The 57,671-nt window shown below is 74.3% G+C and carries 43 protein-coding genes and 1 riboswitch (1 of these 44 running past the window's edge); of the genes, 25 read left to right on the top strand and 18 right to left on the bottom strand.

The genetic code is table 11. The annotated features are described in order from the left end of the window. The 11 genes from ACFV6D_RS10315 to ACFV6D_RS10265 form a co-directional block, all read left to right on the top strand. Window positions 1–129 carry the 3' portion of an SAF domain-containing protein gene (locus ACFV6D_RS10315; protein ID WP_363367200.1) on the top strand. 687 nt of this gene lie to the left of the window's left edge, so the window shows 129 of its 816 coding nt (coding positions 688–816); the start codon falls outside the window, past its left edge; its stop codon occupies window positions 127–129. Next, complete coding sequence (locus ACFV6D_RS10310; protein WP_380559163.1) at window positions 129–1,439, top strand: hypothetical protein; 1,311 nt, start codon at window positions 129–131, stop codon at window positions 1,437–1,439. Before ACFV6D_RS10315 ends, ACFV6D_RS10310 begins: the two co-directional genes overlap by 1 nt. Next, a complete protein-coding gene (locus tag ACFV6D_RS10305; RefSeq protein ID WP_380559161.1) occupies window positions 1,429–3,069 on the top strand; it encodes a CpaF family protein in 1,641 nt (546 codons plus the stop codon). The genes ACFV6D_RS10310 and ACFV6D_RS10305 overlap by 11 nt, the downstream gene beginning before the upstream one ends. Continuing rightward, window positions 3,066–4,028: a type II secretion system F family protein gene (locus ACFV6D_RS10300; RefSeq protein ID WP_380559159.1), complete on the top strand. Its 963-nt coding sequence runs from the start codon at window positions 3,066–3,068 to the stop codon at window positions 4,026–4,028. The genes ACFV6D_RS10305 and ACFV6D_RS10300 overlap by 4 nt, the downstream gene beginning before the upstream one ends. Then, window positions 4,025–4,903: a hypothetical protein gene (locus ACFV6D_RS10295; RefSeq protein WP_063350044.1), complete on the top strand. Its 879-nt coding sequence runs from the start codon at window positions 4,025–4,027 to the stop codon at window positions 4,901–4,903. The genes ACFV6D_RS10300 and ACFV6D_RS10295 overlap by 4 nt, the downstream gene beginning before the upstream one ends. 53 nt (window positions 4,904–4,956) lie before the next feature. Further along, on the top strand, window positions 4,957–5,244 hold the full coding sequence (locus ACFV6D_RS10290; protein ID WP_063350045.1) for a hypothetical protein: 288 nt from the start codon (window positions 4,957–4,959) through the stop codon (window positions 5,242–5,244). 35 nt (window positions 5,245–5,279) lie between these two features. Then, complete coding sequence (locus ACFV6D_RS10285; RefSeq protein ID WP_063350046.1) at window positions 5,280–5,657, top strand: TadE/TadG family type IV pilus assembly protein; 378 nt, start codon at window positions 5,280–5,282, stop codon at window positions 5,655–5,657. Next, window positions 5,654–6,196 (top strand): TadE/TadG family type IV pilus assembly protein, encoded by a 543-nt coding sequence (locus tag ACFV6D_RS10280; protein ID WP_380559157.1) that lies wholly within the window; start codon window positions 5,654–5,656, stop codon window positions 6,194–6,196. The genes ACFV6D_RS10285 and ACFV6D_RS10280 overlap by 4 nt, the downstream gene beginning before the upstream one ends. 164 nt (window positions 6,197–6,360) lie before the next feature. Then, window positions 6,361–6,807, top strand: coding sequence for a hypothetical protein (locus ACFV6D_RS10275; RefSeq protein WP_063350047.1), 447 nt, complete (start codon window positions 6,361–6,363; stop codon window positions 6,805–6,807). Next, window positions 6,807–10,859 carry a BTAD domain-containing putative transcriptional regulator gene (locus ACFV6D_RS10270; RefSeq protein WP_380559156.1) on the top strand — a complete coding sequence of 1,351 codons (4,053 nt, stop codon included), beginning with the start codon at window positions 6,807–6,809 and terminating at the stop codon, window positions 10,857–10,859. Before ACFV6D_RS10275 ends, ACFV6D_RS10270 begins: the two co-directional genes overlap by 1 nt. Window positions 10,860–11,044: 185 nt before the next feature. Beyond that, window positions 11,045–11,365, top strand: coding sequence for a GntR family transcriptional regulator (locus tag ACFV6D_RS10265; protein ID WP_380489213.1), 321 nt, complete (start codon window positions 11,045–11,047; stop codon window positions 11,363–11,365). Between the two features lie 226 nt (window positions 11,366–11,591). Here the strand turns inward: ACFV6D_RS10265 and ACFV6D_RS10260 are convergent, their stop codons facing one another. Then, window positions 11,592–11,879 (bottom strand): hypothetical protein, encoded by a 288-nt coding sequence (locus ACFV6D_RS10260; protein WP_380489216.1) that lies wholly within the window; start codon window positions 11,877–11,879, stop codon window positions 11,592–11,594. A 45-nt stretch (window positions 11,880–11,924) separates the two neighbouring features. After that, entirely contained in the window at window positions 11,925–12,449 is a 525-nt protein-coding gene (locus tag ACFV6D_RS10255; RefSeq protein ID WP_380559155.1) for an HAD domain-containing protein, read from the bottom strand. Between the two features lie 158 nt (window positions 12,450–12,607). Here ACFV6D_RS10255 and ACFV6D_RS10250 point away from each other — a divergent pair, with 158 nt between their 5' ends. Continuing rightward, complete coding sequence (locus tag ACFV6D_RS10250) at window positions 12,608–14,752, top strand: hypothetical protein (protein WP_380559153.1); 2,145 nt, start codon at window positions 12,608–12,610, stop codon at window positions 14,750–14,752. 158 nt (window positions 14,753–14,910) lie between these two features. On the opposite strand, the gene ACFV6D_RS10245 is transcribed toward ACFV6D_RS10250, so the two are convergent. The 4 genes from ACFV6D_RS10245 to ACFV6D_RS10230 all read right to left on the bottom strand — a co-directional run bounded on the left by ACFV6D_RS10245 (window position 14,911) and on the right by ACFV6D_RS10230 (window position 19,956). Then, window positions 14,911–16,281 (bottom strand): S8 family serine peptidase, encoded by a 1,371-nt coding sequence (locus ACFV6D_RS10245; RefSeq protein ID WP_063350053.1) that lies wholly within the window; start codon window positions 16,279–16,281, stop codon window positions 14,911–14,913. Between the two features lie 253 nt (window positions 16,282–16,534). Continuing rightward, a complete protein-coding gene (fabG, locus tag ACFV6D_RS10240) occupies window positions 16,535–17,305 on the bottom strand; it encodes a 3-oxoacyl-ACP reductase FabG (RefSeq protein ID WP_244293711.1) in 771 nt (256 codons plus the stop codon). A gap of 124 nt (window positions 17,306–17,429) precedes the next feature. Further along, the gene (locus tag ACFV6D_RS10235; RefSeq protein ID WP_380559151.1) at window positions 17,430–18,632 is read right to left on the bottom strand and encodes a thiolase family protein; all 1,203 of its coding nucleotides are present in this window, start codon (window positions 18,630–18,632) and stop codon (window positions 17,430–17,432) included. Window positions 18,633–18,792: 160 nt separating this feature from the next. Beyond that, on the bottom strand, window positions 18,793–19,956 hold the full coding sequence (locus ACFV6D_RS10230; protein WP_063350055.1) for an acyl-CoA dehydrogenase family protein: 1,164 nt from the start codon (window positions 19,954–19,956) through the stop codon (window positions 18,793–18,795). 138 nt (window positions 19,957–20,094) lie between these two features. Between ACFV6D_RS10230 and ACFV6D_RS10225 the strand changes: the two genes are divergently transcribed. Beyond that, window positions 20,095–20,832: a TetR/AcrR family transcriptional regulator gene (locus ACFV6D_RS10225; RefSeq protein WP_380559149.1), complete on the top strand. Its 738-nt coding sequence runs from the start codon at window positions 20,095–20,097 to the stop codon at window positions 20,830–20,832. 85 nt (window positions 20,833–20,917) lie between these two features. Here ACFV6D_RS10225 and ACFV6D_RS10220 read toward each other — a convergent pair whose 3' ends face one another. From ACFV6D_RS10220 to ACFV6D_RS10185, 8 genes are all read right to left on the bottom strand, one after another. Further along, complete coding sequence (locus tag ACFV6D_RS10220) at window positions 20,918–22,162, bottom strand: nitric oxide synthase oxygenase (protein WP_380559147.1); 1,245 nt, start codon at window positions 22,160–22,162, stop codon at window positions 20,918–20,920. A gap of 120 nt (window positions 22,163–22,282) precedes the next feature. Continuing rightward, on the bottom strand, window positions 22,283–23,710 hold the full coding sequence (locus tag ACFV6D_RS10215) for a sugar porter family MFS transporter (protein WP_380559220.1): 1,428 nt from the start codon (window positions 23,708–23,710) through the stop codon (window positions 22,283–22,285). A 140-nt stretch (window positions 23,711–23,850) separates the two neighbouring features. Then, on the bottom strand, window positions 23,851–24,822 hold the full coding sequence (gene egtD / locus ACFV6D_RS10210; RefSeq protein ID WP_063350058.1) for an L-histidine N(alpha)-methyltransferase: 972 nt from the start codon (window positions 24,820–24,822) through the stop codon (window positions 23,851–23,853). Between the two features lie 45 nt (window positions 24,823–24,867). Further along, entirely contained in the window at window positions 24,868–25,617 is a 750-nt protein-coding gene (gene egtC / locus ACFV6D_RS10205) for an ergothioneine biosynthesis protein EgtC (RefSeq protein WP_380341749.1), read from the bottom strand. Further along, window positions 25,617–26,960 carry an ergothioneine biosynthesis protein EgtB gene (gene egtB / locus ACFV6D_RS10200; RefSeq protein WP_380341746.1) on the bottom strand — a complete coding sequence of 448 codons (1,344 nt, stop codon included), beginning with the start codon at window positions 26,958–26,960 and terminating at the stop codon, window positions 25,617–25,619. The genes egtC and egtB overlap by 1 nt, the downstream gene beginning before the upstream one ends. Then, on the bottom strand, window positions 26,957–28,246 hold the full coding sequence (gene egtA / locus ACFV6D_RS10195; protein ID WP_380559145.1) for an ergothioneine biosynthesis glutamate--cysteine ligase EgtA: 1,290 nt from the start codon (window positions 28,244–28,246) through the stop codon (window positions 26,957–26,959). The genes egtB and egtA overlap by 4 nt, the downstream gene beginning before the upstream one ends. A gap of 312 nt (window positions 28,247–28,558) precedes the next feature. Further along, window positions 28,559–29,704 (bottom strand): aminotransferase class I/II-fold pyridoxal phosphate-dependent enzyme, encoded by a 1,146-nt coding sequence (locus ACFV6D_RS10190; protein WP_380559143.1) that lies wholly within the window; start codon window positions 29,702–29,704, stop codon window positions 28,559–28,561. Window positions 29,705–29,777: 73 nt separating this feature from the next. Continuing rightward, window positions 29,778–30,242 (bottom strand): SRPBCC family protein, encoded by a 465-nt coding sequence (locus ACFV6D_RS10185; RefSeq protein ID WP_380559141.1) that lies wholly within the window; start codon window positions 30,240–30,242, stop codon window positions 29,778–29,780. A 276-nt stretch (window positions 30,243–30,518) separates the two neighbouring features. Here ACFV6D_RS10185 and ACFV6D_RS10180 point away from each other — a divergent pair, with 276 nt between their 5' ends. The 3 genes from ACFV6D_RS10180 to ACFV6D_RS10170 all read left to right on the top strand — a co-directional run bounded on the left by ACFV6D_RS10180 (window position 30,519) and on the right by ACFV6D_RS10170 (window position 37,272). Further along, the gene (locus ACFV6D_RS10180; protein WP_063350062.1) at window positions 30,519–31,325 is read left to right on the top strand and encodes an SAM-dependent methyltransferase; all 807 of its coding nucleotides are present in this window, start codon (window positions 30,519–30,521) and stop codon (window positions 31,323–31,325) included. 181 nt (window positions 31,326–31,506) lie between these two features. Beyond that, window positions 31,507–33,621, top strand: a complete 2,115-nt coding sequence (locus ACFV6D_RS10175; RefSeq protein ID WP_380373913.1) for a putative bifunctional diguanylate cyclase/phosphodiesterase — start codon at window positions 31,507–31,509, stop codon at window positions 33,619–33,621. A gap of 219 nt (window positions 33,622–33,840) precedes the next feature. Beyond that, window positions 33,841–37,272 carry a hypothetical protein gene (locus ACFV6D_RS10170; protein ID WP_380559139.1) on the top strand — a complete coding sequence of 1,144 codons (3,432 nt, stop codon included), beginning with the start codon at window positions 33,841–33,843 and terminating at the stop codon, window positions 37,270–37,272. A 139-nt stretch (window positions 37,273–37,411) separates the two neighbouring features. On the opposite strand, the gene ribA is transcribed toward ACFV6D_RS10170, so the two are convergent. Continuing rightward, the gene (ribA, locus tag ACFV6D_RS10165; RefSeq protein ID WP_063350064.1) at window positions 37,412–38,041 is read right to left on the bottom strand and encodes a GTP cyclohydrolase II; all 630 of its coding nucleotides are present in this window, start codon (window positions 38,039–38,041) and stop codon (window positions 37,412–37,414) included. Window positions 38,042–38,389: 348 nt separating this feature from the next. Here ribA and gdhA point away from each other — a divergent pair, with 348 nt between their 5' ends. From gdhA to ACFV6D_RS10145, 4 genes are all read left to right on the top strand, one after another. Next, on the top strand, window positions 38,390–39,778 hold the full coding sequence (gene gdhA, locus ACFV6D_RS10160) for an NADP-specific glutamate dehydrogenase (RefSeq protein ID WP_380559137.1): 1,389 nt from the start codon (window positions 38,390–38,392) through the stop codon (window positions 39,776–39,778). Window positions 39,779–39,958: 180 nt separating this feature from the next. Next, window positions 39,959–40,828 carry a GyrI-like domain-containing protein gene (locus ACFV6D_RS10155; protein WP_380427045.1) on the top strand — a complete coding sequence of 290 codons (870 nt, stop codon included), beginning with the start codon at window positions 39,959–39,961 and terminating at the stop codon, window positions 40,826–40,828. A gap of 265 nt (window positions 40,829–41,093) precedes the next feature. Further along, window positions 41,094–42,002, top strand: coding sequence for an NADP-dependent oxidoreductase (locus tag ACFV6D_RS10150; protein ID WP_380559133.1), 909 nt, complete (start codon window positions 41,094–41,096; stop codon window positions 42,000–42,002). A 76-nt stretch (window positions 42,003–42,078) separates the two neighbouring features. After that, window positions 42,079–42,843, top strand: coding sequence for a VOC family protein (locus tag ACFV6D_RS10145; protein WP_063350068.1), 765 nt, complete (start codon window positions 42,079–42,081; stop codon window positions 42,841–42,843). A gap of 88 nt (window positions 42,844–42,931) precedes the next feature. Here the strand turns inward: ACFV6D_RS10145 and lnt are convergent, their stop codons facing one another. After that, complete coding sequence (lnt, locus tag ACFV6D_RS10140; protein WP_380559131.1) at window positions 42,932–44,629, bottom strand: apolipoprotein N-acyltransferase; 1,698 nt, start codon at window positions 44,627–44,629, stop codon at window positions 42,932–42,934. A gap of 89 nt (window positions 44,630–44,718) precedes the next feature. Next, window positions 44,719–48,405, bottom strand: coding sequence for a cobaltochelatase subunit CobN (gene cobN / locus ACFV6D_RS10135; RefSeq protein WP_380559129.1), 3,687 nt, complete (start codon window positions 48,403–48,405; stop codon window positions 44,719–44,721). A 301-nt stretch (window positions 48,406–48,706) separates the two neighbouring features. Beyond that, a riboswitch (cobalamin riboswitch) is annotated at window positions 48,707–48,792 on the bottom strand. Between the two features lie 167 nt (window positions 48,793–48,959). Between cobN and ACFV6D_RS10130 the strand changes: the two genes are divergently transcribed. The 3 genes from ACFV6D_RS10130 to ACFV6D_RS10120 are packed head-to-tail and all read left to right on the top strand — an operon-like array spanning window position 48,960 to window position 52,440. Beyond that, window positions 48,960–50,300, top strand: coding sequence for a hypothetical protein (locus ACFV6D_RS10130; RefSeq protein ID WP_380559127.1), 1,341 nt, complete (start codon window positions 48,960–48,962; stop codon window positions 50,298–50,300). Then, on the top strand, window positions 50,297–50,923 hold the full coding sequence (locus tag ACFV6D_RS10125; protein ID WP_380559125.1) for a precorrin-8X methylmutase: 627 nt from the start codon (window positions 50,297–50,299) through the stop codon (window positions 50,921–50,923). Before ACFV6D_RS10130 ends, ACFV6D_RS10125 begins: the two co-directional genes overlap by 4 nt. Continuing rightward, window positions 50,920–52,440: a precorrin-2 C(20)-methyltransferase gene (locus ACFV6D_RS10120; protein ID WP_380559123.1), complete on the top strand. Its 1,521-nt coding sequence runs from the start codon at window positions 50,920–50,922 to the stop codon at window positions 52,438–52,440. Before ACFV6D_RS10125 ends, ACFV6D_RS10120 begins: the two co-directional genes overlap by 4 nt. Window positions 52,441–52,547: 107 nt before the next feature. Here ACFV6D_RS10120 and ACFV6D_RS10115 read toward each other — a convergent pair whose 3' ends face one another. Beyond that, window positions 52,548–54,287 (bottom strand): TIGR03767 family metallophosphoesterase, encoded by a 1,740-nt coding sequence (locus ACFV6D_RS10115; RefSeq protein WP_380559121.1) that lies wholly within the window; start codon window positions 54,285–54,287, stop codon window positions 52,548–52,550. A gap of 298 nt (window positions 54,288–54,585) precedes the next feature. Here ACFV6D_RS10115 and ACFV6D_RS10110 point away from each other — a divergent pair, with 298 nt between their 5' ends. Next, window positions 54,586–55,860 carry a cobalt-precorrin-5B (C(1))-methyltransferase gene (locus ACFV6D_RS10110; RefSeq protein ID WP_380427032.1) on the top strand — a complete coding sequence of 425 codons (1,275 nt, stop codon included), beginning with the start codon at window positions 54,586–54,588 and terminating at the stop codon, window positions 55,858–55,860. 137 nt (window positions 55,861–55,997) lie between these two features. After that, the gene (locus ACFV6D_RS10105) at window positions 55,998–57,527 is read left to right on the top strand and encodes a UDP-N-acetylglucosamine 1-carboxyvinyltransferase (protein ID WP_350875492.1); all 1,530 of its coding nucleotides are present in this window, start codon (window positions 55,998–56,000) and stop codon (window positions 57,525–57,527) included. The last annotated feature ends 144 nt before the right edge of the window (window positions 57,528–57,671 follow it).

The raw sequence follows: 57,671 nt of genomic DNA, 5'->3' as shown, positions 1-57,671 counted from the left end.
GCGGGCGGCGCGACCGGGACCGCCGGTGCGGGTACCGGCGGCAGCGCCGCGCCGACGGCCCCGGCGACCGGAACCGCCTCCGGCGCTGCCACGGCCCCCGTGCCCCCGACCGGGGCGGGTGGCGCCTGATGGCGGTGATCGCGGTGGCCGGCGGCCCGGGCGCGCCCGGCGCGACCACGGCTGCCCTGGCCCTGCTGCTGGCCTGGCCGCTGGAACCCGGACGGCGGGTCCTGCTGGTGGAGGCCGACCCGGACGGCGGCGCGGTGCTCGCGGGCGCCCTGGAGGGCCGGGTCGACGCGGTGTACGGGCTGCGCAACCTGGCCGTCGCCGACCGGCGCGGACTGCTCGCCGCGACCATCTGGGAGCAGCTGATCGACCTCTCGCCCGAGGGCACCGCCGAGCGGCTGCTGCTGCCCGGGCTGACCGACCCCACCCAGGCCCCGGGTCTCGCCTACACCTGGGAGCCGCTCGTCGACCTGCTGCACGGCCTCGAACCGCAGGGCTACGACGTCATCGTGGACCTCGGCCGCTCCGGCGCCACCGGCGTGAGCGCCGTGCTGGCCCGCCGGGCGGACGTGGTCGCGGTGACCGTCCGCACCACGCTGCGCGGCCTGAGCTCGGCCCGGCCCCGGCTGTCCGCGCTCGCCGAGGACCTCGCCACGGCCGGCACCGGGGTGGACGCGCTCGGACTGCTGCTGGTCGCCGAGGGGCCGTACTCGGGGCCGGAGGTGTCGCGCGAGTTCGGCCTGCCGGTGCTGGGGCTGCTGCCGCACGCCACCCGCACCGCCCGGGTGCTCTCCGACGGCGGTGACATCACCGACCGGCGGTTCATCCGCTCGGAGCTGATGCGGACGGCGCGTTCGGCGGCGGACGAGGTGCAGCTGCTGGTCCGCCGCCGTCGCCAGCGGCTCGCGCCGACCGCCGCGCCCGTCCCGGCCCAGCTCACCGCCGCGGCCCGGACCGAGCCCCAGCCCCAGCCCCAGCCCCCGACCGCGGTGCACGTCCAGCCCCCGGTGCCGACCCCGCAGGCGGCCGCGCCGACGGCGTACCGGCCGGTGGAGGGGGAGCAGCCCTCGTACTCCCCGCCGCAGCCGGTCGGGCCGGTGATCACCACCGGCCCGGTGGCGCCGCTGGCCGGGCTGGCCCCCCAGCCGGCCGCTCCGGCCCCGTTCCCGGGGCACGTCCAGCAGCCGCAGCAGTCTCAGCCGCAGTCGCCGTACGGGCCGCAGGGCGGCTACGTCGCGTACGACCAGCAGGGCGGGTTCGGCCCGTACGACCAGCAGGGTGGGGCCCCGTACGACCAGCAGGGCGCGTACGTCCGCCCGGAGCCCGAGGACGACGGCCGCTACCCCCTCCAGCAGCCCGCCGTGACACCCGATCAGACACACCCGAACGGTCCGCAGCCGTACAACCCCGGGGAGGTGCTCCGTGCGCGGTAGCCCCCTGCACCAGCACCCCGCGGCCGACCCGGCCGCGCTGCCCTGGGCCACCCCGGCCCAGGCCCAGGCCCCGACACAGGCCCAGACGCAGACGCAGGCGGCCGCCCCGCCCCAGGCCTACCGGCCGGGCCCCGTCGCCCCGCAGCCCGCGCCGCCGCCGTACGTCCAGCCGGGCGGCGCGGCCACGCCCACCGCCGTGCCCTCCCAGCTGCCCTCGCTCGACCTGCGCGGCGCCGCCACCCGGCCGGCCGTCGACCCGCAGGTGGCCCGCGAGCTGAAGCGCCAGGTCGCGGCCGAACTGCACCAGCAGATCACCCGGTTGACCGCCACCTCGGGCGCCGAACCGGACCGCGCCACCCGCCGCCAGCGCGGCCGCGCGCTGATCGAGGAGGCGGTCGCCCGCTGGTCCGACGCCTACGCGCAGACCCACGGCATCCCGCCCACCCGGGAGCAGGACCGCGCGCTCGCCGAGGCCGTCTTCGACCTGCTGTTCCGGGCCGGGCGGCTCCAGCCCTACTTGGACGACCCGGAGATCGAGAACATCCTGATCAACGGCTGCGACGACGTCTGGGTCTCCCGGGTGCACCAACCCCTGCGCCAGGTGCCGCCGGTGGCCGAGAGCGACGCCGAACTCGTGGAACTGCTCCAGGACCTGGCCCGCCAGCACGGCGGCGGCGAGCGCAGCCTGTCCACCGCCAGCCCGACCCTCGCGCTGCGCCTGGAGGGCGGCATGCGCCTCCAGGCGCTCACCGAGGTGACGCCCCGCCCGTACGTGGCGATCCGGCGCCACCGGGTGGCCTCGGCGACGCTGCCCGAGATGGTCGAACTCGGCACCCTGGACAGCACCTTGGCCGCGTTCCTGGCCGCCGCGATCCGGGCCCGGAAGAACGTGATGATCACCGGCACCCAGGGCGTCGGCAAGACCAGCCTGCTGCGCGCGATGGCCGCCGAGATCCCACCGGACGAGCGGATCGGCACCCTGGAGTCGGAGTTCGAGCTGTGGCTGCACACCCTCGGCCACCTGCGCCAGGTCGTCCCGATGGAGGCCCGTGAGGGCAACGGTGAACGCGTCGAGGGCCGCCTGGCAGGCGAGTTGACGATCGGCGACCTCATCCCGGCGGCGCTGCGGATGACGCTGTCCCGGATCATCGTCGGCGAGGTCCGATCCGGCGAGGTCGTCCCGATGCTGCGGGTCATGACCAACGGCGAGGGCGGCTCGATGTGCACCCTGCACGCCCGCGGCCCGCACATGGTCGTCGACCGCATCGCCGAACTCTGCCTGGAGTACGGCTCACACATGACCGACTCGCTCGCCTACCGGCTCACCGCCAACGCCCTGGACCTCATCGTGCATGTCGCCATGGTCGACGAGACCGCCGTCGGCGGCCGCCGGCACCGCTTCGTCTCCCACGTCCTGGAGGTCGCCGGCCTCGGCGAGAGCGGCCGGCCCGCGCTGAACACCGTGTTCGGCCCCCGGGCGGACCTCGGCGAGCCGCGGGCCGTCCCGCACACCCCGCCGCAGTGCCTGGACGACCTGCGCCGGGCCGGCTTCGACGCCGCCCTGCTCGGCTCCCGCTACGGCGGCTGGGCCACCCCGCTGCAACTGCGGATCGGCGGTGGCGCGCGATGATGCTGCTGTTCGCCCTGTGCGGGCTGGCCGTCGCGGGCGGCCTGGTCGCCCTGGTGGCCTGGGCCCGCGGCAGCGACCCGGCGGACGAGGACGAGACCCTGGAGCGGAGCACCCCGCTGGCCGGCCGCGCCCACGTCTTCTGGTACGGCGCCCCCGGCGCCGCCTCGGCCCGGGTCGCCCGGCTGCGCCGGATCCAGCTGCCGCTCGCGCTCGCCGGCGCCCCGCTCGCCTGGCTGTTCACCGGCATCCCGCTGGCCGCCCTGCTGGTGCCGCTGGCCGTGTTCGGCCTGCCCTGGCTGTTCGACACCACCCGCCCGGACAACCGCCGGATCGAACGCCTGGAGGCGCTGTCCGAGTGGACCCAGCGCATCGCCGACGTGCTGCTGCTCGGCGTCGGCCTCAACCAGGCCATCGTCACCAGCCGCCGCACCGCCCCCGCCGCCCTGGAGGAGGAGATCGGCGAACTGGCCGCCCGGCTCCAGGCCCGCTGGCGGCCCGAGGAGGCGCTCCAGGCCTTCGCCGACAGCGTCGCCGACGCCACCGCCGACAAGGTGCTCGCCGCGCTCGTGCTGCGCTCCGGTGACAGCGGCCCCGGCCTGGCCCGGGCACTGGCCGACATGGCCGACTCGGTGCGCGAGGAGGTCCGCCAGCGCCGCGCCATCGAGGCCGACCGGGCCAAGCACCGCACCACCATCCGCTGGCTGGTCGGCATCATCGTGCTGGTCGTCACGGTCGGCTCCTTCAACACCGAGTACACCCGGCCGTACGGCACGCTGCTCGGCCAGATCGTGCTCGCCGTCGTCGCCGCCCTGTTCGTCGCGATCATCGCCTGGATGCGCGCCCTCGCCTCGCACCCGCCGGTGCCCCGGCTGCTGGCGCCCGACCGGCGCGGCAAGGCCGGGCGCCGCGCCCCGGCGCGCGAGGACGAGGCGCTCCAGCAGCTCGGGGAGGTCCGGTGATCTCCCCCTGGTCCGTGCTGGCCGGGGCCGTCGCCGCCGGCGGCGTCGCCCTGCTGATCGCCGAACTGCGGCCCGCGCCGCCCGACCTGCGCCAGGCCCTGGACCGGCTGCACCGCACCCCCGCCGAACGGGCCGCGGACCCGGACGAGCGGCCGCGCTGGTACGACCGGATCGGCGAGCGCTCGATCGGCCTGCGCGGAGTGTCCCTGCCGCACCGCGAACTCGCCCTGATCGGCCGCGCCCCGGCCCGGTTCATGGTGCACAAGCTGCTGTTCGCCGCGATCGGCCTGCTGCTGCCCGCCTACCTGGGCGCGATGGCCGTGCTGATGGACATCGGCCTGCCCTTCGCCCTGCCGCTGCTGGCCGGGCCGCTGCTGGCCGGCCTGCTCTGGTTCGTCCCCGACGGCATCGTGCGCGGCGAGGCCAAGGAGGCGCGCAGCGAGTACCTGCACGGCATCGCCGCCTACCTCGAACTCGTCGCCCTGGAACGGGCTGCCGACTGCGGGCCCGCCGAGGCGCTGCGCCGCGCCGCCGCGGTCGGGCGCGGCACCGTGTTCCGGCGCATCCGCGACGCCCTCGACCGCGCCGCCACCGACCGGCTCCCACCCTGGGCCGGACTCGACGCGCTGGCCGAGGAGTTGGGGCTCAGCCCGCTGCAGGACGTGGCGGACATCATGCGGCTGTCCGGCACCGACGGCGCCGCCGTGTACGACACCCTGCGGGCGCGCGCCAAGGGCCTGCGCGGCGAGCTGCTCGCCGAGGACCTCGCCCGCGCCAACGCCGACAGCGAGCGGATGGTCGCACCCGGAGCCGCCCTCACCCTGCTGATGACCGTCCTGATCGTCTTCCCCGCACTCCACCAGATGCTCAACTGACCCTCCTCACAGGGCATCTGGCACCACACCGCACTCCACCCCGGGAGACCCGAATGACCGTCCGACTCGTCCACCTGGCAGGCCGGCTGATCCGGCCCGTCCTGCTGCCCGTGCAGTTCGCCCTGCTGCTTTTCACCCTGCGGCTCGGCCGGCTGCGGGCCGCCCGCGCGCGCGGCGACCGCGGCGCGATCAGCATCGAACTCGCCCTCGCCATCATCGCGTTGGTCTTCGTCGCGGGCGCCGTCGCGACCGCGTTGTACCTGCTGAAGGACAAGGTCGTGCAGAAGGTGCAGCAGGACCCGAACATGCCGGGTGCGGGCGCGGGAGGCGCCACCAAGTGACGCACCGACCTCGCCGCCGCGGCGACCGGGGGTCGATGAGCGTGAGCCTCGCCATCGTCTTCCCGGTCGTCCTGGTGCTCCTGATGCTCGTCGTCCAGGCCGCGCTGCTGTGGTACGACCGCCAGCTCGCGCTCACCGCCGCCCGCGAGGGCGTGGACGCCGGCCGGATCCAGGGCAACGCGACGGACGAGGTGAAGAACGAGGCGGCGCGCCGACAGGCCAGGGACTTCCTCGACCGGCAGGGCGTGCACTCGTACACGGTGACGACCGACGGCAGCACGCCCGAAGTGGTCCGGGTCACGGTGGCGGTGCGCCCGCCGCTGCTGATACCCGGGCTGTCGGCGCCCGCCCTCACGCAGTTCGCCGAGGCGCCGCGCGAGCACTTCGTCCCGCCGGTGGCGGTGGCGCCGTGAGACGGCGGACCCGGGCCGACTGGTGGCCGGCGCCGCGCGCCGAGCGTGGTTCCGAGCGCCGTTGCGCGCCCCGGGCCGAGCGCCGTTCCGCACGCCGGCCCCGGTGGTGGCCGGTCCGGCGGAGCGACGGCGGCGCCGTCGCCATCGAGGCGGCGATCGTCGTGCCCCCGGTGGTCGGGCTGGTCCTGGTGGCCATCGCCGCCGGGCGGGTGCAGACCACGGCCGGTACGGTCGAGGCCGCCGCCCGGGCCGGCGCCCGCACCGCCTCGCTGCAGCGCAGCGTCGACGGGATGACGCAGCCGGGCCGGGACTCGGCCCTCGCGACGCTGCGCCAGCAGGGCGTTTCCTGCCGCAACGGGGACGTCCAGGTCGTGCCCGGCCGACTGGACCTGCCCGGCGGCGCCGTCACGACCGTCAAGGTCACCGTGGTGTGCGACGTCGAACTGGCGGACCTGCTCGGCGGACCGTCCGGCGTACCCGTGACGAAGCACCTCGTCGGCGAGTTCACCTCCGTGGTGGACCGCTACCGGGGCACATGACGGCCCGGGGCGGCACCCGGCGGGACACGGGCCACGACGGGGGATTGGGGACGGCCCGCGCGGGGGAGACGCAAGCGGAGAGCGCACGGGGGATGACGCGACGGGACCGGCCGGCGCCCGGTGGGGGCCGGTGGGGCGGACGAGGTGCGGGAGGGGCAGGGGGGATGGGAGTGCCTGTCAGGGCGCGGCGCCGACGCCGCTCCGACCGGGGCGCGGTCGCCCTCTTCGTGGCGATCTGCGCGGCCTACGTCGTGCTCGTCATCGCCCTGGTGATCGACGCCGGCGGCCGGTTGCGGGTCGCCGAACGCACCGACGCCTACGCCCAGGAGGCCGCGCGGGTCGGCGGACAGCAGCTCGACCAGGCCGCCGTCCTCCAGGGGAAGGGCTTCAAAATCCAGCAGGACTACGTCCGGCAGGCCGCCGACGCCTACCTGGCCCTGTACGGCCTCCAGGCGGGCGAGGTCGAGTTCTCCGGCGACGGCAAGGTCGTCACCGTCACCGTGCGGGCCGACTACCGGCCCGTCCTGCTGGGCGCGCTCGGGGAGCGGAAGGTAACGGGCAAGGGCAGTGCGACCCTCGTCCACGGAGTCGAGAAAGCGGAGACCGACTGATGGCCGCGCCACGTGCCAAGGACCAGGCCCGAACCGCCCCGGGCCGGGCTCGAACCGCCAAGGGCCGGAGCCCGGGCGCCAAGGACCAGGCCCGGAGCGCCAACGGCCGGGCCCACACCGGACACCGGGCCGCCGGCCGCCCCGCCGCCCCGGCGCCCCGCCCACCGCGCGGGCGCGGCCGCGGCGCAGCCCTGATCACCGCGCTCGCCGCGCTGGTCACCCTGCTCGCCCTGCTGCTCGGCGTCCCCGCGCTGCTGCTCTACGGCACCCGTGCGGTCGCCGCGATGGGCGACGTCGCGCCGGACGGCGTCGGCCAGGCGCTCACCGGCCCGGACGACGGACGGCTGTTCCTCTGGCTGCTGGTCGTGGTCGGCTGGCTCGCCTGGGGCTGCTTCGCGTTCTCCGTCCTGCTGGAGATCCCCGCGCAGCTGCGCGGCCGGATCGCCCGCCGCATCCCCGCCTTCGGCTGGAGCCAGCGGATGGCGGCCGGCCTGGTCGGCTCGGTGTTCGCGCTGATGCCGGTCGCCGGCTCGGCCTTCGCCGCCACCCCGGCCCACACCGCCACCGCCCCGGCGGAGTTGGCGGCCGGAGTGCAGCGCGCCGCCCTGCCCGCCGCCCAGGCCGCGCCCGCGCTGGCGCCCGCCGCCGAGCAGAACCCCACGTACACCGTGCGGGACAGCCGGCCCGCTGACAGCCTGTGGTCCATCGCCGAACGCCAACTGGGCTCCGGTGAACGGTGGGTGGAGATCGCCAAGCTCAACGACGGCCGGGTGATGGACGATTCAGGCATCCGCTTCGACGCCGACCGGCCGATCCAGCCGGGGTGGGCGCTGCTGATGCCGGGGGACGCGAAGGCGGACGGGTCGGCGCCTTCGCCTGCTCCGACGCCTGCTCCTTCGTCCGAGCCCGCGCCCGCCCCTGCTTCCGGTGCCGGGTCGGCCCAGGTGCCGCAGGCCGGGACGGAGCCGGGTGCGGGTGGGCATGCGACGGTGACCGTCCAGGGCGGGGACAGCCTGTCCGTCATCGCCCAGAGGGAGTTGGGGGACGCCGAGGCGTGGCCGAAGCTCTTCGAGGCGAACAAGGGCGCCCAGGCGCCGGACGGAGAACGGCTGACCGATCCGGACGTGCTGGTGCCCGGGATGGTGCTCACGGTGCCGGGGGCGGCCGCTCCCGCGCCCGCTCCTTCGCCTGCTCCTCCGTCCGAGCCCGCGCCCGCTCCGGCGCCGCAGCCGGCTCCGTCGACCGGCCAGCCGCCGGCCGACCAGGCGCCCGCCACTCCCGCCCCCGCGCCGACCCCGGCCGCGTCCCAGCCCGTCACCCCGGCGCCCACCCACGCGCCCGCCCATGCGCCCGCCCCCGCCGCGCACGCCGAACCGGCCGCCGGTGACGACTACTCCATCGCCCTCACCGCCTCCACCGTCGGTGTCCTGCTCGCCGCCGTCATGGTCGGCACCGTCGCCCACAAGCGCGGCACCCAGTTGCGCGCCCGCCGCCCCCGGCACCGCATCACCATGCCCGACGCCGAGGCCGCCGCCTTCGAGAACGAGCTCAGGGCCCGTCAGGACGACGCCGGCCTCGACCTGCTCGACCGCGCCCTGCGCACCATGGCCCGCAACACCGTGCGCGGCGGCAAGCGCCTGCCCGCCATCGTCGCCGCCCGGATCACCCCCGGCCACACCATCGAACTGCACCTCTCCGGCCCGGCCACCCCGATCGCGCCGTTCCGCGCCGCGCACGCCGCCAACGTCTGGTGGTGCAGCCTCGACTCCGGCGACCTGCTCAGCGCCGCCCAGGCCCGCAAGACCGCCGCGCCCTACCCCGCCCTGGTCACCCTCGGCACCTCGCCCGACGGCTCGGTCGTCCTCGCCGACCTGGAGGCCGTCCGGCTGCTCCACCTCTCCGGCCACCCCGACGACGCCCGCGACATCCTGCGCACCCTCGCCGTCGAACTCGCGCACAGCCCGCTCGCCGACCGGCTCCACCTGCACCTGGTCGACCTCGCCGAGGAGGTGCCGATCAGCGGCCCGGCCGCCGAACGCATCCACCGCCACCCCACCCTGGAGGCCGCGCTCGCCGCCCTCGGCCCGCGCACCGCCAAGGCCCGCGCCACGCTGGTCGCCGCCGAGGCCGCCAGCCCGCGCGACGCCCGCAGCCGGGGCCAGGCCGACGAGTCCTGGACCCCCGAGATCGTGCTCTGCGCCCAGCAGCCCGGCGGCGAGGTCCCCGCCGAACTCGGCCGCCTGCTCGACGCCCGGCCGCGCACCTGCGTCGCCGTCATCACCCGCGCCCCCGAACGCGGCACCGGCCCCGTCGCCCGCTGGACCCTCCCGGCCACCGGCCAGGCGGCCATCCCCGGCCTGCACCTCACCGTCGAACTCCAGCGGCTCAGCGACCAGCAGTACGACCAGGTCACCGAACTGCTCCGCGCCGCCGACGACCTCACCCAGCACCCGGCCCCCGCCTGGACCCTGGACGGTCCCGGCCTCGACCCCGACGCGGACGACGACGACACCGACACGGCCGAACTGCCCGCCGCCGTACCCGTGCTGGCCGCCGTCGGCGCCGCCGCGACCGGCGGGCAGGGCGGTACGGACACGGCCGCCGGGCCCCGGCTGCTCGCCCGGGTCATCGGCACCGGCGCCAGCCCGTTCGCGGGCACCGACCCGGCGACGCCGGTACCGGCCCCTCCGGCCGGGCCGGGGCGGTACGCGGTCAACGGGCAGGGGCGGCAGGCCGCCTCCGCCGAGACCGAGACCGGGAGCGGGAGCGGGAGCGGAGTCGGTACCGGGAGCGGGACCGACGAAGAGCTCGTGGTCGGGCAGCTCGTTGACGAGGCTACGGACGAGGCAGCGGACGAGGCCACCCGGGACCTGCGCCGCCCGGATGCGGTGGCGGGGGACGCGGCGGAGGCACCGCAGCAAGCCCCCGCGGCCGTCCTCGCCGTGCCGTCCGTGCCGTCCGTGCCTGCCGTCCAGTCCGTCCAGCCGGTCGTGCCGCAGTCGCCCGTCGAGCCGGCCCCGGTCCACCAGCCCGCGCCCGCGCCCGCGCCTTCCGGCGTCGACCCGCGCGTCCCGTCCCGGCCGGAGCCCTCGCCCGACCTCCTGCCCGGCACCGAAGCCGAGGCCCCGGCCGAAGCCGATTCCCACGCTGATTCCCACACCGAGTCCGGAGTCGAACCCGGAGCCGAGCCCGGCCCCGCCGCCGTCGCTCCGGTCGCCCAGACCACCCCCGGGCGCAGCGACAGCGACGACCTGCTCGCCATCCTGCGCTCCCCGGAGGCGCACGCCGCCCGCAACGCCCCCCGGATCCGCCTGCTCGGCCCGGTCGACGTCGCCGGAGCCCTCGGTACCGCCGAACCCGGCGCGCTGTCCCGGCTCACCGAACTCGCCGTCTACCTCGCGCTGCGGCCCGGCGCCGACCACCACGCCCTCGACCACGACCTCCACCCCGGCGCCGCCCACCTCGACCCGCACCCCACCGCGGCCGACGCCAAGAGCCCGCTCCCAGGCAAACTCGCCGACCTGGCCGCCTGGTTCGGCACCTCGCCCGAGGGCCGCGCCTTCCTGCCCACCGACACCACCGACGGCTACTCCTTCACCCCGGTCGTCACCTGCGACTGGGACGAGTTCCGCAGCCTCTACCGGCGCGGCATGCGCAGCACCAGCGCCACCGCCGACGCCGCCCTCGCCCACGCCCTGGCCCTGGTGCGCGGCGCCCCGTTCGCCGAGGCCCCGCCCGCCTCCTACGGCTGGGCCGAGGCCGAACGCCAGGACATGATCGCGGCGATCGTCGACACCGCCCACGAACTGGCCGCCCGCCGCCTGCAGTACGGCGACCACCGCAGCGCCGAGGCCGCCGTCTTCCGCGGCCTCGCCGTCGCCCCGGACGTCGAACTCCTGCACCGGGACCTCTTCTACGCCTACGCCTCGGCCGGCGCCCGCGACCAACTCCTGCGCGCCGTCAACCGTCTCGACGCGCTCAGCCGCCGCACCGGCCGTGACCTGGACGCCGACACCGTCGCCCTGCTCCGCGACCTGCTGGCCGGTTCCTGACGTCCCCTGCATGCCTGTAGAATCCGCGAATCCGTGAGCACTGTAGGCCGATCATGAGCACTGTCCGAGCAAATCCGGGTGATCATGATCAGGGGGCCGAGCTGTTCGAATGGATTCATCCGATGCGGTGGGTTCGTGTCAGGCTGGCGGCGGTCACCCACAGGTCTTCGAGCGGGAGTTGACGAATGGCCGAGCGTGCCGCCATCAAAGAGCCCTCGGCATCCCGCCGGATCGCGGAGACACTGCGTGGTGAGATCCTCGATGGCCGGATCGGCGCCGGCGAGGCGCTCCCGACGGTGCGTGAGCTTTCGGTCCGCTTCGAAGCCAAGGGTGCGGTCATCCGAAAGGCCCTCCAACTGCTGCAGGGAGAGGGGTACGTGAAGCCAGGCCCGGCCGGGAGGTTGTACACGCCTGGTCTCGATACGCACTGGATGTACGGCGGCGACTTTGACCGTTTCGCCGCTGTTGCCCAGCCGGACCGGCATCCCCCACACGACCACCCGTAGGCCGACGGATTGGTGCTGCCCGAGGGCCTGCTCTCGGATTGCTCATGATCGCTCGACACGGCGACCGTCGGCGAGTGCTCACCGGGCAGATACCCGCAGGTCACAACGCCGAGATTGCTCACGGAATCGTGGACCCTACAATGCCGCTGCCCGGCCGCCCCTCGGGGTGACCGGGCAGCGGCATACGGGGCCGCGTCGATCAGGCCGATCAGGTCGGTCGGGCCGGTCAGGTCGGGCAGACGCACCGGCCGTCGACGGTGCGCTCGGTGGCGGTGTGGACGTCCCGGACGGCGGCGAGCGGGACCCGGGCCACCGCCACACCCACCCGGGTCCGGTCCGCCGGCGTCCGGGCGACGACGTCGAGCTGCCTCTGCTCCGCCACGGTGGCCCGGGCGAGCACGCTGAAGACGTACGCCCCGCCCTCGACGCCGTACCCGTCCGCCCACAGCTCGACCACCGCCCCGCCGTCCAGCGTCAGGTGCCAGGGCAGGGGCGGTCCGGCGGCGAAGTCCATGGTCGGGGAGTCCAGATGGTCGGGGAGTTTAGATGGTCGGAGAGTCTAAGGCGTGTCGTGTCGGTGTGTGCGCAACCAGGCGTCCAGGGTGGCGAAGTCGGCTGCGGTGAGGCCGCGTTGGTGGTCGACGCGGTGGAGGAGCGCGGGGGCGGGCGAGTGGGCCGCGATCCAGCGGCGGTCGGTGGCGGCGATCTCGTCGTCCACCCAGACGAACGGGCGGCCGGCGGCCCGGGCGACCAGCGCGCGGGTCTTCCCGTGCAGGCCGGCCGGTTCGTCGCCGTCCTCCACCGGCCAGCTCACGACGGGTAGTTGCGGCAGCCCGAGCCAGGGGGAGAGGCAGTCGTTCGCATCGGACATCCACGTCGTCGCCCACACCAGTTCGCACGGCAGGCTCAGCAGGCGCCCGCCGAGCGCCGGATCGACGCGGGCCAGCAGGGGGTTGACGCCCGGGCCGGGTGCGGCGGCGGAGACGCCGCGGAAGACGGGGTAGCCGCCCGGGGGCGGCGCGCCGAAGGGGATGAGCGGTCCGTCGATGTCGAGGAACAGGAGAGGTGTACCGGGGCCTGCCATGACGGCACGATAGCGGGCCGCGTGGCACGCCGATCGGAGACCCGGCCTGGATCGGGTGTGCCGGGATCTCGTAGGGTGGCGCGACGGGAGTGGTGGCAGGCACCACCCAGCAAGGGCATCAGACGCCGCGAAGCGGCGGGGTGGGCGGTGACCAGAAGATGGCGGAGACGACAGCTGTCCCCGGAGGCCCCGAACCGGCAGCGGACTCGGGCCCCTGGGACGCCGTACCGCCGCCGCGCACCCCGGCCGAGGAGCACCCGCCCGGGCCCGCCGCGCTCTACGAGCCGCCGCCCGTGCCCCTGCTCCCGCCGCCCGCTCCGGCAGCCCCGCCGTCGGCTCCGACGGCTCCGGCCGCGGTGCCGGGACCGCCGCCGACCGCGCCCACCGGATGGACCGTCACCGGCATGCCCGCCGTGGGCGCGCCGCCGTCCACGGCCACGCCGCCGCCCTTCCCGGCCCCGGGCGTGAGCGCCCCCGGTGCGGGCGGACTGGGGGCGGCGCCGCGCGGACGGATCCTGGTCGTCGAGGGCGGCTACGGCAACTCCGGGCGCCGCACCTGGGGTCGGGGCGGTCCCGCCCAGGCGTCGGTGCTGTCCGCGATGCTCGCGGCCGTCTCACCGCAGGTACTGCTCGCCGCGGACGCGGTGGACGCCGTCCACCTCCCCGGCGCCAGCGACCCGCACACCGTCCTCGCCCACCTGCGTGCCGCGTCCCGCCATCCGGGGCCGCTGCTCGTCCACTTGGGCGGTCACGTGGTCGCCGACAAGCGCGGCGGACAGCTCCAGCTCACCCTGCGCGACTCCAAGCAGGACGGCCTGCCCTGGCAGGCCGTCGCCGCCGAGCTGAGCCACCGCCCGGCCGAGTGGGAGACCCTCGTCGTCGCCGACCTCAGCGCCGACCAGAACGCCTGGCCGTACCTCCAGGGCGCCGCCTCGCCGCTCAGCGAGGGCATCCCGCTGTGGGCGGTCGTCAGCCCGGACCCGGAGCAGATCGGCACCTTCACCCGGGCCCTGATCGAGGCGCTGCACGGCGGCCGCCCCGGCGCGGGCGACGTGCTCGCGCCCGAGCAACTGCGGCAACAGGTGTACTCGGTGCTGCGGCCGGACGTCGTCATCCTGGCCACGCACGCCCCGGACTGCCCGGTCTTCCGCAACACCGCCCGCCGTGGCGACGGTCCGCCGGCCGACGTGTCGGCGCCGGTCGATGCAGTGCCGCCGGTTGATGCCGTGCGGGCCGATGTGGTGTCGTCCGGGCCGGCCGTGCTGTCGGTGCCGCCGGTGCCGGGTCGGGCGGAGTCGCAGGACGCCGTCGTCGAACCGCCCGTGGCGCCCCCGGCCTTGCCGTCGTCGGCCTCCCCGGCTCCTGGGACCGAGGCCGGTCCGGTGAGCCTGGTCAAGCCCGGCGTGCCGCCCACCCCACCCAGGCCGGCCCGCCCGGTCAGCCTGCTGAAGGGGCAGCCGGCCGGCCCGGCTGGCGTGACCCTGCACAAGCCCGCTCCGGCGGACGCGACGCCCGAGGTCGTCGAGCGGTCCGCAGGCGTGACGCTGGCCAAGCCCCAGCAGCCGGGGCCGGAACCGGAGTTGGAGTCCGAGCGGGAGCGGGAGCGGGAGCCGGAGCAGGCGCCGGCGGACGTCGCCACGCCGACGGCGGAACCGCAGGACGCCGCCCCGACACAGGCCCCTCCCGTTGACGAGGCCCCCGTGGACGCGGCCCCCGTGGCGGAGGCCCCAGCGGACGCGGTGCCAGCAGACGCGGTGCCGGCGGACGAGGTGCCTGCCGATGCGGTGCCCGTCGACGCTCCGGTGTCCGGTCAGCCGCGTGCCGACTACCGGGAGGCCATCGGCCGGATCGTCCGCAGCGCGGATGCCGGGGAGCACGGTGCCGCCACCGAACTCGCCTTCGCCCTCGAACTGGAGGCGATCGCCGAGCACGGCGCCGCCTCCGAACCGGTCCTCCAGGTGCGCCAGGTCCGGGCGCACGTGTGCCGTCTCGCGGGCCGGCCGGCCGAGGCCGCGGACATCTACCGCGAGGTGGCCCTGGCGTTGCTCCGTTCGCAGGGGCCGGACCACCCGGAGACCCAGCAGGCGGCCACCAATGCCGAGGCCTGCTGGCGCTCGGTCCCCGACCGCGCGGCGGCCCTTCGGATCGCCCCGGAGATCATCGAGCTCCGCGCCTACCTCCCGGGCCCCGACGGCCGTAAGCTCCGCGCCGCCGAGCGCTACCTCGCCCAACTGGCCGCCGCCCCGGAGCCCGCAACGCCGCCCGCCTCGGAGCCCGCTTCCGCCCTGGCGGACCGCGTCTGACCCTTCGCGCCGCACGGCCGGGCCGGACGACCGGCACCGGGCTGCGAGCAACTAACACCGAACAGAAAACAAAAAACAGAAAACAGCGAACAGATAACAGATTTCGAAATCTGTTATCTGTTCGCTGTTAGTTGTTACTTGCTACCCACCACTGCCCGTCAGCGACCGGCGATGGCGTGGACGAACTTCGCGCCGTCGATGGTGCCGAGGCCGCTGGAGAGGTCGTAGCCCTCGGTGGCGGTGTAGCCGGTGACGCCACCCCAGGAGTTGTCGCCCTCCTTCACGTCCGTGATGCCGCTCCACGCGCTCGGGAGCAGGTTGAGCCCGTACAGACGCCAGTTGAGCTGGCCGAGGCGGTGGCCGGCGAGCTGGTCGGCGAGGGCGACGACGCCGGAGAACAGCGGGGTGGCCTCGCTGGTGCCGCCGGTGAGGTGCCAGCCGACGGAGGTCGGGTCGTAGGACTCGTAGGTCCAGGCGCCGCCGTCGACGGCCGCGCTCATGCTGATGTCGGGCGTGCCGCGGTGGTTGCCGGTGACGTTGGCGACGCCGGCCTGGTACCACGGGCGCTCGAAGATGCCGGAGACGCCACCGCCGCCGGCGCCGGACTTGTCGTGCCACACCTTGTCGGGCGCGGTGCGCGCGCCGTTGTCGTCCAGGGTGAGCTGGGTGCCGCCGATGGAGGTGACCAGCGGGTCGGAGGACGGCCAGGAGTTGACCTTGTACGGGTACAGGTCGGTGCCGTTGGTCTGCGCGTCGGTGGCGCCGTTGTCGCCGGAGGCGGCGAGCACGGTGACGTTGTGGTCGGCGGCGGCCTGGAAGGCGTAGCGCAGGTCGGTGAGCGACTTGAAGTCGCCCTTGTCGTACCCCGGGAAGGTGTTCTCGGTGGCGCCGAAGCTCTGCGAGATGACGTCGCCGCGGCCGGCCTTGATGAGGGCCTTCTCGGCGTCCATCATCTCGGGCAGACCGGTGGTGCCCTCGGTCTCGGCGACACCGGTCTCGACCAGGACGATGTGCGCGTCGGGGGCGATGGCGTGGGCGTACTCGACGTCCAGCGTGGTCTCGCCGGCCCAGCCGGTGTGGTCGGGGTTCTTGGGGTCGAAGGCGGGGACGTTGCCCCACTTGACCACCTCGACGTTGGTGTCCTGGATGCCCCACTGCTTGTCGAAGACCTCCAGGTCGTGCTGGATGGTCGGCGAGCCGAAGGAGTCGACGATGACGATCGTGCGGCCCTTGCCGGTGATGCCCTCCTGGTACAGCGGGTTCAGGTTGTAGGCGTTCCGGTACTGCAGCGGCGAGTAGCAGTGGATGCCGATCTGACTGACGCACTGGGTGGTGGTCAGCGGGGCGGTGCGGCCCTGGGCGTTGTGGTGCCCGAAGGAGGCGGGGCGGACGTGGACGCCCGTGAGGTCGTGCGCGGGGGCGGCGGTCGCGGCGCCGACCGCCGGGACGGCGATGGTGCCGGCCGTGAGGGCGGTGGCCCCGACGGCGAGCAGAGCCAGGGCACGGCGAAGGGGGGCGGGGCTGCCCATGGGACTCCTTGGGGCGCAGGGCCCGACCTGGTCCGGTCGGGTCGGTCCGGCCATCCCATCGACTGCCGCATGATCATGCCATAGTCATTTGGTGGGGTCGCCTGATCAGAGGCATGGTCATGCTCGGCCACGCGAAAAGGTAAAGACCGTCCCAGGTGAAGGTAACCCCACGCCCGGGACGGTCATGTGACGACAGGTCAGTATTATCGTACTAATGCTGAACGGTTCTTGACGATCCCCGCCCGGGCCAGCCCTACCGCGCCCCGCCGTTGACGTACAGCGTCTGCCCGCTGACGTACGAGGCGTCCTCGCTGGCCAGGAAGGCGACCACGGACGCGATCTCCTCCGGCTGTCCCACCCGGCGCAGCGGGGTCCGGGCGGAGACCTCTGCGTGCTGGTCCTCGGCCGTGCTGCCGACCCGCTCGGCGGTGGCCGCGGTCATCGCGGTGGCGATGTACCCGGGGGCGACGGCGTTGACGTTGATGTTGAACGGCCCCAGCTCGATCGCGAGGGTCGCGGTGAGCCCCTGGATGCCGGCCTTGGCGGCCGCGTAGTTGGCCTGCCCCCGGTTGCCGAGGGCGGAGCGCGAGCTGAGCGAGACGATCTTCCCGTACTTCTGCGCCACCATGTACTTCTGCGCGACGTGGCTGCAGTTGTACGCGCTGGTCAGATTGACGGTCAGAACCGCGTCCCAGTCGGCCTTCGGCATCTTGAAGAACAGGTTGTCCCGGGTGATCCCGGCGTTGTTCACCAGGATGTGCACCCCGCCGAGGTCCGCCGCGACCTGCGCGAACACCGCCTCGACGGCGTCGTAGTCGGCCACGTCGCAGCCGTACGCCCGAGCGGTGCCGCCCTTGGCGGTGATCTCCGCGACCGTCCCGGCGGCCCGTTCGGCGGTGAGGTCGACGACGGCGACGGTCGCGCCCTCCTCGGCGAGCCGGCGGGCGGTGGCCGCGCCGATGCCCTGCGCGGCGCCGGTCACGACGGCGACCCGCCCCGCGAACCTGCCCGCCAGGCCCGTCACTTCAGCCACTGCGGCTACTTCAGTCATTCCCGGTGCTCCCTTGGACTCGGACGTGAACTCGAACTCGGACGTGAACTCGGACGCGGACTCGACCGTGAACTCGGCCGCGAACGCGGGCCCGCACTCAGTCAACGTTCTCGACGAGGACGGCAGTGCCCTGACCGACCCCCACACACATGGTGGCGAGCCCGCGCCGGGCGTCGGTGCGGCGCATCCGGTGCAGCAGGGTGGTGAGGATGCGCGCGCCGGAGCCGCCCAGCGGGTGGCCGAGCGCGATCGCCCCGCCGCTCGGGTTGACCAGTTCGTCGGCCTGTTCGGGGGTGAATCCGATGCCGTCGGCGGAGGCCAGGGCCTGGGCGGCGAAGGCCTCGTTGAGTTCGGCGGTGTCGAGGTCGGCCAGCGACCAGCCGGCCCGGCCGAGCACCTTGCGGGTGGCCGGCACCGGGCCGATGCCCATCACGTCGGGGTGCACCCCGACGGAGGCGCCGGCCACGTACCGGCCGAGCGGCCGCAGCCCGAGGTCGCGCAGCGCCTCCTCGCCGACCAGGAGCAGCCCGGCCGCGCCGTCGTTCATCGGCGAGGCGTTGCCGGCCGTGACGGTGCCGCCGGGGCGGAAGGCGGGCTTGAGGCGGGCGAGCTTCTCCAGGCTGGTGTCCTCGCGGATGCCCTCGTCCTGGCCGACCGTCACGCCGTCGGGCCGTTCGACCGGGATCAGCTCGGCGTCGAAGTGGCCGTCCTTGCGGGCGGCGGCGGCCCGTTGGTGGCTGCGCAGCGCGAAGGCGTCCTGGCGTTCCCGCCCGATGCCGTACCGGCCGGCCACCTCCTCGGCGGTCTCGCCCATGCTGAGCACGCCGTGCAGTTCGGCCATCCGGGGGTTGGTGAGCCGCCAGCCGAGCCGGGTGTCGTAGGTCTCGATCCGGTGCGGGAGGGCCTCGTCGGGGCGGGGGAGGACGAAGGGGGCGCGGGTCATCGACTCGCAGCCGCCGGCCAGGACGACGTCGGCCTCGCCGGAGCCGATGGCCCGGGCGGCGAGGGTGACGGCCTCCAGCCCGGAGGCGCAGAGCCGGTTGACGGTGGCGCCGGGGACGGTCTCCGGCAGGCCGGCCAGCAGGACGGCCATCCGGGCGGCGTTGCGGTTGTCCTCGCCGGCCTGGTTGGCGGCGCCCCAGTAGACGTCGTCGATGCGGGCGGGGTCGAGGGCGGGGACGTCGGCGAGCAGGGCGCGCAGCACGGTGGCCGAGAGGTCGTCCGGGCGGACCGTGGCGAGCGCTCCGCGCAGCTGGCCGATGGGTGTGCGGCGGGCTGCGGCGAAGTAGACGGGACGCACGTCGTCGGGCTCCTATCCGGTTGAATCCGAGTGATCCGAGTGATCCGAGCAGTCAGGGTGATCCGAGCAGTCAGGACGGTCAGGACGGTCCGGGTGATCCGGGTGGTCCGGGTGGTCCGATTGACCTGTCCTGGCTGATCGGATGGGATGAACGGGCTGGTCAGAAGGCGTTGACCCCGGTGAGGGCGCGGCCGATGAGCAACTGGTGGATCTGGCTGGTGCCCTCGTAGAGGGTCATGACCCGCGCGTCGCGCAGGTACTTGCCGACCGGGTACTCGTCGATGAAGCCGTAGCCGCCGAACACCTGGAGCGCGTTGTTGGCGGCCCGGACGGCGGCCTCGCTCGCGTAGAGCTTGGCGACGGAGGACTCGGTGGCGAACGGCAGGCCGCGTTCGATGTGGTCGGCGACCTTCCAGGTGAGCAGCCGGGCGGCCTCGACGTCGACGGCGATGCCGGCCAGCAGTTCCTGGACGAGTTGGTGCGAGGCGATCGGGCGGCCGAACTGCTCGCGCTCGCCGGCGTAGCGGACGGCGGCCTCCAGGCAGGCGCGGGCGATGCCGACGCAGCCCGCCGCGACCGACATCCGGCCCTTGGCGAGCGCGGACATCGCCACCCGGAACCCCTTGTCGACCTCGCCGAGCCGCGCGCTGTCGGGCACCCGGACCCGGTCGAGGGCGAGCTCGGCGGTGGCCTGGCCGCGCAGGCCGAGCTTGCCGTGGATCTCGGTGCGGGTGAAGCCGGGCAGGTCGGTGGGCACCAGGAAAGCGGTGATGCCCTTGTGGCCCTGCCGGTCGGGGTCGTCGCCGCCGGTGCGGGCGAAGACCAGGGCGACGTCGGCCCAGGTGCCGTTGGTGATGAACATCTTGGCGCCGCTGATCAGCCAGTCGTCGCCGTCCCGGACGGCGCGGGTGCTGAGGTTGGCCGCGTCGGAGCCGGTGCCGGGTTCGGTGAGCGCGAAGCAGCCGAGCGACTCGCCCGAGGTGAGCCGGGGGAGCCAGTGCTGCTTCTGCTCTTCGGTCCCGTAGCCGTTGACGGACTTGGCGACCAGGCCGAGTGTGACCGAGACGATGCCGCGGACGGCCGAGTCGCCGCGGCCGAGCTCCTCCAGGACCAGGCAGTACGCGAGGTGGTCGCCGCCGCTGCCGCCGTAATCCTCGGGGATGGTGAGGCCGAGGAAGCCGAGCCCGGCCAGTTTGCCGATGATCGCGCGGTCGACGGACTCGGCACGGTCCCAGGCGGCGGCGTGCGGAGCGATCTCGCGGTCGGTGAAGGAGGCGGCGAGGTCCCGGACGGCGCTCTGCTCCTCGGACAGCTCCAGGTTCACGGCGGCTCCAGATCCATTAAACTAGCGCTGCAAGTTTTATGGAGGGACTGTAGCCCCGGCCGGCCCGCGCTGGGAAGGGGCACCTGCCAGAATCGGTCCCCGCCCCACCCGACCGGAGGAACCGGAGGCAGCACCCCGATGGCCCGCCCGCGCACCCCGCTGCTCAGCCGCGAGCGCATCGTCGCCGCTGCTCTGCGGCTGATCGACGCCGAGGGCCTGGCGGCCCTCTCCACCCGCCGCCTCGCCACCGAACTGTCGGTCAGCGGTCCCTCGCTCTACAACCACGTCGCGACCAAGGACGAACTGCTGGACGCGGTGGTGGACAGCGTGATCGGCGAGGTCGACTTGTCGATGTTCGGCACGCCCGACGGCCCGCCCACCGCTACGCCCACCGCTAAGCCCGACGGCACGCCCGACGACACACCCACCGCTACGCCCGACGGCCCGCCCCACGGCCGGCCGACGCCCTGGCCGGACGCGCTGCGCGCTTGGGCCCGCTCCTACCGCGCCGCCCTCGCCGCCCACCCCAACATCGTGCCGGTGCTCGCCCAGGGCCCGGGCCGCCGGCCGAACGCGCTGCGCCTGGCCGACGCGGTCTTCGGCCACCTGGTCGAGGCCGGCTGGCCGCGCGGCCAGGCCACCCGGATCGGCGCGCTGATGCGCTACTTCGTCACCGGCTCGGCGCTGGCCTCCTTCGCGGCCGGCTTCCCCGCGGACGCCGAGGTGTACGACGCGGCCGACTACCCGCACCTCGGCGAGGCGCACCGGCTGGCCGGGCACCGCGGGACGGTGGACGAGGGCGCCTTCGAGACCGGCTTGGAAGCGCTGCTCGACGGGCTCGTCCTGCGCTTCGAGCGCCTCACCGAACGTTCCTAGACCCCGCCGCCGTCGGTCTTCCCCCTGTCTCACCGTCCCGCTGTTTCCGCTGCCCCCGCCCCCGCTGCCCCCGCCGCCCCCCGCCTCACCAGGGCTCGCGCGCCAGGAAGGCCGGCCGCAGCGACGGGTCCACCGGGTCGTAGTACCGGTGGTAGACGGGCGTGAGTCCGCCGGAGACCGGGGGCACGATCCAGCTCCAGTCCGCCGGGGTCGGCCGGCCGAGCCGCTTCTCCTGGGCGACGTGCCGGAGGAAGCGCTCGGACTCGGTGTGGTGGTCGGCGATCGTCACTCCGGTCTCCTGGAAGGAGTGCAGCACCGCGATGTTGAGCTCGATCAGCGCGCGGTCGCGCCAGAGCGTGCGCTCGCTGGAGGTGTCCAGGCCCAGGCGCTCGGCGACGGTGCCGAGCAGGTCGTAGCGGTCGGCGTCGGCGAGGTTGCGGGCGCCGATCTCGGTGCCCATGTACCAGCCGTTGAAGGGCGCGGCCGGGTAGCGGACGCCGCCGATCTCCAGCGTCATGTCGCTGATCGCGGGCACCGCGTACCAGCGCAGGCCCAGGTCGGCGAACCAGTCGTACGCGGGGTGGGTGAGCGGCACCTCCAGGGTGGTGTCGTCCGGCAGCTCGTACCAGCGCGGGCGCTCGTCGGGGCGTTCCTGGACGAGCAGCGGCAGCACCTCGAAGCGGTCCTCGGCGCACTTCCAGCCGAGGTCGCGGGCGCGGGCGGCGAGTGCGGTGCCGGCCGGGTCGCCGACGACGGCGTCGCCGACCCGGTGGCCGGCGTAGCGGACCAGCTGCTGGTTGACGATGCGGGCGGCCGGGTGGCCGGGGCGGTCGGGGGCGAACACCGAGACCACCGGGCGGATCCGTCCGCCGTTGCCGGCCAGCCGCAGGTGCTCGAAGCACTCGGCGGCGATGTCGTCGGCCGAGTCGAGGTGGCGCAGGTCGCGCACCACCAGACTGCGCCAGTACAGCCGGCCGATGCAGCGGGCGGCGTTGCGCCAGGCGAGCTTGGCGCCGTAGGCGAGTTCGGCGGGGGTGTGCTCGTAGCTGCCGGTGCGCTCGATCTCGTCGAGGACGGCCCGTATCCGGGGGTCCGGGGCCCCGGTGGCGGGCTGCTCGCGATGGAAGCGGCGGATGAACTCGGCGGCCTGCTCCGGGTCGGTGAACGGCGGCGTGGACGATGGCGGGGGCGTGGACGGCGGCGTGGACGATGGCGGGGGCGACGGCCGGGCCGCGGCCGGGGTGTGGGTGTGGGTGTGGGCGTACGGGCAGCCGCCGGCGGGGGCGGCGGCTGGTCTGCGGGCGCGGAGCCGGTTGAAGATCAAGGACACATCCCTCCTGGCGAACAGGAGTACCGGAGGTGTCCGGGCCGCCGCAGGGAGTGAACGATTCGGCCCCCGCACCCGCGCTGATCGCGCTAGGGTGCGGGGGCCGATGGTCGGACTGTCGGATCAGCCCATGTCCTCCAGTCGGACGCCCTTGGTCTCCTTCATGAACTTCGCCACGAAGACGATCGACAGCGCCGCGAACGCCGCGTACACCAGGTAGGTCGCCGACAGGTTCCAACGCGACATCGACGGGAACGACACGGTGATCGCCCAGTTGGCGATCCACTGCGCGGAGGCGGCGACGGACAGCGCGGCGGCCCGGATGCGGTTCGGGAACATCTCGCCGAGCATCACCCAGACGACGACGCCCCAGGACATCGCGAAGAACAGCACGAAGGCGTTGGCGGCGACCAGTGCGACGGTGCCCTGGAGGTCGGGCAGCGTGACGTTGTCGCCGCTGCCGGTGGCGGAGGAGAACGCCCAGCCGGCCGCGCCGAGCGCGACGGCCATGCCGGCCGAGCCGATCAGGGCGAGCGGCTTGCGGCCGATCCGGTCCACCAGCAGGATCGCGACGACGGTGCCGAGGATGTTGATGACCGAGCCGACGAAGCTGATCAGCAGCGAGTTGCTCTGGTCGATGCCGACCGACTGCCACAGGATCGACGAGTAGTAGAAGATCACGTTGATGCCGACCAGCTGCTGGAAGACCGACAGTCCGATGCCGACCCAGACGATCGGCAGCAGGCCGAAGCGCCCGCCGAGCAGGTCCCCGAAGCGCGGGCGGTGGTCGGAGGCGATCAGCCCCTGGACCTCGGCGATCCGGGCGTCGGTGTCGATGTCCTGGCCCTCGACCTGGGCGAGCACGGCGCGGGCGTCGTCCAGCCGGCCGGCCTGGATCAGGTAGCGCGGGGACTCGGGGATCACCGAGGCGAGGGTGAAGTAGACCGCGGCCGGGACGACGCAGATGCCGAGCATCCACTGCCAGGCCTCCAGGCCGAGCAGCTGGCCGCGGGTGTCGCCGCCGGCCGCGTTCGCCAGCAGCCAGTTGACCAGCTGGGAGATCGCGATGCCGAGCACGATCGCGGCCTGCTGGAAGGAGGCCAGCCGGCCCCGGTACTTGGTGGGCGCGACCTCGGCGATGTAGGTCGGGGCGATCACCGAGGCGATGCCGATGGCCGCGCCGCCGAGCACGCGCCAGAAGGCGAGGTCCCAGGCGGCGAAGGGGAGCATCGAGCCGATCGCGCTGACCGCGAACAGCAGCGCGCCCGCCTTCATGACCTTGATGCGGCCGTAGCGGTCGGCGAACCGGCCGGCCAGTGCGGCGCCGATCGCCGAGCCCAGCAGGGCGGAGGAGACGATCAGACCGGTCACGCCGTCGCTGACGCCGAACTTCTCCTGGATTCCGGAGACGGCGCCGTTGATCACGGAACTGTCGTAGCCGAACAGGAACCCGCCGAGGGCTGCGGCGGCGGTGATGAAGACGACGAAGCCGAGGCGGCCGGGCGCGGAGGCCTCGACCGCCCCGGAGGGCTGCTTGGTGACGCTCACGATCTTGACTCCTGGTACTCAACGCTGAGCTCGGTAGCCGAGATCGTAACCCTTATTCGTTTAAGTCTTGTACACCAGAAACCTCAATTTTTGCTCTGAGGATTCGTAAGGTGAACAAGCAAATTAGGCTGCGCCGAACCTCCCTACGCCGGGGCGGACAGGGACAGCCCGAACCGGCCCTCCTCGTCCGTCCACCAGTGGCTCAGCCGCAGCCCGGCCGCCGCCAGCTCGGCGGACACCCGCTCCCGGCGGAACTTGGCGGACACCTCGGTGCGCAGCTCCTCGCCCCGGTCGAAGTGCACCGGCAGGTTCAGCGCCGGGATCTTCACGGTCTGCGCGCGCAGCGAGCGCAGCCGCATCTCGATCCACTCCCGGTCCGGGTCCCACCGCGCGACGTGCGCGAACGCGGTCGGGTCGAAGTCGGCGCCCAGCTCGCGGTTGAGCACGTTGAGCACGTTGAGGTTGAACTCGGCGGTCACCCCGGCCGCGTCGTCGTAGGCGGCGACCAGCATCGACGGGTCCTTGACCAGGTCGGTGCCGAGCAGCAGGAAGTCGCCCGGGTCGAGGGCCGCGCGCAGCCCGCGCAGGAAGGCCGCCCGCTCCTCGGGCAGCAGGTTGCCCAGGGTGCCGCCGAGGAAGGCGACCAGCCGGGGGCCGCCCTCCGGGGGCAGGCCGAGCCGGGCGGTGAAGTCGGCCAGCACGCCGTGCACGGCGAGCCCGGGGTACTCGGCGGCGAGCGCGACGCCGGCGGCGGTCAGCGCGCTCTCGCTGACGTCCACCGGGACGTACGTCTCCAGGGTGCCGAGCGCGCGCAGCGCGTCCAGCAGCAGCCGGGTCTTCTCGGAGGATCCGGAGCCCAGCTCGACCAGCGTGCGGGCCCCGGTGGCGGCGGCGATCTCGCCGGCCCGGGCGGTCAGGATGGCCCGCTCGGCGCGGGTCGGGTAGTACTCCGGCAGCCGGGTGATCTCCTCGAACAGCTCGCTGCCCCGCGCGTCGTAGAACCACTTCGGCGGCAGCCACTTGGGTTCGGAGGTCAGCCCGTGCTGCACGTCGTGGCGCAGCGCGGTGCTGAAGTGGTCGGCGGGCAGCAGCCGGGTGAGATCAAATGTGTCCATGACAGGGTGGGTCCTCTGTTCAGAAGATGAAGGGGCGATGGAGGATCAGTAGCGGCCGAGGAGCTGACGGACGGTGACGCCGCGCTCGTCGACCACCACCAGCGAGCCGTCCGGAACGGCCGTCCAGCCGGGGGCGTCGTCGTACGGCTCGGAGGCCACCACCGTGCCGAGCCCGGGCAGGTCGCGGTGGTGCAGGGTGTCGCCCCAGGCGGTCGCGGCGAGTGTGCGGCCGTCGGTGAGCAGCAGGTTGAGCCGGCCGGCGGTGTGCGCGGTGACGTCCGCGACGGTGCCTGCCAGCGCCTCGCCGAGCCCGGCCCCCGCCCGCAGCCGGTGCAGGACCAGGGCCCACAGCAGCGCCGAGTCGGAGCGCGCCTCCAGCTCCAGCAGCTCGGCCGGCGGGAGCAGGGCGGCCAGCGCGTCCAGCTTGCCCGGCCAGCCCGCCACCGCGCCGTTGTGGCTGAACAGCCAGTGCCCGGCCGCGAACGGCGCCGCCGCGCTCTCGCCCGCCGCGCAGCCCTCGGTGGCGGAGCGCACCGCCGCCAGCAGCGCCCGGGTGCGGATCACCCGGGCGAGGTCGGCGAACGCGGCGTCCGCCCAGATCGGCCCGTCCCGGCGGTAGCGGGCCGGCACCTCGTCGCCGTCCGCGTACCAGCCGAGGCCGAAGCCGTCCGCGTTGACCGTGCCGTACTGCTGCGCCCGGGGCGCCCAGGACTGCCGGTACAGGCCGTGCGGCGGGTGCACCAGCAGCTCCTGCGGCGCCACCGGCTCACCCAGGTAGGCGAGGTGGCGGCACATCAGGCCACCTCCAGGTCGCGGGCGGTGCGGAACCCGGCGAAGATCTGCCGCCGGACGGGGTAGTCCCAGTTGCGGAAGGTGCCCCGGCAGGCGACCGGCGCCACCGCGAAGCAGCCGCCGCGCAGCACCTTGTACTCCGGTCCGAAGAAGACCTCCGAGTACTCCTGGTACGGCCAGGCCCGGAACCCCGGGTAGGGGCGGAAGTCGCTGGCCGTCCACTCCCACACGTCGCCGATCAACTGCCGTACGCCGTACGGGGACTCGCCCGCCGGGTAGCCGCCGGCCGGGGCCGGGCGCAGGTGCCGCTGCCCGAGGTTGGCGTGCTCGGCTCCGGGGGCCTGGTCGCCCCACGGGTAGCGGCGGGAGCGGCCGCTCGCCGGGTCGTGCCGGGCCGCCTTCTCCCACTCCGCCTCGGTCGGCAGCCGTCGTCCGGCCCACCGGGCGTAGGCGTCCGCCTCGTACCAGCTGACGTGCAGGACGGGCTCGTCCGCCGGGACGGGCTCCACCGCGCCGAACCGGCGCCGCAGCCACTGGCCGCCGTCCAGGCGCCAGAACAGCGGGGCGGTCAGGTCGGCCCGCCGCCGGTGCTCCCAGCCCTCGGGCGTCCACCAGCGCGGCTCGTCGTAGCCGCCGTCCGCGATGAACCGCTGGTACGCGGCGTTGGTGACGGGCGTGGTGTCCAGCAGGAAGGCGGGCAGCTCGACCACGTGCGCGGGGCGCTCGTTGTCCAGCGCCCACGGCTCGGTGTCGGTGCCCATGGTGAACGGCCCTGCGGGGACGAGCACTTCGGCGGGCAGCGCGGCCGCGTCCGCCGGGGCGGGCGGCGGCGGGGGAGCGGCCAGCGCCGGCTCCCCCGTGCGGAGCTGGTGGGTGATCAGCATCGTCTCGTCGTGCTGCTGCTCGTGCTGGGCGATCATCCCGAACGCGAACCCCGCGTCCAGCAGCGGCGCCCCCTCCAGCGGGCTGGCCGCCAGCAGGTCCAGCACCCGGCCGCGCACCTCGTGCGCGTACGCCCGGGCCTCGGCGGGCGCCAGCAGCGGCAGGCTCGGCCGCTCGGCCCGGGGGTGCTGGAAGGCGTCGTACAGCGGGTCGATCTCCGGGTGCATCGGGTCGCGGCCGCCGACGTTGCGCAGCAGCCAGAGTTCCTCCTGGTTGCCGATGTGCGCCAGGTCCCAGACCAGCGGGGACATCAACGGCGAGTGCTGGGCGGTGAGGTCGCCGTCCTCGACGCAGTCGGTGAGCGCGGCGGTGCGGGCGCGGGCGGCCAGCAGTTCGGCCGCGATGGTCTCGCGCAACTCCTCGGTGCCCGCCGCCGGGGCGGCAGGGGGGCGGACGTCGGTCATGGTGCGGCCTCCTCCGGAGGAGTGCGTCGGGTGCCGGAGCGCAGGGCGTCCAACTGGTCGTCGGCGGGGCAGCGGCCGCGCGCGGGGTAGCGCTCGGCGAACTCGGCGACGGCGGCGCGCAGCCGCCCGGCGCCGGGCAGGCGGCCCAGCGCGGCGTCGGCGGCGGCGAAGCAGGTCAGGGCGGCGCGGCGCAGCTCGGGATCGGCGACGGCCAGCGTCGCGGCCCGGCGCCAGACGTCGCTGCGCGGCGGGCGCGGACCGTCCGGGCGGTCCAGCGGCTCCAGCGCGGCGAGCGCGGCCTCGGCGGCCGGCGGGTCGTCCAGCAGCGCGGTGACCAGGGCGGTGGGCACCACCCAGCCGTCCCCGGGCTGGGCGTCGATCATGCGCAGCTCCAGGTGGCCGCGCGGGCGCACCGGCGGGAACAGGGTGGTCCGGTGGTAGTCCAAGTCGGCCAGCGTGGGCGGGCGTTCGCCGCCGCCGCGGACCCAGTCGCGGAAGGTCAGGCCGGGCGGGGCCGTCCACGGCAGCCCCTCCGGGCGGCGCACGCACAGCACCTCGGCGTCCAGCACGTACTGCGCCCAGGCCTCGCGCGGGTCGCCGTGGTCCGGCTCCGGGGCGAGCGTGCGGGTCGGGTCCATCCGGGACCAGACGGTCTGCCGGGTGGACCGGTGACCGGTCGGCCTGCCGTCCAGCAGCGGGGAGTTGGCGAAGGCGGCGACCAGGACCGGGCCGAGCAGGTGGGTCAGCCGCCAGCGGCGCTCCACCGCGTGCGGGCCGCCCGCGTCGCCGGCGTCCAGGCACACCTGCACCGAGGCCGTGCCGGTCATCATGATCCGGCCCCAGGGGCCGGCGGAGTCGAAGAACCGCTCCATCGCGAGGTAGCGGGGGTGGTCCAGGACCATCAGGCGGGGGCGGGCCAGCGGGTCCGTCCCGGTGCCGGTGAGGCGCAGGCCCTGCGCCGCGAAGGCGGCCCGCAGGGCGGTCAGATCGCGTCGGGTGTCCTCGACGCAGGCCAGGAGGCCGGTGGCGGGCGGGGAGCTGAGCTCGACCTGCCCGCCGGGTTCGAGCGTGAGCCGCGAGCCGGAGGGGAGCGAGGCCCCGTCCGGGCCGCCGAGTGGCAGCGACTCCAGTGCGGCGTGGACCAGTTCCGGTCGGACGGGCTTGCCGGGACATCGGTCGTCGTGGACGAACCACTCGACCTCGACGCCCACCAGCCGGGGCGGTCCGATCTTGAAGCAGACGCCCGACACGTGGCTGAGCGCCCCCGACTCGGTCAGCGGGGTCACCCCCGGCGGGGGCGCTGGGGGGCTCTGCCGGTCGGGCGGAGTGGTGCGGGATGTCGGTATCACCGGACTTACCATCCTCGGGGTCAGGATTGCGGCCCGAACTACCCTGCCCAGTCTGCTACGGAGCATGCGGGGGCGCTTCGCAAATATCGTGTGAACGTTCGTTTCTGCAGGTCAGGGGTGGCGCGATCGGGTGAATCCGGGGATCCGGGGCGGCTTTCCGGGCGTGCGCGGGGTGCCGGGCGGGAGCGTCGAGGGACGTCGGTGAGCAGAGGGCGCGCGGGCGTCGGGCGGGGTGCCCCGGCGGTTCGGTCACCGTCGGTCGAGGCGCTCCAGGACGGCGTCCAGCACCGGGCCCGGCAGGGCGTAGTTCAGCCGCAGCCCGCCCCGGCCGCCGGGGCCGAACTCGGCGCCGTCCGAGGCCTCCAGGCCGCAGCGCTCCAGCAGCGCCCGGCGGGCCCCGTCCGGCGGCAGCCCCAGGGCGGCGGCGTCCAGCCAGAGCAGGTAGGAGGACTGCGGCGCGGAGCGGACGGCGGTCCCCAGCCGGCCGGTGAGCCGGGCGCGGGCGGCGGCGAGGTGGGCGAGCAGTGCGTCCAGCCACGGCCCGCCCTCGGCCAGCGCCGCCCGCTGGACGGTCTGCTCCAGCAGGCCGCCCTCCCAGAGGCCGAAGCCGGCCAGCACCTCGGTGAACCGGGCGCGCAGGCCCGGATCGGGGACGAGCGCGAAACTGCTCGGCAGGCCGGAGCAGTTGAAGGTCTTGCCGACCGAGTTCAGGGTGACCACCCGGGGCCGGAGCGCCGCGTCGACGGTGGCCACCGCCACCGGGTGGACGTACCCGGGGTGGGTGAGATCGCCGTGCACCTCGTCCGAGACCAGCAGCGCGCCGGCCTCCGCCGCCCGCTCGGCGAGGGACCGCAGTTCGGCGGCCGGCCAGACCCGGGCGGAGGGGTTGTGCGGGCTGCTCAGCAGAACGGCTCCGGCCGGGTGGGGGAGCGGGCCGTCCGGGAGCCGGTAGCCGTCCGGGCCGACGGCCAGGGGCAGTTCCCGGTACGGGAGGCCGGCCGCCCGGCACAGTTGGGCGAAGCCGCCCCACTCCGGCGTCGGGAACAGCACCGGCGCCTGCGGGCGCACGGTCTCCAGCAGCAGGCGCAGGGCGGTGCGCGGGCCGCAGGGCAGCAGCAGCACCCAGTCCGGATCCACCTCGACGCCGTGCCGCGAGCGGTACCAGCGGGCCACCAGAGCCCGCCCGGCCGGGTCGCACACCGTGTACCCGTACGCGCGGTGGCGGGCCCGGCGCTCCAACGCGGCGGCCACGGCCGGGGGCCCGGGCAGGTCCATGTCCGCCAGGCCCATCGCGATCACCCCGGGCGCCCCCGCGCGGGCCCACTTGCTGCTGCCCGTCCCGGTCCGGTCGAAGGGCGCCGCGAAGCCGAACGCGTCCGGTGCGGTGGTGGGCATGACGGCCTCCGGTGGTCGGGGGTGCGCCGCCACGCTAGAGCCGGACGGGTCCTGGCCGCCACCGGCCGTGTGGTCACCTCTTCGCCGGCCCGCCCCCGCTGCCCAGGTGCGCCGCCAGCCCCCGCCGCCCCCGGCGCATCATCACCGCGTGGTTGGCCCGGAACAGCGGGTGCAGGGGCAGCGCGAGGCGGCGCAGCAGGGGCTTTCGGGGGCGGGTGTCCTCCTCGAAGAGCACTCGGCTGCCCGGCCCGTCCGAGGTGACGGTGAACCGTGACCACCCGGTGAGATCGCCCCGCATGGCCGCCTCCAGCACTCCGGCGGCCGGGTCGCGCCGTCGGGTCTCCAGGCGGATCACCAGCCGGTACGGCAGCAGCGCGCGCACCACGAGGTCCCCGGACTCCTCGCCGGTCTGCCGGACTTCGAGGACCTCGGGCCACCACAGCGGGTAACTCCGTACGTCCTCCAGTGCCGCGTACACGTCGGGCGCCGGCGCCGCGAGTCGCCACGTGCCCCGGAAACGGTAGTGGTTGGGGTCCACGCGCCCCACCCTAGGACGCTCCGGTCCGGAGCCGGCCCGTTTCGGTCGGGTTCCCTCGCCGACACCCGGGCCCTACGGTGGCCCGGCTGTCGACGCGACCGGTGCCGGTGAGACGGGCGGCGAACGCTCCGTAAACGTCGCATGCCAGGACGGAGGTGTTCCGCTTGCGGCCGTTCGGGGTGCAGGGGAGGATCTTGTGTGCTTGTAGTCTCGTCTGTCACAGCAGCTGTCGCGAGGCACTGCATCCCCGGAAAACGGAGTGAAGGAGTCACAGGCATGCGGCGACCGAGCTGGGTACCGGAGGGCACGGACCTGGACAAACCGAACGCCGCGCGGGTCTACGACTACTACCTGGGGGGCTCGCACAACTTCGAGGTCGACCGGGAGATGGCGCGCAAGGCGATGGCCCTGTGGCCGGAGCTGCCGCAGATCATGCGCTCCAACCGGGCCTTCCTGCGGCGGGCCGTGTCCTTCCTGGCCGAGCGCGGCGTCACCCGCTTCCTGGACATCGGCTCCGGCATCCCGACCTTCGGCGCGGTGCACGAGATCGCCCGCGCGATCCGCCCCGAGGCGACGGTCCTCTACGTGGACCGGGACCCGGTCGCCGTCGCACACAGCCGCCTGCTGCTGGAGGACGACCCCGGCAGCGAGGTCGTCCAGGCCGACCTGCGCGACATCCACGACCTGCTGGCCCGCCCCGAGGTGGCCGCCCTGCTGGCGCAGGGCGAGCCGGTGGCCGTCCTGCTGGTCGCCGTCGCGCACTTCGTCACCGACGACGAGGACCCGTGGAAGCTGATCGGCACGCTCCGTGACGCGCTCCCGCCCGGCAGCGCGCTGGTCCTCTCGCACGCCTCCCTGGAGGGCCGACCGGACCAGGCGGAGGAGCACCAGGAGCTCTACCGCAGGACGCCGACCCCGCTGACCATGCGCACCCACGAGCAGATCAGCGGGATGTTCGCCGGCTTCGAGCTGGTCGAACCGGGCGTGGTCTACCTGCCGCAGTGGCGCCCGGACCAGCCGGAGACGGTCGGCGAGCACCCCGAGCGGATGACCGGGGTGGCGGGCGTGGGGTTCCGCCCTTGAGCGGACGGATCGGGCGAGTGACCGACGGCCGCGGGCTCCGCGAAGCGGCCGCCGGTCACCCCGCCGTGCCCGCCGCGTGGACCACTGCGCCCCCTGCCCGGACCACTGCGCCCCCCGCCCGGCCCGCCGCCGTCTGCGGCGGCCACCCCGCAGCAGTAACCGCACGCACCCGGGCGGACGCATGAGCGCCTCCCCGGTCGCCGGCAGCGCCGAGCGGTTCCACGAGGCCTGGGCGCGGCTGCTCTCCGCCGACCACGGCACGGCCGTCGACCCCGGGCTGCTCGGCCGCCTCACCGCCCGCACCGCCGCCCTGCTCCACCGCGCGCAGCTGGGCGAGCCGTTCGAGCCCCGGCTGGCCGAGCAGGCCGGCGCGGAACTGGTCGACGCGCACTTCACCGACCCGGTGGTGCTGGCCCGGGCGGTGGAACTGCTCCAGGTGCAGCCGCTCGGCGACGACCGCGGCCCGGCCCTGACCGGCGCCTTCGCGGCCGGCTGGGCCGCCGCCCTGCGCGAGCGCACGCTGCGGGAGCAGGAGGCGATCCGCACCGCCGCCGACACCGCCCGCAAGGAGGCCGAGCGGGCGCTGCGCGACTCCGAGGCCCGGTTCCGGGCGCTGTTCGAGAGCGCGGCCATCGGGATCGGCATCGGCGACACCGACGGCAACATCCTGGCGGTCAACAAGGCGCTCCAGGAGCTGTTCGGCGCGAGCCCGGAGGACATGACCGGCCGCCGGGTCGGCGACCTCGTCCACCCCGAGGACACCCCGGGCGTGTGGGAGGCGTACGAGGAGCTGATCAGCGGCAAGCGGGACTACTTCCAGTTCGACAAGCCGTACTACCGCCAGGACGGCGAGGTGGTCTGGACCCATCTGACCGTCTCGCTGATCCGCGACGACGACGGCGTCCCGCAGTACCAGGTCGCGATGCTGGAGGACGTCACCGACCGCTACCGGCTCCAGGAGCGGCTGCGCCACCAGGCCACCCACGACCCGCTGACCGGCCTGCCGAACCGGGCGGCCTTCTTCGAGCGGCTGGAGAAGCTGTTCGAGGATCCGGATCCGGGCGCCAGGTTCGGACTCTGCTACGTCGACCTCGACGGCTTCAAGGTGGTCAACGACAGCCTCGGCCACGACACCGGGGACGAGCTGCTGTCCGCCGTGGCGGCCCGGCTGAAGGCCGCGCTCAACCCGCTCGGCCACCTGGTGGCCCGGCTCGGCGGCGACGAGTTCGTGGTGCTGCTGGAGAACTGCCGGGGCGAGCAGGAGGCCGTCGCGGCGGCGAAGACCGTGCTCAAGGCGCTGGCCGGGCCGGTGCTGATCGGCGACCACAAGCTGGCCGTGGGCGCGAGCGTCGGCGTGCTGGAGCGGCGGGTGTCCACCACCACCCCGGGCGCGGCCGTGCGGGCCGCCGACCTGACGCTGTACCGGGCCAAGGAGGCCGGCCGCGGCCGCTGGACGCTGTTCGACCCCAAGGAGAACGCCCGCGCGGTCAGCCGTTACGCGGTGTCGGTGCGGATGCCGGCCGCCCTCGACCGGGGCGAGTTCTTCATCGACTACCAGCCGCTGTACGCGCTGGCGGACGGCCGGCTGGCCGCGGTGGAGGCGCTGGTGCGCTGGCGCCACCCGCAGCTCGGCGTGCTCGGCCCGGACGAGTTCGTGACCACCGCCGAGGAGACCGGGCTGATCATGCCGCTCGGCCGCTGGGTGCTGGAGCAGGCCTGTGGCCAGGCCGCGGACTGGGTCAAGCGCTTCGGCGACGCCGCGCCGCAGCTGAACGTCAACCTGGCGGTCCGCCAGGCGCGCAGTGCGGCGCTCGTCACCGACCTCGGCCGGATCCTGGATGCGACCGGACTCGATCCGGCCCGGCTGCAGCTGGAGATCACCGAGTCGACCGTGGTCGGGCCCGAGGACGAGGCGCTGCGCACCCTGCACGGGCTGGTGGACCTCGGCGTGTCGCTGGCCGTGGACGACTTCGGCACCGGCTGGTCCAACCTCGCGTACCTGCGCGACCTGCCGGTCTCCGGGCTGAAGATCGCCGGTTCCTTCGTCGGCGACCTGCACGACCCGGAGAAGGACGAGTCCACCGGGTGGCGGATCGTCAGCGGCCTGGTGTCGATGGCGCACGCGCTCGGGCTGACCGTCACCGCCGAGGGCGTGGAGACCCGCAAGGACGCCGAACGACTGCGGACCATCGGCTGCGACTGGGCGCAGGGCTGGCACTTCGGCCGCCCGGTGCGGCCGGCCGAGATCGCCCGCCGGATCGCCGAGGAGCCGCGGGGGCGCCCGGTCGGGGGCTGACGCGTCGGGGCCGTCAGGGGGCAGGGGCCGAGCAGGTGGGGAAGGCCCGCGGTGGCGTTCGGCGGCGGTCGTGCAACCGCTCGGTCGCGTTCCGGAAAATCGGCCAACACCACGGCCCACCATGCGGGATGATGGCGCGTCAAAATCACCACCCGGGGCCGTGTGGTGCGTGGCTACGGCCCCGCGCCGGCCCCGGGAAGCGGGGAGGAGAGCGCCGCCATGGCCACACCGGAGGACGCCGGCCCGGCCGACGACGACCGACGAGGCCCCTGGCCGGAGAGCGGCCCCGGGCCCCGGCCCGAGCCCTCGACCAGGGTGGACCGGCGGCCGTGGGGGCGGCGCCTCGGTGTCGTACCGGACCGGCCGTCCCGGCTCGGCGCCGTCCCGCGCACCCGGATGGACCCCGACGCCGCGACCGGGCGGGCGCCGGACGGCGGGGCCCGCTTCGACCCGGAGGCGCCGACCAGGGTCCAGCGGGCCGCGCCGGAGCGGGTCGACCCGGAGGCCCCGACCAGGGTCCAGCGGCGCGCGGGCACCGGGCGTGCCGCCGCCCCCGGCTGGGCCGACAACGTCGGCCCCGGGCCCAGCCGGAGCGGCGAGGGCCCCGTGGGCGGGGTGTCGAAGGGCGGGGTGTCGGAGGGTGGGATACCGGGGGGCGGGGCGTCGGAGAGTGCGGGGCCCACCGGCGGACGGTTCGCGGGCGCCTTCCCCGACGCCCTGCGCGGCCGCTTCGCCCCGCTCGGAGTGGCCGGCTCCGGCACCGAGGGCACCGTCTGGCACGTCCGGCGCACCGACGGCGGCGGCGAGGCCGCGGTGAAGGTGACGGCCGCCGGCCACGCCATGGACGCCGACCTGCTCGGCTACCTGCGCAACGACGACTACCGCCGCCACGTCCCGCACATCGTCGACTTCGGCCGGGTCGGCCACCACGGCGCCGAACTCGACTGGGTGGCCATGGAGTACCTGCCGGTCACCCTCGCCGACCACTTCGCCGAACTTCGCAAGCGCGGCCGGCACACCGACCGGCGGGAGGCCGAGCGGATCGTCTACGAGCTCGTCGCCCTGCTCGACTTCTGGCAACGGCGGATCGAGCGCAACCCGCTGGACTTCAAGCCGGCCAACGTCCTGGTCCGCCCCGGCCGCGAGCCCGGGGAGTTCGTGATAGCCGACTTCGGTGGTGTCGCCCGGCTCACCGCCAGCCGCCGCTTCACGCCCGAGACGATCGTCACCATCCCGTACATGGCCCCCGAACTCCTGGCCGGCCGCAACCACGAGGCCGGGCCCTGGTGGGCGCTCGGCAACGTCCTGTACGAGCTGTTCACCGGCCGCCCCCGCTTCCTCGGCGCGGACGGCCTGCTGATCAGCGACGAGGTGCTGCAACTGGAACTGGTCCTGGGGGACGAGGTCGACCTCTCGGCCCTCGCCGACCCCCGCCAACTGCTGCTCCTTCAAGGGCTGTTCACCAAGAACCCGGAGGACCGCTGGACCGCCCCGCAGGTCCGCAGCTGGCTGGCCGGCGGCAGCCCCGCGGTGGTCCGGCGACAGACCCGGGCCGACACCGGCCGCACCCACCGGCCGATCACCTTCTTCGGATCCCCCTTCACCGACCCGGCCAAGCTCGCCGAGGTCCTGCTCCGGCGCTCCGGCGACGCGGCCCGCTGGCTCTCCGCCGGGGGAGCGGAGCGGCTGCGCGACTGGTTGCGCGACGACGTCCAGGACAACGTCTTCGACCTGCACCACCTGACCGACGTCGCCCGGGCTCCCGGCTCCCGCCGCGACGCCGTGGCCGCCCTCGCGGTGCTCGCCTTCGGCGCCGCCTTCGCCCCCTCCGCCACCCCCTACTACCTCGACCGCCCGATCGACACCCCCGGGCTGGAACGCATCGCCACCGAACCGGACGGCGCCGCGTTCATCGACGCACTGGTCCGGGTCGGCGCCCCGGCCGTCGCCGCCCGCTACGACTGCTTCCACCCCGAGTGCTCCGGCGAACACTGCTCCCGACTGCTCGCCCTCGCCCAACTCCCGGACGTCCTGGCCGAAGTGGACCGTGCCGCCCGCACCGTCGGCGGCGGCCGGCGGGGCGGCGACGGGCTCAGCCCGCAGGAGCGCGAGGAGGCACACCGGCTGGTGGTGTGGCTGAGCGTGCGCCCCGAGGAACGCGACCGGCTGCTCGGCCGGCTCTCGCCGCTGCCCACCGCCCTGCACCGGCTGCCGCTGCCCGAACGGGCGGCGGAGCTCGCCGCCCTGGTCGCGGCGGTGGTGGTGGACGCGGCCCTGGCCGCCGGCTCCGGGCTCCGCACGGCCGTACGCGCCACAGTGCGCCGGCCCGCGCCGGACCCGACCGCCGCGCCGGAGGCGGTCCGGCGCCGCTGGTCGGCGCTGCGGCGGCGGGCGGTGGGCGCCGACCCGGGGGACGACGCCGGGCGCGCGGCCCTGGTCGCCGCCGAGACGCTGCGCCCGCGCGGCCGGGGCCGGGGCGAGCGGCCCGACGGCGCGGAGGGCCGGGAGGGCGGGGAAGGCCGGGAGAACCGGGCCGGCCGGGACCGGTGGCCGGGGCGGCTGTGGCAGGGCGGGCGTGAACGGACGCCGGTGGACTGGCCGGCCCGGCTGCGGGAGTGGTGGCCACACGCCCGTACCGGCCTGCCGCGTCGGGCAGGCGCCGTGCTGCTGCTGTTCCTCGCCCTCGGGTTGCTGCTGTGGGCGGGGGCGGTGTTCCGCTACCCCGTCGAGGCCGGGGTCCAGCTCAAGATCTCGCCCGACGGTGCCTTCGGCGGGCCGTTGAAGAAGGCCGGCGAGCACGCGGCCCAGCAGGTGGTCGGCCAACTGGGGGCGGCGCTGGTCGCCGCCGCCGTCCTCGCCTTCTTCCCCGCCCGGGTCGGCCTCGGCACGGCGGCCCTGACCGGCGTCGGGGCCTTCGCCATCGGCTACCTGCGGCTCGGACCGCCGATGACGGGCCTGGAGATGCCGAAACCGGTGGCCGAGCGGGTGGTGCTGTTCGAGGGCGGGATGGGCAGTTGGGCCGGCCTCGCGGCGGTGGCGGCGATCGTGGCGTCGTTCGTGCTGATCGAGCGCGCGGCGAACCGGCTGCTGAAGCCCGCGCACGAGGCCCGGCGGCAGGTGCGGGAGGCCTGGCGGCGGCTCGCCGGGCGGGGCGCGGCGGCACGGTGGGACGGCAAGCAGTGGCGGACGGGCCCCGTGGGCGCCCGCGACCGCGCGCTGTTCGCGCTCGGGAGCACCTGTGTGCTCGCCCTGCTGCTGTGGGCGGCGGTCGAGGTGCGGCTGGCGGCCACCGGGCACCACCCGACGCCGGCCTCCTGGGGGACCGGCCAGACTGGTGCGGCCTACCAGTCCGGGTTCGTCGTCCTGCTGGCCGTCGTCTCCCTCGCGAGCACCCTGGGGACGCCGGTCACCGCCCGGGCGCTCCTCGGCTGCTGGATCCCCGTCACGCTGGTGCTCGGCGCCTGGCCCGGACCGCTCGGTCCGGTCGAGGCGCTGCGGATCCCGGTGCTCCAGGGGCAGTTCACGGCCGTCGCGGAGTTCTGGGGGTACGGCGCGTTCTGGGCCGCGTTGCTGGTCGCGCTCCCGCTCGCGGCGTACGGGGTGCTGCGCACGGCCCGGGCGCGGGGGGCGGGTACGGGGGCGGGCGGCTGACGGGCGAACGGCTGACAGATAACAGATGACAGAGTTCAGCTTTCAGATTTTGAAATCTGTTATCTGTTATCTGTCGGCTGTTATCTGTCAGCTGTTAGTTGTCAGCCGCCCGCCGCCGGCGATCCAGCCGTCATCCGGCTCAGCCGACCAGCCGGGACAGTTCGATCGAGTGCCCGGTCCGCTCCACCTTCGCCCGCAGGTAGCGCACGTTGCTCGCGGACAGGTGCACGCCGGTCGGCACCCGCCGCCGCACGGTGATCCCGAGGTCGGCCAACTGCTGTGCCTTGTCCGGGTTGTTGCTCAGCAGGTCGATGCCGGTGGCGCCGAGGGTGGCGAGCATCTGGGCGGCGGCGGTGTAGTCCCGGCCGTCCTCGGGCAGGCCGAGCGCCGTGTTGGCGTCGTACGTGTCCAATCCGGAGTCCTGCAAGGAGTAGGCCTCCAGCTTGTTGTAGAGCCCGATGCCCCGGCCCTCCTGCCGCAGGTACAGCAGGTAGCCGCCGGCCTCGGCGATCCGCTCGACCGACTCGCGCAGCTGCGGGCCGCAGTCGCAGCGGTCCGAGCCGAAGACGTCGCCGGTCAGGCACTCCGAGTGCAGGCGTACCAGCGGCGTCCCGCCCTCCGGCACCTCGCCGAACGCGAGCGCCAGGTGCTCCGCGCCGTCGGCGAGGTCGTGGAAGGTGAAGGCCTCCGCCTCGGCGCGGTAGCCGTCGTGGAAGGTCAGCGGGATGCGCACACGCGAGCGCACCGTGGCGGGGCCGGGCTGCGGCATGGGTGGGCCTCCGTCGATGAGGAGATGGGTCGGCGAACCGACGAACCGATGGGTCGAGAGGGGCGGGCCGGCCGGCCCGGGGTGGATCGGATGTCGATGACCGTACTCGGTAGTTCCAATTTGAACAACTAAATACTGTCCGTGCCCGATTCGACTACGGACTGTGGTTCAGCCGGGCTCCGTGCGGACGCGAGGGCGCTGGTGGATCGTACGGTCCGCGAGGCGTGGGGGTTTCAGCATGTGGATGCGTCGGGAGCCGGACCGTGGACACTGCGAGGATTCCCCCGTTTCCTGGGCACGGGAATGCCTCGCGCACGAGCACCGACGACCACGGAAGGTCCTGATCAGATGCCCACAACCCCTCCCGCCGCCACCTCCCCGACCTCCTTCGACGCCGAGCAGCGCGTGATCGAGGCGCTCTACGCGGACGTGGTCCGCCGGAACAGGGGTGAGACGGAGTTCCACCAGGCGGTCCACGAGGTCCTGGAGACCCTCGGGCCGGTGCTCGCCCGCCGCCCCGAGTTCGTCGACGCCCGGATCATCGAGCGGATCTGCGAGCCCGAGCGGCAGCTCATGTTCCGGGTGCCGTGGACGGACGACTCCGGCGACATCCACGTGAACCGCGGCTTCCGGGTGGAGTTCAGCAGCGTCCTCGGCCCGTACAAGGGCGGGCTGCGCTTCCACCCCTCGGTGAACCTCGGCATCGTCAAGTTCCTCGGCTTCGAGCAGATCTTCAAGAACGCGCTCACCGGGCTGTCGATCGGCGGCGGCAAGGGCGGCTCCGACTTCGACCCCAAGGGCCGCTCGGACGCCGAGGTCATGCGGTTCTGCCAGTCCTTCATGACCGAGCTGTACCGCCACCTCGGCGAGCACACCGATGTCCCCGCCGGGGACATCGGCGTCGGCGGCCGGGAGATCGGCTACCTGTTCGGCCAGTACAAGCGGATCACCAACCGCTACGAGAGCGGCGTGCTCACCGGCAAGGGCCTCGGCTGGGGCGGCGCGCAGGCCAGGACCGAGGCGACCGGCTACGGCTGCGTGCTGTTCACCGCCGAGATGCTGCACAGCCGCGGCGAGAGCCTGGACGGGCGCCGGGTCGTCGTCTCCGGCTCCGGCAACGTCGCCATCTACGCGATCGAGAAGGCGCAGCAGCTCGGCGCGACCGTGCTCACCTGCTCCGACTCCACCGGCTACGTGGTGGACGAGAAGGGCATCGACCTCGCGCTCCTCAAGGAGGTCAAGGAGGTCCGGCGCGGCCGGGTCGCCGACTACGCCGAACTGCGCGGCAGCCACGTCCGGTTCGTCGAGGGCCCTGGCGTGTGGAGCGTGCCCTGCGACGTCGCGCTGCCCTGCGCCACCCAGAACGAGCTGACCGAGACGGACGCGCTGGCCCTGGTGCGGGGCGGGGTGCTGGCGGTCGCCGAGGGGGCCAACATGCCCACCACCCCGGAGGCGGTCCGGGTGTTCCAGGAAGCCGGGGTGGCCTTCGGCCCGGGCAAGGCGGCGAACGCGGGCGGCGTGGCCACCAGCGCCCTGGAGATGCAGCAGAACGCCTCGCGCGACTCCTGGACCTTCGCCCGCACCGAGGAGCGGCTGGCCGGGATCATGAAGCACATCCACGACTCCTGCTTCACCACCGCCGAGCGCTACGGACACCCGGGCGACTACGTGGTGGGCGCGAACATCGCCGGCTTCGAGCTGGTCGGGGACGCGATGCTGGCCCAGGGCCTGATCTGAGCCCTGCCGCCCGGCGCCGACGCCCCTCCGCCCGGCGCCCGCGGCCCTCCGCTTGGCGCCGACGGCGCGACTCGCCGTCACCCGGCGATCGGTACCCGACCGGAGCGGGCACCGATTGTCGGGTGCGGCAGGGTGGGTCCTTCCTACGGTGGTGATCAGTAAGGGAAGGACGGGGTCGGAGTGCTGGAACACCTGAACCGGGCGATGGAGCACATCGAACGGAACCTGGACCAGGAGGTCGAGGTCGCCGAGCTGGCCCGAATCGCGATGACGTCGGAGTACCACTTCCGACGGTTGTTCTCGATGCTCTCCGGGATGCCGCTGTCGGACTACGTCCGGCGCCGGCGGTTGACCGTCGCCGGGGCCGAAGTCCTCGGCGGGGAGCGGACGTTGCTGGAGGTCGCGATCCGGTACGGCTACACCTCGGGGGAGGCGTTCGCCCGGGCGTTCCGGGCGATGCACGGGGTCGGGCCCGGTGAGGCCCGGCGCGAGGGCGCGGTGCTCAAGTCCCAGCCCCGGATGTCCTTCCGACTCGTCGTGGAGGGAAGCAGCAGTATGGAATACCGGATCATCGAGCAGCCGGACTTCCGGATCATCGGTCGGCGGGCGCGGGTCCCGCTGGTGCACGAGGGCGTGAACCCGGCCATCGCCTCGTTCATCAAGGGGCTCGGCCAGGAGACCGTCGACCGGATCTCGGCGCTCTCGGGCCGCGAGCCGGAAGGCATCCTCTCGGTCACCGAGTTCTTCTCGGAGAGCCGCGAAGAGGGTGTCGAACTCGACTACTACCACGCGGTGGTGGCGGACGCGGACACCGTCGTCCCGGACGGCCTGGACGTTCGGGAGGTGCCGCCGGGCACCTGGGCGGCCTTCTCCAACACCGGGACCTTCCCGAAGGCCCTCCAGGAGATGTGGCGGGACGTCTTCACGCAGTGGTTCCCGTCCAACCCGTACGAGTTCCGGCCGGGGCCGGAGATCCTGCGCACCCGGTTCCTGTCGGACGGCCAGGCGGAGGCCCAGCTGTGGATTCCGGTGGCGCGGGCGCTGCGCTGACGGACGGCCGCTGATAGCTGACAGCTGACAACTAACAGATGACAGATGACAGATAACAGATTTCGAAATCTGTTATCTGTCATCTGTTTTTTGTTCGCCCACAGCGCCCACTGCCGCCGCCCACTGCCGCCGCCCGCCGCCCCGCCCGCCGCCCCGCCCGCCCCCGTTCGGCCCAGCAGCGCCCGCACCCGTCCTCCCCCGCCCGCATGCTGGGGCGGGGGGAGGACGGGGGATCGCAACCGCTACCCGAGGAGTGGGATCACCGATGGCCAAGGCATTCGGCTTCGTCGACTACGGCGGGCCGGAGACACAGGAGTTCCTGGACCGCCCGGTGCTGGAGCCCGGCCCCGGGCAGCTGGCGATCGCGGTCGGCGCGGCCGGGGTGAACCCGGTGGACTGGAAGATCCGCACGGGCATGCTCGGCCGGGAGCGCGAACTCCCCGCCGTCATGGGCCAGGAGGCCTCGGGCGTGGTCCTGCAAGTCGGCCCCGGGGTCACCGGATTCACCCCGGGCGATGAGGTGTTCGGCCTCGCGGCCGCCGGTGCCTACGCCGAACAGACACTGATGCGCGCCGAGTTGAGCGCGCTCAAGCCCGAGGGCGTCGGCTTCGACCAGGCGGCCGTCCTGCCCGTGTCGGCGGCCACCGCGGACGACGCCGTCCGTGACCTCGGCCTCGGCGCCGGCCGGACGCTGCTGATCCTCGGCATCGCCGGCGGTGTCGGCAGCGCGGCCGCCCAGATCGCCCGCAGTCGCGGCCTGATCGTCCTCGGCACCGCGAGCGACGCCAACCGTGCGTACGTGGAGTCCCTCGGCGCGGTGCCCGTCCGCTACGGCGACGGCGTCGCCGAACGGATCGCGGCCGCGGCGCCCGACGGCGTCGACGGCATCCTCGACCTGGTCGGCGGCGACGCCCTGCGGGCCGCCGCCCCCGTGCGCAAGGACCGTACGGAGCTGGTCAGCACCGCCGACCCGGCCACCGTGGCCGAACTCGGCGGCCGCTACATCACCCGCTCGACGACGTCCGAGACCCTGTCCGCGCTGGCGGCCCTGGTCGCCGCCGGTGAGCTGGACCCGAACATCACCGGCCGCTACCCGCTGGCCCGGGCCGCCGAGGCGATCGCCTTCGTCGAATCCGGCCATGCCCGCGGCAAGGTGGTGCTCGAAGTCGCGTGACACAAAGCAAGAGTGACGATCAGTCAACAAGGGCCGAGAGATCGAGAACCGAGAGAAGAAGTCGAGAGAAGAAGCCATGAAGCAGAACTCCGTGACCATCGGCGGCCCCTGCTGGGTCGAGCTGGGCACCTCCGACCCGGCCGCCGCCAGCACCTTCTACGGTGAGTTGTTCGGCTGGCGGGCCGAGGCCGATGTGCGCCCCGAGGCCAGCGGCTACACCCAGATGTTCCTCGGCGACGCCACGGCGGCCGCCGTCAGCCCGCGGTTCGCGCCGCAGCAGCCCATCGCCTGGTCGACCTGCTTCGCGGTCACCGACACCGACGCCACCGTCGCGAAGGTCGAGAACGCCGGCGGCAAGGTCCTGAAGGAGCCCACCGACGTGTCCGACCTCGGCCGCTTCGCGGTGGTCGGGGACAGCTCCGGTGCGGTGTTCCTGCTCTGGCAGGCCCGCGCGTTCGCGGGCGCCGAGGTGTTCAACGAGCCGGGCTCGCTCGGCTGGGTGGAACTGCTCACCCGCGACCCGGCCGGTGCGACCGCCTTCTACCCGGCGGTCTTCGGCTGGTCCGTCAGCCCGTCCGAGCAGTACACCCAGTGGGGCCTGGACGGCGCCGACTTCGGCGGCATGCTGGTGATGGACGACCGCTTCCCGCCGCAGGTGCCGCCGCACTGGCTGCCGTACTTCTCGGTCGCGGACGTCGACAACACCGTCGCCCGGGCGAGCGGCCTCGGCGCGGACGTGCTGATGGGGGCCACCGACGTGCCGGACGGCCCCCGGATCGCCGTGCTGCGCGACCCGCAGGGCGCGTCGTTCGGCGTCTACCTGGCCGGCACCGAGGGCTGACCCCCCGAAGGCCGCGTCCCTGCCCGCGCCGCTGCCCACGTCCCTGCCGAGGACCCCGCCGTCCTCCCGTCGGGCGCAGTCTCCGCCCTCACACCGGACGCCGACTGCGGCTGGAGCGCCACGCCGCCGCCGTCGCGCCCGCGGTGACGAGCAGCGCGCCGATCGGCACCACGTCGCCGATCCGGTCGTACCAGGTCAGCGCCCCGGGCTCGGTGAGCGGCAGCCGGACGGTCAGCGCGCCGGTGCCGTCGGTACCGAGCCGGGCGAGCTCGCGGCCCTGCGCGTCGAAGGCCGCCGACACCCCGGTCAGCGAGGCCTGCACGGCCGGCCGGCCGGTCTCGGCGGCCCGGATCGCCGCCAGCGAGACGTGCTGCTCGGGTGCCCAGGTGTGCTGGAAGGTCGAGGTGGAGGACTGGTAGACCAGCACCCGGGCGCCGTCCCGCGCGGCGGTGCGGGCCAGGTCGGGGAAGGCCGACTCGAAGCAGATCAGCGCGCCGACCGGCAGCGGTCCGCCCGCCCGGTCGGTGGCCGGCAGGACGTGGAAGACGGTGCCGGGCGCCCGGTTCTCGCCGGCCGCCCGGCTGACGCCGGCGATCCAGCCGAGCACCGGCCGCAGCGGGATGTACTCGCCGAAGGGCACCAGCCGGATCTTGCGGTAGCGATCCAGCACGCCCGCGGGGGAGACCAGCACCGCGTCCTTGGAGATCCGCCCGTCCGCCTTGCGGGCGTCCTCCCCGGCGATGATCTGCGCCCCGGTGGCGGTGGAGAGTTGGCGTAGCCGGTCGAGCGCGGCCGGGTCGCGGTCGAGGTCGGCGGTGGTGCTGCTCTCGCCCCAGACGACCAGGTCCACCGGCTGCCCGCCGAGCGCGGCGGTGGCCTGGGCGCTGGCCTCGAACCGGGCCTGCGGGTCGTCCACGATGCCGGGCTGGACCAGCGCGACGGTGACCGCCCCGGCCGGGGCGGGGGCGTCGCGCAGGGCGAACAGCAGCGGTCCGGCGGCCAGGACCAGGACGGTGGTCAGCGCCGCGAGGGCGCGCGGCCGCCGGTGCACGGCGGTCAGGACGATCAGCACCCCGGTGTTGGCGGCCGCAACGGCCGCGCTGACCAGCCAGATCCCGCCGGTCGAGGCGAGCCCGAGGATCGTCGGGTGCTGCCACTGGGTGGCGCCGAGCAGTGCCCACGGCCCGCCGAGGGCGTCCCAGGAGCGCGCGTACTCGGTGGTCACCCAGACCGCCGGGACGACGAGCAGCGCGAGCAGCGCCCGACGGTCGGTCAGCGGTGGGTGCAGCAGCCGGTGGACGGCGTACCCGAAGCCGCCCTGGAGCGCCCCGAACAGCACGGCGAGCACCGGTAGCCCCGGCCCGATGGACGGGACCAGCCAGTACATCGCGGTCAGGATGAAGCCCGCCCCGAACCACCACCCGCGCACCGCCGCCTCCCGCCCGCCGGGCGCGCGCTGCATCAGCAGCATCCCGGGGACGAGCGCGACCCACGCCAGCCAGGCCTGCCCCGGCGCCGGGAAGGCGAGCACCGGTACCGCCCCGGCGGCCAGGGCGCCGAACCGCGCGCGGTAGCGGTGCGGGCGCGCCTGCGGGTGGCCGCCGTGTCCGGACTGCCCGCCGTATTCGGAGTGCCCGGGAGGTTCAGGGTGCCGGGGGTGCCCGGGATGCGAGGAGTGCTCGGGGTGCCCGGGATGCGGGGAGTGCTCAGGGTGCTCGCGGTGCTCGGAGTGCTCCCGGTGCGGCGTGCGCCGGGCGGGGCTGGTGAGGGCGAGGCGGCGGGGCATGCCCCGTATTGTCCGCTCGGACGGACTGCGCCACCAGTGTTCCTGTCACCCGAATGGACTACGGGAACACTGGTGGCCACCCCCGTGGCTCAGCCCTCGTCGCCCTCCAGGTCCCCCTCGGTCTCCAGGAACGCGGCCTGCAACTGCGCGATCAGCTCCGGGTCGGGCTGCTCCCACAGCCCGCGGCTGGCCGCCTCCAGCAGCCGCTCGCTGATCCCGTGCAGCGCCCACGGGTTGGCGCCGGTCAGGAACTCCCGGTTGACGGGGTCGAGCACGTACTCCTGGGTGAGCTTCTCGTACATCCAGTCCGCGACCACGCCCGTCGTGGCGTCGTAGCCGAACAGGTAGTCCACCGTCGCGGCCATCTCGAACGCGCCCTTGTACCCGTGCCGGCGCATCGCCTCGATCCAGCGCGGGTTGACCACCCGGGCGCGGAAGACGCGGGCGGCCTCCTCGGTCAGCGTCCGGGTGCGGACCGTCTCCGGGCGGGTCGAGTCGCCGATGTAGGCGGTCGGCGCCTTGCCGGTGAGCGCCCGGACGGTGGCCACCATGCCGCCGTGGTACTGGAAGTAGTCGTCCGAGTCGGCGATGTCGTGCTCGCGGGTGTCGGTGTTCTTCGCGGCGACGGTGATCCGCTTGTACGCGGTCTCCATCTCCTCGCGGGCCGGCCGCCCGTCCAGTCCGCGCCCGTAGGCGTAGCCGCCCCAGACCGTGTACACCTCGGCCAGGTCGGCGTCGGTGCGCCAGTCCCGGCTGTCGATCAGCTGGAGCAGGCCCGCGCCGTAGGTGCCCGGGCGGGAGCCGAAGACGCGGACGGTGGCCTTGCGCTCGTCGCCGTGCACCGCGAGGTCGGCCTGGACGTGGGCGCGTACGAAGTTCTGCTCCGCGGGCTCCTCCTGGGCGGCGGCCAGGCGCACCGCGTCGTCGAGCAGGGCGACCACGTGCGGGAAGGCGTCGCGGAAGAAGCCGGAGATGCGCAGCGTCACGTCGATGCGCGGGCGGCCCAGCTCGGCGAGGGTGATCGGCTCCAGGCCGGTGACCCGGCGCGAGGCGTCGTCCCAGACCGGGCGGACGCCGAGCAGGGCGAAGGCCTCGGCGATGTCGTCGCCGGCGGTGCGCATCGCGCTGGTGCCCCACAGCGACAGCCCGACCGAGGGCGGGTAGGCGCCGTCGTTGTCGGCGGTGTACCGCTCGACCAGCGAGGCGGCGAGCGCCTGGCCGGTCTCCCAGGCGAGCTTGCTCGGGACGGCCTTCGGGTCGACGGAGTAGAAGTTGCGGCCGGTCGGCAGCACGTTGACCAGGCCGCGCAGCGGCGAGCCGGACGGCCCGGCCGGGACGAAGCCGCCGCGCAGCGCGTGCAGCACGGCGTCCAGCTCGTCGGTGGTGGCGGCCAGCCGCGGCACCACCTGGGTGGCGGCGAAGGTCAGCACGTCGTGGACGGCCTCCGGCAGCCCGGCGGCGACCTTCTCCACCGCCTCGACCGCCCAGTCCTGCGCCTCCATGGCCTCGACCAGGGCGCGGGCCTGGGCCTCGGCGGCGTCGGTGGCCCCGAGGGTGAGCGCGGCCTCGTCCAGCCCGAGCGCCTCGCGCAGGCCCGGCAGCGCGCTGACGCCGCCCCAGATCTGGCGGGCGCGCAGGATGGCGAGCACGATGTTGACCCGGTCGGTGCCGGCCGGCGCCTGTCCGAGGACGTGCAGGCCGTCGCGGATCTGGGCGTCCTTGATCTCGCACAGCCAGCCGTCGACGTGCAGCAGGAAGTCGTCGAAGCCGTCGTCCTCGGGGCGCTCGTCCAGACCGAGGTCGTGGTCCAGCTTGGCGGCCTGGATGAGGGTCCAGATCTGCGCGCGGATCGCGGGCAGCTTGGCCGGGTCCATCGCGGCGATGTTGGAGTGCTCGTCCAGCAGCTGCTCCAGGCGGGCGATGTCGCCGTAGGAGTCGGCGCGGGCCATCGGCGGGACGAGGTGGTCGACCAGGGTGGCGTGGGCGCGGCGCTTGGCCTGGGTGCCCTCGCCCGGGTCGTTGACCAGGAACGGGTAGATCAGCGGCAGATCGCCCAGGACGGCGTCCGGACCGCACTCGGCGGACAGCGCGGCGGTCTTGCCGGGCAGCCACTCCAGGTTGCCGTGCTTGCCGAGGTGGATGACGGCGTGCGCGCCGAAGCCGCCGTCGGCCTGCGCGGCCTCGATCCAGCGGTAGGCGGCCAGGTAGTGGTGGCTCGGCGGCAGGTCGGGGTCGTGGTAGATGGCGACGGGGTTCTCGCCGAAACCGCGCGGCGGCTGGATCAGGACGAGCAGGTTCCCGGAGCGGATCGCGGCCAGCACGATGTCGCCGTCCGGGTTCTGCGAGCGGTCGACGTACAGCTCGCCGGGGGCCGGGCCCCAGTGCTCCTCGACCTGCTCGCGCAGCCCCTGGGGGAGCGTGGCGTACCAGCGGCGGTAGTCGGCGGCGGGGATGCGCACCGGGTTGCGGGCCAGCTGGTCCTCGGTGAGCCAGTCCTGGTCGTAGCCGCCGGCCGCGATCAGGGCGTGGATCAGGGCGTCGCCCTCGTGGGAGGCGTCGAGGGAGGAGTCCTGGGACGCGTCGTGGGAGCCGTCGGGCGAGGCGTCGCGGGAGCCGGCGTGGCCGTCCCCGTTCGTTCCGTCCAGCCCGGGGAGGTCCGAACCCAGGTCCATGCCCTCCGCGCGCAGCCGGTTCAGCAGGCGGATCGCGCTGGCCGGGGTGTCCAGGCCGACGGCGTTGCCGACCCGGGCGTGCTTGGTCGGGTAGGCGGACAGCACGAGCGCCAGGCGGCGCTCGGCGGCCGGGATGTGCCGCAGCCGGGCGTGCTTGACGGCGGTGCCGGCCACCCGGGCGGCGCGCTCCGGGTCGGCGGCGTAGACGGTGAGGCCGTCCTCGTCCAGCTCCTTGAAGGAGAACGGGACGCTGATCAGCCGGCCGTCGAACTCCGGCACCGCGATCTGGGTGGCGGTGTCCAGCGGGGACAGGCCGTCGTCGCTGGCCTCCCACTGGGCGCGCGACCAGGTGAGGCAGAGCGCCTGGAGGATCGGCCGGTCCAGGGCGGCGAGCGCGCCCGCGTCCCAGGCCTCCTCGTCGCCGCCGGCCTGCGCGTCGGCCGGGCGGGTGCCGCCGGCGGCGAGCACGGTGGTGACGAGCGTGTCGGCCTCGCCGAGCGCGGCCAGCAGCTCGGGCTCGGCGCCGCGCAGCGAGGCGCAGTAGTAGGCCCTGGCCTGCGCACCCTGGTCCTCGATCGCCCGGCAGAGCGTCTCGACGAAGGCGGTGTTGCCGCTCATGTGGTGGGCGCGGTAGTAGAGCACCGCGACCGTCGGGCCGTCCTGCGTACGGGCTTCGCGCTCCAGCGGCCCCCAGGCCGGGGCGGAGGCGGGCGGGGCGAAGCCGTGGCCGGTCAGCAGCACGGTGTCGGAGAGGAAGGCGGCCAGCTCGGCGAGGTTGGCGGCGCCGCCGTGCGCGAGGTAGGCGTGCGCCTCGGCGGCGATGCCGGCCGGGACGGTGGACAGCTCCATCAGCTGGGCGTCGGGGGCCTGTTCACCGGTCAGCACGATCACCGGGCGGGGGCCGGCCAACAGCGTGTCCAGGCCCTCCTGCCAGGCGCGGCGACCGCCGAGCAGGCGGACCACGACGAGGTCGGTGCCCTCCAGCAGCGCGGGCAGGTCCTCGGGGGTGAGCCGGGCCGGGTTGCCGAGCCGGTAGCGGACCGGGCCCTCGGCGGCGCGGGCACTGAGCAGGTCGGTGTCGGACGTCGACAGCAGCAGGATCATGCGAAGGCCCTCCCGGCCTCGGAGCCGCCCCGAGCCGAAGGGCGCGCCGGCGTGGAAAGTGACGAGTGACGAGCGACGGACGAAAGCGCGTGGCATGCGACGGACGAAGGCACGTGGCATGCGGCGGACGAAAGCGAGCGACGGCGCGTGACCGGCGACCGAAGGAGCGCCGAGGCGTCGGCGAAGCGCCCGGAGTCGGGCGGGCGTGAGGTGCCCGGGGACCCGGGCGTGGGCATGCGGCAGCGCATTGCTCTTCGAGCCTTCCTCGGGGTCCGCGCCCCGGGCCGGTGGAGGACGGCAGGAGTTCCTGGCTCCCGCGGCCGTCCGGTCTCCCGGTGAACCGCGGTCACAGTGGCGGGACCGCACCGGGCTTGCACCGGTTTCCTCCCCTGCGCCGTCGCTGGCGTGCGGACGGTCCGCGGGGACCGTCCGCCAGCATCGTACGGGGTGCGGCTGACCTGGGGGAGGGTGATCCCGGGGAGGCCGCCCGGAGCGCCCGGGGTGTGAGGCGACGGACAAAGGCAACCGATCGGATCATCTGTATGCTCGCGGCCATGCCACCGACACCCGACGCCACCGCGCCGGGCGCCGCGGTGCCCGACCGGGGGCGCGCGGACGCCTGCCCAGGGGCCCTTCGTCTACATCCGGCCGACGACGGCGCCCTGGCCCGGGTCCGGCTGCCCGGCGGTCTGCTGACGGTCCGTCAGGCACTGGCACTGGCCGACGCCGCCGAGGCGCTCGGCGACGGCGAACTGGAGACCACCTCCCGCGGCAACGTCCAACTCCGCGGCCTGGCTTCGCACTGCGGGGCCGAACTCGCCGAACGGCTGCGCGCCGTCGGCCTGCTGCCCTCGGACACGCACGAACGGGTCCGCAACATCGTGGCCTCCCCGCTCGCCGGGCTCGACGGACACGGCTTCGCCGACGTGCAGGCCTGGGTGCGGGAGCTGGACGCGCGGCTGTGCGCGAGCGACTGGGCGGCCGGGCTCTCCGGCAAGTTCCTGTTCGCGCTGGACGACGGGCGGGGCGACGTCGCCGCGTTCGACGCCGATGTGACATTGATCGCAGGCCCGGACGGGTCGGCGCTGCTGCGCCTCGGACGGGCCGCCCACGGGCGTCCGGTGCCGGCGGGGCAGGAGGTGACGGCCGTGCTCGACGCGGCCCGGACCTTCCTGGACGTGCTGCGCGAGAGCGGGCGCAAGGCCTGGCACCTGCGCGAGGTCCCCGAGCTGCTGCCGGCCGGGCCCGTGCCGGTGCCCGCCCTCGCCGGGGCCGCGCCCGCGGTCGGCGTGGTCCGCACGGCCGGCTCGTTCCCCGAGGTCGCGGGCGGGCTGTCGGTGGGCATGCGCTTCGGCCGGGCCGGCGCCGCGCAGTGGCGGGAACTCGCGGGCGCCTGCGCCGGGGAGATCCGGCTGACGCCCTGGCGCGGCGCGGTGCTGCCGGGGGCGCCGGCCGACCGGCTGCCCGCGCTGGCGGCGGCCAGGTTCCGGACCGCGCCCGACTCGCCCTGGGAGCGGGCCACCGCCTGCACCGGACTGCCGGGGTGCGCCAAGTCGCGGGCCGACGTCCGGGCCGACGCGGCGCGGGCGCTCGATGCGGCAGCTGCCACCGGGAGCCCGCCGGTCGGCGGCCTTCCGGTTACCGGCTTTCCGGCTACCGGCCTTCCGACTGCGGGCCTTCCGATGGCCGGCCTCCCGACCGCCGGTCTCCCGGTGCACTGGTCGGGGTGTGAACGACGCTGCGGTCATCCGGCCGGGCGGTGGGTGGACGTGCTCGCCACCGGGCAGGGCTACCGGGTGACGGTGAACGGTCCGGCGGCCGCCGGGGCGGCCGTGGACGTGACGAACGAGGAGATGGCCGAGGCGGTCGCCGAGGCCAGGAGGACCACGAAGTGATCGAGTACGAGAAGGACGGCGCGTCCATCTACCGCCAGTCCTTTGCCACCATCCGTGCGGAGGCCGACCTGGCCGCCCTCCCGGCGGACGTCTCCCAGGTCGCGGTGCGGATGATCCACGCCTGCGGGATGGTCGACCTGGTCGAGGACCTGGTGTACTCACCGGGCGTGGTCGCCTCCGCGCGCGAGGCGCTGCGGGCCGGGGCGCCGATCCTGTGCGACGTGAACATGGTGGCGAGCGGCGTCACCCGCAAGCGGCTGCCCGCCGACAACGAGGTCGTGTGCACCCTCACCGACCCGTCCGTGCCGGAGCTCGCCCGGAAGATGGGCAACACCCGCAGCGCCGCCGCCATGGAACTGTGGCTGCCCCGGCTGGAAGGCGCGGTGGTGGCCGTCGGCAACGCGCCGACCTCGCTGTTCCGGCTGCTGGAGATGATCGAGGCCGGTGCGCCGCGCCCGGCCGCGGTGATCGGCGTCCCGGTCGGCTTCATCGGCGCCGCCGAGTCCAAGCAGGCCCTGGCCGAGCACCCGTCCGGCTTGGAGCACCTGGTGGTGCGCGGCCGGCGCGGCGGCAGCGCGATCGCCGCCGCCGCCGTCAACGCGATTGCGAGCGAAGAAGAGTGACGGATCGTCAGATCTCTGGTGTCGGACGGCTCTACGGGGTCGGGCTCGGCCCCGGCGACCCGTCGCTGGTGACCGTCCGGGCGGCCGAACTCATCGGCAAGGCCGACGTGGTGGCCTACCACAGCGCCCGGCACGGCCGGTCCATCGCGCGCTCGATCGCCGAGCGCTATCTGACGGGTGGTCAGATCGAGGAGAAGCTGGTCTACCCGATCACGGTCGAGACCACCGACCACCCGGGCGGCTACCGGGGCGCGCTGGACGACTTCTACGAGGAGGCCGCCGCCCGGCTGGCCGCCCACCTGGACGCCGGCCGCGATGTCGTGGTCCTCGCCGAGGGCGACCCGCTGTTCTACGGCTCGTACCAGCACATGCACAAGCGGCTCGCGCACCGCTACCCGACCGAGGTGGTGCCGGGCGTGACCTCCGTCAGCGCCGCGGCCGCCCGGCTCGGCCAGCCGCTGACCGAGGCCGAGGAGACGCTCACCGTCATCCCGGGCACGCTGCCCGAGGAGGAGCTGACGGCGCGGATCGCCGCCGCCGACTCAGCCGTGATCATGAAGCTGGGGCGCACCTTCCCGGCCGTCCGGCGGGCGCTGGAGCGGGCCGGCCGGCTCGACGACGCGCAGTACGTCGAGCGCGCGTTCATGGACGGGGAGCGCATCCTGCCGCTCGCGGAGGTCGAGGGCGAGACCGTCCCGTACTTCTCGGTCGCGGTGCTGCCGAGCAAGGTCGCGCCGCTGGAGCCGGTGGAGCGGCGGACGGACGGCGCGGGCGCGGTGGCCGTCATCGGCACCGGTCCGGCCGGGCCGCTCTGGCTCACCCCCGAGGCGCGCGGCGTCCTCGCCGAGGCGACCGACCTGGTCGGCTACACCACCTACCTGGACCGGGTGCCCGAGCGGCCGGGGCAGCGGCGGCACGGCTCGGACAACAAGGTCGAGTCGGAGCGCGCCGAGTACGCCCTCGAACTGGCCCGCCGCGGGCACAAGGTCGCGGTGGTGTCCTCGGGTGACCCGGGCGTCTTCGCGATGGCCACCGCCGTCCTGGAGGTCGCCTGCGAGGAGGCCTACCGGGACGTCCCGGTGCGGATCGTCCCGGGGATGACCGCGGCGCACGCGGCCGCCTCCCGGGCCGGCGCCCCGCTCGGGCACGACTATGCGGTGGTGTCGCTGTCGGACCGGCTCAAGCCCTGGGACGTGGTGGCCCGCAGGCTGCGCGCGGCGGCCGAGGCGGACCTGGTGCTCGCGCTCTACAACCCGGGCTCGAAGTCGCGCACCACGCAGGTCGCCCTCGCCCGGGACCTGCTGCTGGAGTACCGCGCGCCCGAGACGCCGGTGGTGATGGCGCGTGACGTCGGCGGGCCGACCGAGCGCGTGCGGATCGTCCGGCTGGGCGAGCTGGATCCGGCGCTGGTCGACATGCGGACGATCCTGCTGATCGGCTCCTCGCAGACCCAGGCGGTCGAGCGGGGCGGCGGCGTGAAGGTCGTCTGGACGCCGCGGCGGTACCCGGAGGAGTAACGGGCGACGACTGACAGAAAACAGATGACAGCTAACAGATTTCATCATCTGTTAGCTGTCATCTGTTTTCTGTTACTTGTTCGCCGCCCGGCGTCCCCGCCTCCCCGTCACCGGGTCGGCTTGGCGATCACCAGCTCCGTGTTGTGGTCCTCGCCCGCGCCCAGCAGCGCCGCCGGCCGGCCGTTCGGGTCGTTGTACGACAGCTCGCGGTACAGCGCGGCGAGGTTGGCGTCCGAGGTGCTGCCGAAGTCCGTGCCGTACGGTGCGGAGGACTCGATCAGCGTCGTGAACAGGGAGAGCGTGCCGTCCCCGTTGTCCGCGATCTCGATGATGCGCCCGTGCTGCGGGTAGTCGATGTGCGAGGCGGTGTTGATCTCCCAGAACGCCCGCTCCGGCACCGCGTGGCCGTGCGCCGTGACCTTGTTCATGTGGGTGTGGCCGTTCACCCACGCGATCACGTTCGGGTAGCGCTGGAGCAGCGCCACCAGCTCGTTGCCGTCGTGCCGCTTCTCGAAGATGTTGCGCGGGTCGGGCAGCAGGTTGCCCATGGTGGTGCTCGTGTGGTGGCTGAACAGGAGGATCACCTCGTCCGTGCTGCCGCCCGTCACCCTGCGTCCGTCGGTGTCGTACCAGTGCCCGCTGTGCGCCTTCAACTGCTGCTCCAGCCAGCGCAGTTGCGCGGTGCCCAGTGAACCGTCCGCGAATCCGGCCTGGTTGGTGGTGTCCAGGCTGATGCCGAGCACCTTCTCCGAGATGCGGAAGGTGTAGTAGAGCTTGCCGCTGCCCACCATGTCCGAGGTGAAGCCGTGCCCGTACGGGCCGGCGCCGGTGTGCGCCGGGTTCAGGTGGGCCTTGGCGAACTCCTTGAGCGTGAACGGCCGTCGGCGCTCGTCCGGGGTGATCCGGCGCACCGCGTCGCCGCTCGCGAGCAGCTTCGCGAGCAGGAGCGCGGCGCCGGCCGGGTCGCGGCGCAGCGAGTCCATCAGCCGGGCCGCGTCCGCGTCGTTGCAGCCCTCCAGCTTGTACTGGCCGGTGTAGAGGTCGTTCAGCAGCCCGAGGTCCGGCAGCGAACCCTCAAGGCTGTCATCGTGGTTGCCGACCGTCGTGTACCAGGGCGTACGCAGGCCCGGCGCGTCGAACGGCCGGCCAGCGGCGTCGAGGAAGCCCGGTATCTGCGGGAAGCCCTTCGCCTTGTAGCCGTCGTTGTAGGCGAGTTCGGGGTTCCAGTAGGCGGCGTTGCCCGAGTTCTGCACGCCTTCGTAGCGGTTCGGGTCACCGGTGTTCTGGGCGAGCCGGCCGCCGCCCATGACGGTGAGGTACCAGTCGAGTTCGGCCTGCTCGTGGTTGTCGGTGTTGTCGCCGGTGGCCATCACCATGCTGAACGGCATCCCGGTGTAAGGGCCGCCGTTGAGCGCGTTGACCCGCTCGACGAGGGCCGAGACGCCGCGGGCGTTCAGGGCCTCCTGCGGCCGGTACGCGCTGCCGGTGAACCGGGCCAGGTACTCGAATCGCACCGGGGACTCGGTGTCCACCAGGTGCAGGTCGCTGAACTGGACGAAGCTGGCCAGCCCGGTCCGTCGGTCGTCCCGCCCGGTGCCCGGCGCCGCCAGGTCGCCGCGCACCACCAGCGGCCAGCCCGGCCCGGCCGTCAGCCGCTTGTACCCGCCGGTGCCGACGGGCGTGGCCACCTGGTCGAGCGTGGTGCCCGTCGTCTTGACCGCCCGCGCGGCGGTGGCCGTCAGTGCGCGCTCGCGCTCCGCCGCCGAGGCGAACTGCCCGCCGCCCAGCGACAAGGCCGACCAGGCGGCGGCCACCGACGTACCGGTGAGGAACGTACGCCGACTCATCCCTGCCACAAAAACCCCCACATGCTGATGGCCCGGCCGGACAACCCGGCCGCCGGACCCCGTGTCATGAACCCGCCCTCTGGCGGACCGCCAGATTACTCACTGGTAGGAGCGGGGTGCGAGGCCCGTGCGGAGAACTCTTCGGGAACGCGGGGCAGCGGCCGCTCCCCGACTCGGACACCGGGCCGCGGGGCCCCGCTCCACCGCCCCCGGTCGGGGCGCGGCCAGGCGAATGGGGGAAAATCGGTACCGACGGCCGGTGCGGCCGCACCTCAACGGAGCCGGAAGCGAGACGCAGGTGGCCAAAGCGGGAGCCGAAGCGGGAGCCGAGGCGGGGGCCGAAGCGGCGGCCAAGGCTGGAGTCGAAGCCGGGGGCCGGGCCGGCCAGCTGAAGAGCAGCGGCCTGCGGCACGGCTGGACCACGGGCGCCTGCGCCACCGCCGCCACCAAGGCCGCGTACACCGCGCTGCTCACCGGTGAGTTCCCGGACCCGGTGGCCATCACCCTCCCCAAGGGCCAGCAGCCGGCCTTCGCCCTCGCCGCCGAGGAACTCGTCGCCGCGGAACTTGCCCCCAGGGCCGGGGGGCTGGCCGCCGGCGAACTGGCTGCCGGGGAGCGGGCCGCCGGGGGCCGAGCCGCCGTCCCGCCCATGCCGGCGAGCGCCATGGCCGCCGTGGTCAAGGACGCCGGCGACGATCCCGACGTCACCCACGGCGCGCTGATCCGCTCGACGGTGCGGGCCGGCGAGCCCGGCGCCGGCGTGGTGTTCCGGGCCGGCCCGGGGGTGGGGACGGTCACCAAGGCGGGCCTGCCGCTGCCCGTCGGCGAGCCCGCGATCAACCCGGTGCCCCGGCAGATGATCCGCGACGCCGTGGCGGAGGTGGCCGCCGCGCACGGCGGCAGCGGGGACGTGGTGGTCGAGATCTCCGTGGACCACGGCGAGGAGATCGCCCGGTCCACCTGGAATCCACGGCTGGGCATCCTCGGGGGCCTGTCCATCCTCGGGACCACCGGCATCGTCGTCCCCTACTCCTGCTCCGCCTGGATCGACTCCATCCGCCGCGGCGTGGACGTGGCCCGGGCGGCGGGCCGCACCCACGTGGCCGGCTGTACCGGTTCGACCTCCGAGAAGGTCGCCGTCGCCGTGCACGGACTGCCTGAGGACGCGCTGCTCGACATGGGCGACTTCGCGGGCGCCGTCCTCAAGTACCTCAAGCGCCACCCGGTGCCCCGGCTGACGATCGCGGGCGGCTTCGCCAAGCTGTCCAAGCTCGCCGCCGGCCACCTCGACCTGCATTCGGCGCGCTCCCAGGTGGACAAGGGGTACCTGGCCGAACTGGCGCGGCGGGGCGGGGCCGACGGGGCGCTGGCCGAGGCGGTGGCCGCCGCCAACACCGGGTTGGAGGCGGTGCAGTTGTGCCGGGCGGCCGGGGTGCCGCTGGGCGATCTGGTCGCCGAGGCGGCGCGGGCGACGGCGCTCGGCGTGCTGGTCGGCTCGCCGGTGGCGGTGGACGTCATCTGCATCGACCGCGCGGGCACCGTCGTCGGCCGGGCGGAGCCGCTCGGGCCGTGACACTCTCACAGAATCGCGGCAATACCGCCTGGTGATGTGAAGATCTGACGTTCATACGGGGCGAGAAACGGACAAAAGGAGTGTCACGCCCGCCCCTGGTTCTGTCGCCATCTCAACCATGAGATATGGTCTGGCGAGTGACAGGCGACTACCTCACCCGTATCGGCACCCTCATCCGTACCGCCCGCCAGCACCGCGGCTGGTCCCAGGCACAGCTCGGCGAGGCCCTCGGCACCAGCCAGAGCGCGGTCAACCGCATCGAGCAGGGCAAGCAGAACGTCAGCCTTGAGATGATCGCGCGCATCGGCGAAGCCCTCGACAGCGAGATCGTCTCCCTCGGCTACTCCGGCCCGATGCACCTGCGGGTCGCCGGCGGCACCCGACTCTCCGGCGCCATCGACGTCCGCAGCAGCAAGAACGCCTGCGTCGCGATCCTCTGCGCCTCGCTGCTGACCACCGGACGCACCACGCTGCGCAGCGTCGCCCGGATCGAAGAGGTCTACCGCATCCTCGAGGTGCTCACCAGCATCGGCGTCAAGAGCCGCTGGACCAACGACGGCCGCGACCTCGAACTCACCCCGCCCGCCGAGCTCGACCTCGCGGCGATGGACGTCGAGGCGGCCCGCCGCACCCGCAGCGTGCTGATGTTCCTCGGCCCGCTGATGCACCGCGCCAGCCGCTTCGCCATCCCGTACGCGGGTGGCTGCGACCTCGGCACCCGCACCGTCGAGCCGCACCTGACCGCGCTGCGCCGCTTCGGGCTGGAGGTCGCCACCACCGGCGGCGCCTACCACGCCTCGGTCGAGCCGGGCACCCCGCTGGACCGTCCGATCGTGCTGACCGAGCGCGGGGACACCGTCACCGAGAACGCCCTGCTGGCCGCCGCCCGGCACGACGGCGTCAGCGTCATCCGCAACGCCTCGCCCAACTACATGGTCCAGGACCTGTGTTTCTTCCTGGAGAAGCTGGGCGTGCGGATCGAGGGCGTCGGCACCACCACCCTCACCGTCCACGGTGTCCCGGAGATCACCTGCGACGTCGACTACACCCCGGCCGAGGACCCGGTGGAGGCGATGAGCCTGCTCGCCGCCGCCGTCGTCACCTCCTCCGAGCTGACGATCCGCCGGGTGCCGATCGAGTTCCTGGAGATCGAACTCGCGGTGCTGGAGGGGATGGGCCTCGACTACGACCGGACCCCCGAGTACCGGGCCCACAACGGCCACACCCGCCTGGTCGACCTCACCGTGCGCCCGTCCAAGCTGACCGCGCCGATCGACACCATCCACCCGATGCCGTTCCCCGGCATCAACATCGACAACGTGCCGTTCTTCGCGGCCATCGCCGCGGCCGCCCACGGCACCACGATGATCCACGACTGGGTCTACGACAACCGTGCGATCTACCTCACCGAGCTGACCCGCCTCGGCGCCGACGTCAAGCTCCTCGACCCGCACCGCGTCCTGGTCCAGGGCCCCACCCGCTGGCGCGCCGCCGAGATGATGTGCCCGCCGGCCCTGCGCCCCGCGGTCGTCATCCTCCTCGCGATGCTCGCCGCCCAGGGCACCTCCGTCCTGCGCAACGTCTACGTCATCAACCGCGGCTACGAGGACCTCGCCGAGCGCCTCAACTCCATCGGCGCGCAGATCGAGACCTTCCGCGACATCTGATCCGATCCGGATCTGAAGCACGATCAGATGGCCGACCGGCCGCACGCGTTGCGGCCGGTCGGCCCGTGGGGGCGGGGGGGGCTCTTTGGGGTCTGGGGGGTATTCACATCAGACCGGGCCGGCGCCCAAGCCAGTGTTGGTGAC

Source organism: Kitasatospora sp. NPDC059812 (genome assembly GCF_042732075.1).
GTDB lineage: Bacteria > Actinomycetota > Actinomycetes > Streptomycetales > Streptomycetaceae > Kitasatospora.
The sequence above is the reverse complement of the archived record's forward strand: the minus strand, read 5'-3'. Positions and strand labels throughout refer to the sequence as shown.

What these genes read in the sequence shown, in the direction of transcription:
- ACFV6D_RS10310 (WP_380559163.1), top strand. Translation starts at nt 129, where the DNA reads ATGGCGGTGATCGCGGTGGCCGGCGGCCCGGGCGCGCCCGGCGCGACC.
- ribA (WP_063350064.1), bottom strand. Translation starts at nt 38,041, where the DNA reads ATGCCGCAGCCCGGCCCCGCCACGGTGCGCTCGCGTGTGCGCATCCCG.
- egtB (WP_380341746.1), bottom strand. Translation starts at nt 26,960, where the DNA reads ATGACCGACGTCCGCCCCCCTGCCGCCCCGGCGGCGGGCACCGAGGAG.
- egtD (WP_063350058.1), bottom strand. Translation starts at nt 24,822, where the DNA reads ATGGACACATTTGATCTCACCCGGCTGCTGCCCGCCGACCACTTCAGC.
- ACFV6D_RS10255 (WP_380559155.1), bottom strand. Translation starts at nt 12,449, where the DNA reads ATGGCAGGCCCCGGTACACCTCTCCTGTTCCTCGACATCGACGGACCG.
- ACFV6D_RS10190 (WP_380559143.1), bottom strand. Translation starts at nt 29,704, where the DNA reads ATGCCCACCACCGCACCGGACGCGTTCGGCTTCGCGGCGCCCTTCGAC.
- ACFV6D_RS10290 (WP_063350045.1), top strand. Translation starts at nt 4,957, where the DNA reads ATGACCGTCCGACTCGTCCACCTGGCAGGCCGGCTGATCCGGCCCGTC.
- ACFV6D_RS10300 (WP_380559159.1), top strand. Translation starts at nt 3,066, where the DNA reads ATGATGCTGCTGTTCGCCCTGTGCGGGCTGGCCGTCGCGGGCGGCCTG.
- ACFV6D_RS10285 (WP_063350046.1), top strand. Translation starts at nt 5,280, where the DNA reads ATGAGCGTGAGCCTCGCCATCGTCTTCCCGGTCGTCCTGGTGCTCCTG.
- cobN (WP_380559129.1), bottom strand. Translation starts at nt 48,405, where the DNA reads ATGATCCTGCTGCTGTCGACGTCCGACACCGACCTGCTCAGTGCCCGC.
- ACFV6D_RS10250 (WP_380559153.1), top strand. Translation starts at nt 12,608, where the DNA reads ATGGCGGAGACGACAGCTGTCCCCGGAGGCCCCGAACCGGCAGCGGAC.
- ACFV6D_RS10145 (WP_063350068.1), top strand. Translation starts at nt 42,079, where the DNA reads ATGAAGCAGAACTCCGTGACCATCGGCGGCCCCTGCTGGGTCGAGCTG.
- ACFV6D_RS10225 (WP_380559149.1), top strand. Translation starts at nt 20,095, where the DNA reads ATGGCCCGCCCGCGCACCCCGCTGCTCAGCCGCGAGCGCATCGTCGCC.
- ACFV6D_RS10180 (WP_063350062.1), top strand. Translation starts at nt 30,519, where the DNA reads ATGCGGCGACCGAGCTGGGTACCGGAGGGCACGGACCTGGACAAACCG.
- ACFV6D_RS10150 (WP_380559133.1), top strand. Translation starts at nt 41,094, where the DNA reads ATGGCCAAGGCATTCGGCTTCGTCGACTACGGCGGGCCGGAGACACAG.
- lnt (WP_380559131.1), bottom strand. Translation starts at nt 44,629, where the DNA reads ATGCCCCGCCGCCTCGCCCTCACCAGCCCCGCCCGGCGCACGCCGCAC.
- ACFV6D_RS10275 (WP_063350047.1), top strand. Translation starts at nt 6,361, where the DNA reads ATGGGAGTGCCTGTCAGGGCGCGGCGCCGACGCCGCTCCGACCGGGGC.
- ACFV6D_RS10265 (WP_380489213.1), top strand. Translation starts at nt 11,045, where the DNA reads ATGGCCGAGCGTGCCGCCATCAAAGAGCCCTCGGCATCCCGCCGGATC.
- ACFV6D_RS10260 (WP_380489216.1), bottom strand. Translation starts at nt 11,879, where the DNA reads ATGGACTTCGCCGCCGGACCGCCCCTGCCCTGGCACCTGACGCTGGAC.
- egtC (WP_380341749.1), bottom strand. Translation starts at nt 25,617, where the DNA reads ATGTGCCGCCACCTCGCCTACCTGGGTGAGCCGGTGGCGCCGCAGGAG.
- ACFV6D_RS10175 (WP_380373913.1), top strand. Translation starts at nt 31,507, where the DNA reads ATGAGCGCCTCCCCGGTCGCCGGCAGCGCCGAGCGGTTCCACGAGGCC.
- ACFV6D_RS10270 (WP_380559156.1), top strand. Translation starts at nt 6,807, where the DNA reads ATGGCCGCGCCACGTGCCAAGGACCAGGCCCGAACCGCCCCGGGCCGG.
- ACFV6D_RS10245 (WP_063350053.1), bottom strand. Translation starts at nt 16,281, where the DNA reads ATGGGCAGCCCCGCCCCCCTTCGCCGTGCCCTGGCTCTGCTCGCCGTC.
- gdhA (WP_380559137.1), top strand. Translation starts at nt 38,390, where the DNA reads ATGCCCACAACCCCTCCCGCCGCCACCTCCCCGACCTCCTTCGACGCC.
- ACFV6D_RS10170 (WP_380559139.1), top strand. Translation starts at nt 33,841, where the DNA reads ATGGCCACACCGGAGGACGCCGGCCCGGCCGACGACGACCGACGAGGC.
- ACFV6D_RS10115 (WP_380559121.1), bottom strand. Translation starts at nt 54,287, where the DNA reads ATGAGTCGGCGTACGTTCCTCACCGGTACGTCGGTGGCCGCCGCCTGG.
- ACFV6D_RS10130 (WP_380559127.1), top strand. Translation starts at nt 48,960, where the DNA reads ATGCCACCGACACCCGACGCCACCGCGCCGGGCGCCGCGGTGCCCGAC.